Source organism: Microbulbifer maximicatervae (SeqCode), assembly GCF_056231245.1.
Genome location: NZ_CP174334.1, coordinates 5,001,715 through 5,059,385, shown reverse-complemented (window position 1 = coordinate 5,059,385; position 57,671 = coordinate 5,001,715). Strand labels below are relative to the sequence as shown.

The following is a 57,671-nucleotide window of genomic DNA, read 5'->3' as shown; positions in this document are numbered from 1 at the left end:
GGTAGCCATCTTCACCCCAGGCGCGCTCATTGGTGAATTCAGCCAGGAATTGCTTAACACCGGGAACCACGTCAGCGTGCTGCTTCTTAACGTAGATAAACAGCGGACGGGAAACCGGGTAGCTCTGGTCAGCGATGGAGTCGAAAGTAGGGGCCTGATCTTCGATCAGGGAGCCCTGTACCTTGTCAGCATTCTGGTCGAGGAAACTAAAGCCGAAGATACCTAGGGCGTTGGGGTTGGCAACCAGCTTGTTCACGATCAGGTTGTCGTTCTCACCGGCTTCAACATAAGCACCGTCTTCGCGAACGTTGTGACAGATCGCTTTATAAGCGCTCTTGTCTGTTTTCTTCATGGCTTTGATCCAGCCAAACTTCTTACAGCCACCTTCCATTGCCAGCTCGGCAAAAGCATCGCGAGTACCGGAAGTGGGGGGCGGACCCAAAACTTCGATTTTGGTGTTGGGCAGAGCTGGGTTTACGTCCTTCCAGGTCTTGTAGGGGTTGGCTACCAGAGTTTCAGAACCGTCTGGGTTAGGTACTTCCTTAGCCAGGGCCAGGAAGATGTCCTTACGAGTCAGCTTAAAGGGAGCTGCTTTCTTAGCATTCGCAAGAACGATGCCGTCGTAACCGATTTGCACTTCAACAACATCAACACCGTTGCTGTTACACATTTCCAATTCGGATTGCTTGATGCGACGGGAGGCACCGGTGATATCCGCAGTGCTTTCTCCAACACCCTGGCAGAACAACTTCATGCCACCACCAGTACCAGTGGACTCAACGACTGGAGTTTTAAACTGGGTTGCGCGGCTAAAACGCTCCGCCACAGTCGTAGTAAACGGGTAAACAGTAGAGGAACCTACAACACTAATGTAATCGCGCGCTGCCATAGCAACCTGTGAAGTTGCCAGGGTCAGGGCTGCCAGAGAAGTCGCCAGAATTTGCTTGTTCATTGTGTAACTCCGATGAGTGTTTTTATTTCACGCGGCGATGCTAGGAACAACGGGTGACGATTCTATGAATAAAAGATTACAAAAAGGTTACAGCTGTATTTTTACCCTGCTGGCATGAGAGCGGGCAAAGGGTTAACCTTCGAGCAACATAAATAACAATAAGATGTAAAGAGAGAAGCCCCCATGCGTTTTCTGCTGTGCAGCGCGCAGGCACTCGAGCGCCTGACCAGTCATACCGGGCAACTGCTGTCCTGGTTCACCTGGGCCATGGTTCTGTTACAAAGCTGTGTTGTGGTGATGCGCCACGGCTTCAATACCGGTTCTATCGCCCTACAGGAATCCGTGATTTACCTGCACGGTGCCGCCTTTATGCTGGGGCTGGCCTATGCGTTGCAGACCGATGCCCATGTGCGAGTGGATGTCTTCTACCGCAGGATGAGCGCCAGGGCCAAAGCCTGGATCAATGCAATTGGCTATCTGATATTCCTCTTACCGCTTTGCGTCTTTCTATTTGTAAGCAGCTGGCACTTTGTACTGAATAGCTGGTCAGTTTTTGAAGACAGTGCGAACGCCGGCGGCCTGCCTGGGGTATTTTTACTGAAGAGCCTGATTCCTCTGTCTGCGGTCACCTTGGCTCTGGCGGGGCTGGCTCAGTTTATTCGCGCGCTGGTGCAATTGATGCTGCCCCAACAACAATCCATTCCAATGTCGTCGTCAAAAGCAGTACTGAAGCAGGTAGAAGGGGCCGAAGTGTGATTGAGCTAATCCCCTTTCTGATGTTTGCAGCCGTCTGCGCTCTGCTTATGTTCGGCTACCCAGTAGCTTTTACCCTCGCGGGTACCGCCCTGCTATCAGCGGGCCTGGGTATTGTGTATGGCGTATTTGATGCTGAGTTGCTGCGCGCCTTCCCCGATCGCCTCTACGGCATTATGCAAAACGGCACTCTGGTTGCCGTTCCGCTATTTGTGCTGATGGGGGTAATACTGGAGCGAGCCAAGATTGCCGAAGATTTGCTGGTTAATCTGAGCAAAGCCTTTATGGGGGCTCCCTCAGGACTCGCCATTTCCGTGGTAGTAGTGGGCGCGCTGCTCGCCGCCAGCACTGGTATTGTCGGTGCAACTGTAGTCACCATGGGGTTGATGTCACTGCCCACCATGCTAAAAAATGGCTACTCCCCCAAACTGGCCACCGGCACTATCTGCGCCACCGGTACCCTCGGGCAAATTATCCCTCCCTCTATTGCCTTGGTTCTACTGGGTGACACCCTCTCCAATGCCTATCAACAGGCACAACTGTCTGCGGGCATTTTCAATCCCAAGCCAGTCAGCGTAGGGGATCTGTTTGTAGGGGCAATTATTCCCGGCTTACTGCTGGTGGCCGCCTATATCATTTATCTATTATTTATCGCCCGTCGCCCCAAACCCACAGAGAGCAGCGAGCCTCCAGAAGTGGATAAGGCCCAGCTGCTTCGCAGTCTTTTGCCCCCGATTGCCTTAATGCTGATTGTGCTCGGATCAATCATCGTTGGCGCTGCCACCCCTACAGAAGCGGCCGCCGTCGGCGCACTGGGGGCGGCGTTACTGGCATCCAGTCGCGGAGCACTAAGCTTTAAGCGCGCCGGGGAAATCGGCCGCAGTACACTTCAGGTCTCGGCAATGGTTTTCGCCATATTGATTGGCGCTTCATTATTTTCTCTGGTATTTCGCGGTTACAACGGTGAAGAATTGGTGACAGGATTTTTCCACAGCTTGCCCGGAGGGGTAATCGGCGCGACCCTGTTGGTGATGCTGGTAATCTTCCTGCTGGGCTTTATCCTCGACTTTATCGAGATCACCTTTGTAGTGGTACCAATTGTGGGGCCGGTACTGCTGGCAATGGGCGTCGATCCAGTGTGGCTCGGCATTATGATTGCCATCAATTTGCAAACCTCTTTCCTAACGCCTCCTTTTGGGTTTGCCCTCTTTTACCTGCGCGGGGTGGCCCCCAGTTCTGTGGCCACATCGGCCATCTATCGCGGGGTAGCACCTTTTATTGCCATTCAACTTTTACTGCTCTGCCTGCTGGCGATTTGGCCGGCCCTGGCCACTTGGTTGCCGGGGGTGGTTCAGCAATAGTGATCTGCGACACGTGGGAGCCGTCCATAGACTGAGAGGCGGCACCAACGGCCAAAAACGCGTCTGCGGTCGACTAAAGGCCGAAATTTATTCTGGTCAATTACTGGCCAAATTGTGCTAGAATGCGCCACCATTCCAGTAGTGGAAACCAATAACTCTAACAATCTGTGAGTACCCGATGTCCGCACTGTCAGCTCTCGATGAAGATCCGCAACCCACAGGCACGCTAACCCTGCAAACCCTGGCTATGCCCCGCGATACCAATCCGCAGGGGGATGTTTTTGCCGGTTGGCTGATGTCGCAGATGGACCTCGCTGGCGCCATTCTCGCGCAAACCATGGCGCGCGGCCGTGTCACAACTGTTGCGGTGGGCAGCATGGTTTTCCTGCGCCCGGTTCCGGTTGGCTCAACAGTCAGCTGCTATGCGGAAGCCATTGAAGAAGGGCGCTCCTCAATTCGTACCATGGTTGAGGTTTGGCTGACACGGGTGGATTCCGGTGAGCAGGTCAAGGTTACCGAGGGTGAGTTTGTATTTGTCGCGATCGACGATGCCGGCCGCACCAGGCCGCTGCCCTGATTGTAGATTTCGAGTTCGCCGGCTGTAGAGCAACACAGCCGGCAATATCATCGGCCCAGTAGTTGGGCGCTAATCTTCCTTTAACTCTCTCGCCTGGTAGTAAGCCTCTTCACTGATCTCGTGGTAGGGCTTCACATCCCGTTCAAATTCCTTAAAGGCTTTGTAAACACGGGCAAACTCCGGGTCCCGCTGCGCCGTCTCCTGCATAATTTCGTTGTTGATCTTCTTCAGGTGAGACAGAACATCCTCCGGCAAGCGCTCCACTTTTACCCCGTGCTCTTCTACCAGCTCCTTGAGGGCCCGGTTATTGCGTGCCGTGTATTCGTCCAGCATATCCTGGTTAGCTTCACGGGCGGCGACTCGCACTATTTCCTGCAAATCAGCAGGCAGTTTTTCGAACGCCTTTTTATTAACGATAAATTCCAGGATAGAGCCCGGCTCATGCCACCCGGGGTAGTAGTAATACTCAGCGACCTGGTGGAAACCAAAAGCGAGATCGTTGTAGGGCCCCACCCATTCGGTAGCATCGATCACTCCAGTCTGGAGGGCGGTGTAGAGTTCTCCACCGGGAATGGTCACCGCAGTGCCGCCTGCGCGGTTTAAAACCTCACCACCCAGGCCGGGAATACGCATCTTTAGGCCCTTTAAATCCTTCACCGACTCAATCGGTTTGTTAAACCAGCCCGCCATCTGCACGCCGGTGGAGCCCCCCGCAAGTGGAATCAGGTTAAAGGGCTCGTAGATCTCTTCCCAGAGTTCGAGACCACCGCCGTGATGCAACCAGCCATTCATTTCCTGGGCATTCAAGCCAAAAGGCACCGCAGTAAAAAACTGGGCTGCAGGCACCTTGCCTTTCCAGTAATAGGCAGCACCGTGTCCCATCTGCGCGGCGCCTTCCGATACAGCACCAAATACGCCCAGGGCAGGTACCAATTCACCGGCACCGTACACTTTGAACCTGAGACGCCCGGCTGACATCGCCTCGACTTTCTTGGCAAAACGCTCCGGCGCACTGCCGAGGCCAGGGAAATTCTTGGGCCAGGTAGTAACTAATTTCCACTCGAACAGCTCTTTATTGCCCTCTGCGGAAAAGTGCTGGGCAGGGCCCATTTCTGCACGGGAAGCTACCAGGGCGGCGAAGGTTATGGCGAGCAGGGCTAAGAGCCCGAGAATGATAGCCGGGTACCAATTGAGTTTTTTCATTGCTACTAATTTATCGTTATTTTTGTATTGTACAAATTATCGGCAGACGCTTTGGTCGCCAACTTAGGTCTTCAGGGGAAGTCCTCTGTGATCTGACCCTGGTATTTTGGATGGATTCCCGCTATAGCTGGAATCCATTCACCACTATCTAACTTTCAATTCTGCATGCCTCTCAGTACCGACATGCTCCGGCACTCAGTATTTAATGCTTAGTGCCAGCTCAAGCCATCACTTAAAGCGGCTGCAACTTGGCCATCGAAAGTATCAGCCTCTTGTCGCCAACATCGTCAAAATTAACCAGCACCCGCATTCGAGGACCCGTTCCCTCAAACTCAATGACAGTTCCTTCACCAAACTTGGCGTGGTCCACTCGCCCGCCCAGGACCAGCGGGGGCAAATCATCAAAGTCTGGCGCCGGGTCGGAAAACTGGCCTACCTTGCCGTAGTCCGCCTGATAGAGAGGACGGGAAATTTCGGTCTTCAGGCGCACTTCTTGCACCAAATTAGGTGGAATTTCGCCGATAAAGCGGGAAGGGCTGTTATAGGTTTCGCTGCCAAACAGACGCCGGTTTTCCGCGTAGGTAATGTATAGCTTGCGCATGGCGCGGGTGATACCCACGTAGCAGAGGCGTCTCTCCTCCTCCATGCGGCCGGGCTCCTGCGCCGACATCTTGTGGGGGAACAGGTTTTCCTCCACACCCGCCATAAATACCAGGGGAAACTCCAAGCCTTTGGCGGAGTGCAGGGTCATCAGCTGGACGGCATCCTCAAACTCATCCGCCTGACCTTCACCCGCATCAAGGGCAGCGCTGTCGAGAAACTGGTTAAGAAGCGGGATTTCCTCCTCTTCTTCCTCTCCCTCGGGCAGGCCTGCACCGGTAAAGCCGCGACAGGCAGTGACCAGTTCCTGCAAGTTCTCCACCCGTGTTTGGCCTTTCTCGCCTTTCTCTTTGCCGTGAAACTCCAACAAATCGCTGTTTTCGATCACATCCTCAGCAATAGCATCCAACTCTTTATCTTCTGCATTCGCTGCCAGCTGGTTAATCAGGTCCAGGAAACTCTGCAGGGCATTGCCGGCGCGAGCAGCCAATACCCGTTGCTGCAACATCAGCTTGGCCGCCTGCCACAGGGAGCAACCCTGCTCCCGGGCATAAGAGCGCACCATCTCTACAGTGCGCGCACCGATGCCACGGGTGGGTGTATTCACCACCCGTTCAAACGCAGTGTCATCATCGCGGTTGGTAATCAGGCGTAAATAAGACAGGGCATTCTTGATTTCCAGGCGCTCGTAGAAGCGCTGGCCGCCATAGATACGGTAGGGAACCTGCTCGCGCAAAAGCCCCTCTTCAAGTACCCGGGATTGGGCATTGGAGCGGTAGAGGATGGCGATGCTGTCGCGGCGATTGCCGTCGCGCACCCAGTCATTGATACGTTCGACAATAAAGCGCGATTCATCCTGTTCGTTGTAGGCCGCGTAGACGGCGATGGGCTCACCCTCTTCACCCTTGGTCCACAACTCCTTACCCAAGCGACCACTGTTATTAGCGATCACCGCATTAGCCGCGTTCAGAATGGTGGAGGTGGATCTGTAGTTCTGCTCCAGTCGCACCGTCTGCACTTCTCGTAAGTCTGTGGAAAAGTGCTGGATATTCTCGATCTTAGCACCGCGCCAACCGTAGATAGACTGGTCATCGTCACCCACGGCGGTGATATGGCACTGCTCACCGGCAAGTAAGCGCAACCAGGCATATTGAATCGTGTTGGTGTCCTGGAACTCATCCACCAGGATATGGGGGAAGCGCCGGCGGTAGTGGGCCAGAATAGCATCGTTATTCAGCCAGAGCTCGTGGGCGCGCAACAGCAGCTCGCCGAAATCCACCAATCCACCGCGCTGACAGGCCTCTTCATAGGCGAAGTAGATTCGCACCATGGTCTGCAACCAGGGATCGGCGCCGGCATTGATATATTGCGGGCGCAGGCCTTCATCTTTCTGCGCGCCAATCCACCACTGGGTTTCACGCGGTGACCACTTTTTATCATCCAGACCCAGATCTGCCTGTACCCGCTTGATTAGGCGAAGCTGGTCGTCGGAATCCAGGATCTGGAAGTTCTGCGGCAACTTGGCTTCTTGCCAGTGAGCCTTGAGCAGGCGGTGAGCCAGGCCGTGGAAGGTGCCCACCCACATGCCAAAAGTGTTCACCCCCAGCAGCTCTTCGATACGGGCGCGCATCTCGCGGGCCGCCTTGTTGGTAAAGGTTACCGCCATAATGGAGTAGGGCGAGGCGCCCTCCACCTGCATCAGCCAGGCGATGCGGTGTACCAACACCCGAGTCTTGCCCGAGCCGGCACCGGCCAGAACCAATTGATTGCCGGGCGCGGCAGCTACTGCTTCGCGCTGGGCGTCGTTGAGGGGGTCTAAAATCTGAGATACGTCCATGGGCGAAGATTGTACCAGAGCTGATGCACAAGACCTGTGTAAATAAACAGGATTTTGTCCCGCCTGACAATGTAATGTGATGTCGCTCGCCAGCAGAGGGCACAGCGGCTAAACTGCGCCATCTGGCATAGAGAAGGAAGTCCTGTGAAACCGGCGGAAGTAACGCAACGAATCAGTGAACAACTGTCATCCATGCGCAAATCAGAGCGCAAGGTGGCGGAGTATATTCTCGCCAACCCCGATGAAATCATTCATATGCGCATCGTCGACCTGGCCACTGAAGCCCAGGTTAGTGAACCGACCGTGGTGCGCTTTTGCCGCGCCGTGGGCTGCTCCGGATTCCAGGAGTTCAAGCTGAACCTGGCGCAGCAGCTGGCTTCCAGCCCCAGCTTCGGCCAGATTGCGGTTACGGAAACGGATACCATTGCCGAGTACAAGCGCAAGGTTTTCGACTCCACGGTGGATACCCTGCTGAAAGTCCGCGATAGAATTGACGACCGTGCCCTCGAGGCCGCTGTCACTGCGATGGCCGCTTCCAAGCGGGTGGAATTCTTCGGTTTTGGTGCCTCCGGTGCCGTCGCCGCCGATGCCCAGCACAAGTTCTTCCGCCTACAGTTGGCCACCGCTGCTCACTCGGACCACCACATCCAGAATATGTCGGCCATGTCCATGCAAGCGGGGGATGTAGTAGTAGCTATCTCCCAGAGCGGTCGCACCAAGGCGTTACTTCGCTCCATGAGCATGGCAAAAGAGCAGGGCGCTCTGGTGGTTGGTTTGGCACCCAGCGGCTCGCCGGTAGCACAGCAAGCCAGCATCCCACTGGAAGTGGATGTGGAAGAGGATATTGAGATCTATACGCCGCTGTCCTCGCGCATCGCCCACCTGGTGGTAATCGATGTTCTCGCTATCGGCGTAGCCCAGCGCAAAGGTCCTCAGCTACAGGAGCACCTGTTGAAACTGAAACAGGGACTGTACACATTGCGGGAAGACAAGCACTAAACTCCCTGATATCCAAAGCGGGCAAGGGACAATGTGCCCGCCCGTTTCTACCAAAGCCATTTCCCGCCAATTGGGCTTTGCCGGGAAGATCCTTCCAGGCTGTACCTGAGCAACATAATGACACCCATCGCTTCTAACCCAGACGAGAAAGCCCCGCGCTGGCTAGTGGTGTGGCTGGCCGCACTCGTTTCTCTGACACCTTTTTCCATCGACAGCTACCTGCCGGCCATTCCGGCGATGGCGGCGGCCCTGGATACAGAAGTCGAGCGGATGCAGTACTCCGTGTCCAGTTTTCTGCTGGGCTTTGCCCTCGGACAACTATTTGGCGGACCATTATCAGATCGCTGGGGACGGCGCCTTGTAGGAACCATCGGCCTCAGTATCTATATAGCCAGCTCCCTGTTAGTCCTGTTTACCGACCATGTAGACCAACTGATTATCCTGCGCTTCTGCCAGGCAGTTGGCGGCGGCTTTGCCACAGTAATATGTGCTGCAATTGTGCGCGACCTACACAGTGGCCGTGAGGCAGCAAAAATTATTTCCCTGATTAGCACCATCATGCTGATTGCACCGCTGATCGCCCCGGTGATCGGCTCTGCACTACTAGCCGTTGGCGGCTGGCAAAGTATTTTCGTCTTTTTGTTACTGTACGCTCTTGCAATGCTCGTTCTAGTACAGCTGCTGCTACCGGAGACTGTCTCCCGCTTTACCCGCGCACGCCGCCAGATGATGCCGCTGAAGTCTCTCGTGGGCAGCTACGGCCAGGTTTTGCGCAATCCCCGCGCTATTGGGTTCCTGATTGCACAGGCCTGTGTCAGCGGTTCGATGTTTATCTACATCACCACCGCGCCCTTTGTGTTTATGGATTACTTCGGTGTTAGCGCGAATCAGTTCCCACTGTTTTTTGGTATCTGCGTGCTCGGGCTAATTTGCATGGTTCAGGTGAATATCCGCTTACTGAACTTTTTTGAGCCGCGCAATATCCTGCTGGCGGGTATTGTGTTGCAGCTATTGGGTTGCGGCCTGCTGCTGCTGGGAACTATGACAGGTGTCAAAGAACTGACCCTGTGGATGATTCCCCTGGTACTGGTGATGAGCTGTATCGGTATTACCGGCCCCAATGCCGCCGCCTGTTATTTGGAGTTCTTCCCCAAAATCAGCGGTAGTGCCAACGCGCTATACGGCGCCGCTCTGTTTATTACCGGGGGGATACTGGGTGGAATGGCGAGCAGCCTGCACACCGGGACCCTGACACCTATTGCAGGGTCTATGGCGGGCTGTGCTTTTGTGGCACTACTCTCTGCACTATTTGTCGCGAAGGTTCGCCAACCGATCGAGTCCGATATCCCTGCGACCCGGCGCTTTACCCCGCGTTAATGGCAGCTCTTTACACCGGCTCTAAACTTTCCTCCTGAAGCGCCCTCTGCACTGCGGGCCTTTCTTCCATTCTCTTTTGGAATGCTTGAAGCCGGGGCCACCGGGGCATATCAAACTGCTGATGTTTCAGCCAGCGAGAGAGAACATACAGGTAGGCATCGGCAACCGTGAAACCGTCTCCCATTAAGTAGTCTTTATCAAGCTGTCCTTCGATATAGTCAAACCAGCGGATAAGCCTAACCCGGGAATCCTCCTGTTCTTCTTCTGTACCATGCCAAAACAGTGGTTTGAATAGCTTGTGGACTTCAGCACTGAGGAAGTTGAGCCATTCGAGAAGCCGGTAATGGGCTAGGGTGCCCACTGGTGGCACCAGTTGCGCGTCGGGCTTTTGCTCCGCCAAAAACTGGACGATTGCCGGACCTTCTGTCAGTACTTCTCCGCCTTCCAGTTGCAGTGCCGGCACGTACCCTTTAGGACTAATCCTTGTAAAGTCGTCGCCGTTTTCCAGCTCGTGGGTTTTTAGATTGACCTTTTGCAGGCCCAGATTGATCCCTGCTTCACAAGCGACAATATGAGGCGATAGAGAGCAAACACCCGGTGCATAAAAAAGCTTCATGGTAATCCTGTTGAGTCATTACCTATATCCAGGCAGTATAGGCCCGGCTAATTTCTCCCCACTGAAGCTCGACTGAAACTGGCTTGAATTCCTCTCTACAACTGTTGCTGAAATCTACTTACCGCGTATCCAATGGTCCAGGCTAAAGCGACCGGCACCGGCACAGGTCAGAATCAGGAAACCACCGGCAATCGTGATATTTTTCATAAAGCTGGTCATTTCTGTTGCATCACCAGGGGACAGGTGTACCAGGAAGGCCGAAGCGAGACAGAACAGGAAAAGGACAAAAGCAGAAATCCGGGTGAATATCCCCAGTAACACCGCGAGTCCTCCCACCAACTCTATAACGATGACCAGGGGCAAAATGAAGCCGGGTATCCCCATGGAAACCATAAAGGCCTCTGTCATTTCGTAGCCGCCAATTTTATTCCAGCCGGCAAATATAAAGATCAGCGACATCAGCACCCGACCGATCAGCTTTGAGGTGTCGCACAACATCGAATGCTTCACTACTACTTCCTCAATTGCGCATTTATGGGTATGGACTATCTACCAGTGTAGACACTGTCGTGAAAATTCATGAGATAGTCGGTAGCTGCCTTTACTCAAGAGGGATAAAAACCACTAGATTGGCGTGACAATCATCCTTTTTATTTTCAATAGTCAGTAGGAATCTACTAATTGGCAGTTAGAAAGTAATGAAGTAATGTTTAAAAAGCTAAAGCATTAATGAATTTTAGTGGGTAGGGGAAGTCGATCCGTTTGAGCGCAAAACTGAAAAATGCAGTTGTGTGGCGCCCTAGAGCCGCTACAATTGCGCGCCCATATAAAAGGGAGTTGGCCGCTTGTGCCTGCGCGGTCCGCCCCGGTGTAATCCTGTTGCCCTAGATCCACTCCAAGGGAAATCGAGCAGCCTCTGCACGACTACAATAACGGCACACTCACCATCATATAAATTGCCACCGGGGCGCTCCCCAAAATGGCATTAAACCATCCGAGAATATTTCAGCGCTGGAGTCCACACACGGCATGGAAGTTTATTACACCTTTTGTTTTCTTGCCGCCGTATCAGTTTTTCTGGGCTTCTTGAACCAATACGTATTGCGCGCCCAAACCACAATCGCTATTACCGCCGGTGCCCTGGCCCTATCACTATTGGTCACCGCCCTGGGCAAGTTGGGGGTGGTGGAGTTGCGCACCTGGGCAGATCAGCTTCTGCCGCTGCTCAACCTTGAGGATATTCTGCTCAAGGGAATGCTCGGGTTTCTGCTTTTTGCCGGCAGTTTGCATATCGATCTGTTGGAGCTGCGCAACCAGAAACTGGAGATCGGTCTTCTCGCCATTGTCGGTACCCTCATTTCCACCTTTGTGGTCGGGGCCCTTCTTTACTGGTTCCTGATGCTGATCAATATGCCGGTGGCTTTTGTTTACTGCCTGTTATTTGGTGCATTGATCTCTCCCACCGACCCTATCGCCGTACTGGCAATTATGAAAAACCTGAAGGCCCCGGAGCAGGTTTCCATTCAGGTGGAAGGTGAGTCCCTGTTCAACGATGGCTTCGGTATCGTGATCTTCGCGGTGATTTACGCACTCGCTTTCGAAGGCGGCCAACCTACGGTACCGGCAGTGGCTGAGCTATTCGCCATCGAGGCACTGGGGGGCATATTGCTGGGACTGATCATTGGTGGCGTTTTCCACTGGGCTATTTGTTGTACCAATGATCACAGCCTGGAATTGATGCTAACCATGGTTATTCCCACCGCCGGTTTTTCCCTGGCCAATGTACTCGGAGTCTCCGGCGCCCTGGCAATGGTGGTGAGTGGCATTATTATTGGCAACTTTACCCGCGAGCGCGGCTTTTCCCGGGTGAGCCAACACGAGTTGGATAATTTCTGGAGCATCACCGAAGATTTCCTCAACGGTTTGCTCTTCCTGCTGGTGGGCCTGTTCCTGATTACTATCGACCTGCGCCCCTCCGACTACCTGCTGATGGCAGTGGGCATTGTCATTGTTCTCACCGCCCGGGTTTTCGCTGTCGGCATCCCCTTCCTGTATTTAAAAAGTCGTCGCAAGTACCACCCCTATACCAACCGGATTTTGATCTGGGGAGGGCTGAAAGGTGGTCTGGCATTGGCGCTGGCGATGTCTATTCCCGCCGGCAGTGCCTTCGTCCAGGGACAGGACCTTCGCTACCTGTGGGTGGTCATGACCTATGGAGTGGTGCTCTTTTCTATCGTCGTACAGGGCTCTACCATAGCGCCATTGATTCGTCGCAGCCGGGAGTTTTCTGAGCCCGAACGCGACGAGCCCCAGCAACCGACAGCCAAATAGCGATAACGATTAAATGGAACACTCCGGCTTCCTTATTGAGGCAGTAATTTTCATGGCTGCTGCAGTGATTGCGGTACCCATTGCCACCCGCCTGGGCCTGGGCTCAGTCCTCGGTTACTTACTCGCCGGTGTGGCCATTGGCCCAAGTGCCCTAGGCCTGGTCGGCGATGCCAGCGATGAAATGCACGTTGCCGAGTTTGGTGTTGCACTCATGCTGTTCCTGATCGGCCTGGAACTGCAGCCGAGGAAGTTGTGGAAAATGCGCGGTGCTATCCTAGGCACCGGTAGTGCCCAACTACTGTTTTCCGCTGCGGCCATCGCTGGGTTGGTTCTCGCCTTTTCCGAGATGGATTGGCGCTCTTCGGTGGCTATCGGGCTGATCCTGGCACTATCCTCAACTGCGATCGTATTGCAATCCCTCAGTGAAAAGGGCCTGTTGAAAAGCCAGGGCGGGCGCGCTGCATTTGCGGTACTTTTGTTCCAGGATATCGCTGTTATTCCCATCCTCGCGCTATTGCCACTGCTGGCAGGTACCGCTGCCAGCCCCCATGAAAGTGGCTTGAGTGGTTGGTATTACGCATCGGCGGTTATCGGCACCATGCTGGCTTTTATTTTCGCCGGACGTTACCTGCTCGGTCCCTTGCTGCGTCTAATGGCAGGCAGCCAAGTTCGCGAACTGTTTACCGTAAGCGCGCTACTGATCGTATTTGCCGCAGCTGCGGTAATGACCTGGCTGGACCTATCGCCGGCACTGGGTACTTTCCTCGCCGGGGTACTGCTGGCCGAGAGCGAGTTCCGCCATGAGCTGGAAGCGGATATACAGCCTTTTAAGGGCCTGCTGTTGGGTCTCTTCTTTATCGCCGTGGGTGCCAGCCTGAATTTCTCCCTGATCGCGGACAACCCGCTGGTGCTAATCGGATTAGCATTGGCGTTGGTGCTGGTAAAATTTACCGTGCTGTTTGCCCTGGCGCGCACCTTGCGAATGTCAAAGGGCGAGGATTGGTTGTTCGCTCTGTCATTGGCGCAAGCCGGTGAATTCGGTTTTGTATTGGTAGCGTTCTCTACCCAGCTTCAGGTCCTGAGTGCGGACATCGGCAATCTGTTAGTAGCTCAAATTGCTCTGACCATGGCCCTGACACCAGTGCTGCTGCTGATCTACGAACAGTTTATCCAGCCGCGGTTTGTCACCGGCCCAGAGGTTCCCGCCAACATAGATACATCACCGCCTGTGGATTCCGGCTCACCGGTAATCATTATTGGCTACGGGCGCTTCGGGCAGATCGCCGGGCGACTTCTAAATGCCTGCGGTTTCAATACCACTTTACTCGAACGCAATGCAGAACAACTGGATCTGGTGCGCCGCTATGGTATCAAGGCTTACTACGGGGATGCCTCGCGAGAGGATCTGCTGCGCGCCGCCGGAGCCCAAAATGCAAAGCTGGTTATCCTGACCTTGAGCGACCAGGCCGCCTGTTTGGAAATTGTGGCCCAGCTGCAAAAACACTTCCCCAATGTGACCATCCTCGCCCGGGCCCGCAACCGTATGCACCAATATGCTTTGATGGAAGCCGGGGTCCGCTATATCTTCCGCGAGACTGTGGACTCGGCCCTGACCATCGGCGAAAAGGCGCTGGAACTATTGGGACTCAGTCCCATACAGGCGCGCCGCGCCGCCTTGAAATTCAAGCAGCACGACCAACGTATGCTGGAGGCACTTTTCCCCTACTGGCGCGATGAGTCCCAGCATATTGCGCAAAGCCGAATCTATCGCGAGCAGCTTTTACAGGCGTTACAACAAGACCGCCGCGATAAGGACCTGCATCTGGATCACTACTGGGAAGAAGCCAAGCCCGAGATGGAAAAACAGTAAGCCGGTTATTGGTCCCAGGGGCTGTCATTAAGCACGACAATGGCAGCCCTGCCCGGACTCAGACTCTCGCTGATATGCCCCTCTCCGTGTAAATCATTGGCTAATAAGATATCTCCGGGAGCAAAGGTATATTGTTCACCGGAGCTGGTTGTGAGCTTCACCCTGCCTTCAAGATAAAGAATAAACTGCGCCTGCGGGGCACAGTGCCAATCAAAACGCTGTCCCTCACTAAACTCCCGGAACTGCACCTGCTTGGCGGGATAGGGGATTGAGTAATTACCCAGGGGCTCGCGCTGGGGACTGTCTATTTTTCTTTTCTGAAAAAGGGAAACCCCATTAACTGAACACAGCTCTACAAACTCCATATCAAGTTTTCACCAATTTAAGCGTGTCTATTACAAGAGAAAATTTATTCTTTGTTAATTAAGCTCGCCTCTACCAGATCAACCTCCAAAACCAATTTGCGGTGGAGTTCATCATCAATCTTCCTGGAGACACGCAATTCCAACAGTTGTTCGCGCTCAGCAGAAAGTGCGGCAAGGTGATAATGACGCTCAACCCTGGAACGCATCCAGATAATATCCTCGCTTTCATCTTCTCCTAGGGTTATGCGCCGCCGATAAATAGCTAAAAGGTGATCCACCGCCTCAAAAGCGAGATCGCGATCTTTTTCACCTCGATCAATATCATGACGCATATTCATCAGCTGATTCACTGCCGCTGTGGCAGCAGATATTCGCGCACCTTTTTCATCACCGATAGCGGCAAAATTGGGGGCTTCGGGTAAACGGCGCAGTAGAACAGGCAATAAAAAACTTGCCAGCAATAAGGAGAGTAAGATAACGCCCATTGCAATAATCAGGGCTAAATCACGACCGGGCAACGGCTTTCCATCTGTCATAGCGAGGGGAAGGGAAAAGGCTCCCGCCAATGTAATCGCCCCTCTTACCCCGGCGATGGTCAACACGCTAACCAATAAAAAATGGGTACCAAAAGATTCTACTTTCTGCCCAAAACGTGAGAGATATAGGGAGACCCATACCCACACAAATCTCAGGAGAAGTAGTACAACAAATATTGCCAGGACATAAAAAATAATTGTTAAGTCACCAGTGTGGCGCGCGCCGGAGAAATCCGCTCCGGTAATTCGAACCAATTGCTCTCCCAACAAAACAAAAATAATACCGTCAAGAACTGCTTGTACTGTTTTCCATACTGCACGGCGGTCCATCCGTGTAGTCGACATTTCCGCGCCGTGTAAGGTGGTATAGTGAGTCGCAATTCCAGCACTGGCAGCCGCCAAAATACCCGATACCTGTAAAGTATGGGCGGCGATATATGCCGCAAAGGGCACTAATAAGCTCACTAGAACTTGTACAGTAGTGTCCTCACCGCCAATTCTGACCAGCAGACGCAAAATATATCCACAGGCAAATGCCGCTCCAGCACCAATAACCACACCGCCGATAGCGACCCAGAAAAAACCAGCCAGTGCGTGGGGAAATGAAAAGGTCCCCGTGAGGGCAGCAATCACTGCAAAACGGAAAATATCCAATCCCGAGGCATCATTAAACAGGGACTCTCCGGCGAGGATATGCTCCAGCCGTGGTGGCATAGAAGTTCCACCGTGGACCACCGATACCGCCACGGGATCGGTCGGTGCCAAAATTGCCGCTACTGCAAAAGCCACCGCCAGTGGCATGACAGGCACCAACCAGGAAATAAAATATCCCATACCCACAACGGTAAAAAGCACCAAGCCAATAGCCAAGGTAACAATGGCACCGATATCACGAAACAGGGCGCCTTTCGGTATTCGCCAACCGGCAATAAACAATAAGGGCGGAACAAACAGCAGGAAAAAAATTTCTGGCTCGAGGGGTATTTCTATTCCCAAAAAGCTACCCAGTATTGCTCCCGCAGCAATTTGCAATAGAGGCAGTGGAATAGGTAAAGGCAACAGGCGCGCAATAACCAGGGTAATGGCCACAACTAACAACAGCACCAGCGCAATAACCAGATAGTGCATTACTCGCTACAGTTCCCTGTGACGCCTTATTGAAATAGATCTCTATCGAGCAACTATTGCTGCTCACTCAATATCAGGAAGTTTATGCTAGAATAGAAAACAGGGAATAAATTCTGAGAAAAAGTGCCGGCGCTTTGCAGCGCTCCAAAAAATTACTCTGCAAATTTGGCAGAGTTTTTGGAGTTTCTTTACTCAAACATATCCGGCTGTTCTTTTGCAATTACATTGTAAAGAGGCTGAAAGCTAAATAATCCCGCCAGTTCAGTTCCCACAACCGCCCGGGTTCGTATTGCCACCTCTGGATCGATCAAAATAGGCTGCCCAGCTGCTTCCGCCAGTAACTGAGCCTGGCAGCTTTTTTCCATAGTGATATACCACCAGGCAGCTTCATCAACGGATTTACCCACCGTCAGTAAGCCGTGATTCTGCAATATCAGTGCTTTGTGGTTACCCAAGGCTTTAGCAAGGGCCGCACCTTCTCCCATTTCCAATACCACGCCGGAAAAAGTATCCAACAAACCGTGGTCCTGATAAAAGGCACAAGCATCCTGGGTAATGGGATCCAGAAGGCGCCCGAGAGTAGACCAACTTTTCCCATAAAGGGAATGAGCGTGCGCAGCGGCTACCACATCCGGGCGGGTTTTATGGATGTGAGAATGAATAGTAAAGGCTGCGCCATTAAGGTAACCATCCCCCTCAACCACCTCTCCTTGATGATTGACCAGCAACAGTTGTGACATCGTCATCTGTTTAAAGGAAACCCCCATGGGGTTGACCCAAAAATGATCGTCATATTCTGGGTCACGGACAGTGATATGACCGGCTACGCCTTCATCAAAACCAAATTTTCCAAACAGCCGAAAAGCCGCCGTCAGCTTCCTCTTACGCTCTTCACGAACTTGTTCTGGCGGCTGGGTTGGCTCGCCAAGCAACATATTGATGTCGCCATTCATAACAGCAGCATCAATACCGGTTTTTGTTTTATTTTTTTCTGTTGTAGCCACCTAGCGGCCCTCTCATCTTTGGAAAATGCCGAGGCATGGTTATAGCATGACTTTTATTTTCTATGCGAGGATTAATAACTTAATAAAATGGTGACTGCTTAATGCGGAAAAATATAAAAGTGACTTTGATGTCTTTTCTATCAGTTTATTTTCGCGCGGTAGAAATATAAGCAAAAATTTACTGCCAAATAATGAAAATTTAGTATCTTGCACTTAGTTTCTTTTACTGAATAATTAGGACTGTTTACTCAAAGTAAATTCCCACCCAGATGTCATAGATATGACTCTGAGTAGGAGAGAGTTTACTCTATCAAAAACCTTCCAGGACTATCTTTCCTTTTGCAGCCTGGGATTCGATAAGCTGATGTGCTTTTAAAAGGTTATTTGCATTTATTTTCCCAAAATTCTGCCCCATAGTGGTTTTAATTAATCCCTGGTCAATTAATTCCGCAAGTTCATTCAACAGAACATGCTGGGCAACCATATCCTCGGTAGAAAACAGCGCGCGAGTAAACATAAACTCCCAGTGCAGGGACAGACTCTTCTGCTTCAGTGCCACAACATCCAAGGAGGTGGGGTCGTCAATCAAACCAAACTTGCCTTGAGGTCTGATACTTTTGATAATTTCCGCCAAGTGCTCTTCGGTATTAGTGAGGCTAACAACATAGTCGACGCCATCGATACCCTCGCGACTTAACTGTTCACTAAGAGACTGCCGATGATTGATCACATGGTGGCTTCCAAGCTCTTCAAGCCAGCTTTTGGTTTCGGGGCGGGAGGCAGTGCCTATCACAGTCAAATTGGTCAGACGACGGGCCAACTGGACCATGATCGAACCCACGCCACCAGCGGCACCAATGATCAGCAGTGACTTGTTGTTTGCCCCTTTACCCACCGCAACTTGCAGGCGGTCAAATAGCATTTCCCAAGCGGTAATCGCAGTGAGAGGCAGCGCCGCCGCCTCGGCACAGCCAACCGTCTTGGGGGCAGTACCAACGATTCTCTCATCCACCAGCTGGTACTGGGCATTGCTGCCCGAACGGGAGATATCGCCCGCATACCAAACCCGATCGCCAACCTTAAAGAGTCCCGCTTCCGGGCCTACCGCCTTCACTATGCCCACAGCATCCCAGCCAAGTACCTTCCACTGACCGGTGTCCGGGCTAGCCCGCTGCCTCACTTTAGTATCTACCGGGTTAACCGAAACGGCCTGTACTTCTACCAGCAGATCCCGGCCGGAGACTTGCGGTATGGGGAGGGTTATATCCTGTAGCGCTTCTTTATCACTGCTTGGCAGAGACTGTTGATAACCGACGGCCTTCATCATCAATTTTATCCTTTTCCAATGGGGTAACGGGTGTGAAGGTATCTTAAAAAGGAATATCCACAGGAAAAACTGCCTTCTCGCAGAAGCTGTTTCAATTATTTTTTTAAATTCCAGTAACTATGGATAACTCTATCCACAGTTATCCACAAAGCTGAACTAGGGCACGGGGAAATGGCTATCTGTGGAAAACTTGAGAAGAAATTTACTCACCAAGGCATTAAATCTTTGCGCTGCTTCCAGAAACAGGAAATGGCTTCCTCCTTCCGCCACATCAAAGATCTCAAGCCTGGAACCCGCAACTTGCTGGTGAATCCACTGCTGGCACTCTATCGGGTGTGGACTGGCACGACCGAAAGCCACTAGCGTCGGCTTATCAATCCTGGGGATAAAATCCCGCCAGTCCTTTGTTATGTTATCCACAAAAAGCTTTGCAGCCCAGCGACGGGGACACTGCAGGTTAACCGCAACCAGCTCATCCCGTTGGGTTTTCCCCATTAAAGGCGTGACCATAGACATAAGAATTTGGCGGGTGGCCTCAGCACCTTTTTTTCCAACCAAGTTATCCACAAACTGGAAGAGGCTCTCCGGGGTCAGTATGCCTCCAGCGGCCAATCGCTCCGCTTCACTCCAGGCGGGATCTGCCAGTAGACAGGGGGGTTCATCAATTAGCACTAGTGCACTGACCCTATCCCCACCAAACATTTCCAGGTAGCTCCATATCACCGAGCAGCCGGCGGAGTGGCCGAGTAAATGAAGGGGTTCCTGTTGCAGACTTGAGATCAGCTCTTGCAAGTCCTTGGCGAGGCGGGAAATTCGATAGCCATGATTGGGCTTGTCAGACTGACCATGACCACGCATATCCAGCGCGATCACACGAAACTGATCGCTGAGCCCAGTGAGCTGATGTTTATACAACACCGCCCCCTGGGACCAGCCGTGTAGCATCAATAATATGGGGCCGCTGCCGGCCTCTAGATAGCGCAGGGTGACGCTATCAGAGGTAGTAAATTCACACAGCTTTACTCGCTTGTGCATAAACCTTTTGCGGCAGGTGAACAGTTATTCAACCGTGACTGATTTAGCCAGGTTTCTGGGTTGATCCACATCAGTACCTTTCAGCAACGCCACATGGTAACTCAATAGCTGCAGCGGCACGGTGTAGAGAATCGGCGCCAGACTCTCTGGGGAATCTGGAACTTCCACCACGGTAATACCTTCTTCACTGGTAAATCCGGCCTTGGGGCTGGCGAAAACAAACAGTTGCCCACCCCGTGCACGCACTTCCTGCAAATTGGATTTGAGTTTTTCCAGCAGCTCATCATTGGGGGCAACGACAACCACGGGCATATCGCCGTCCACCAGTGCCAGGGGGCCATGCTTCAATTCGCCGGCGGGATAGGCCTCCGCGTGGATATAGGAAATTTCCTTCAGCTTTAGAGCGCCCTCCAGAGCAATGGGGAATTCGACACCACGCCCCAAGAAAAGCGCGTGGTTCTTCTCTGCAAAGGCCTTGCTGGTGTTTTTAACCACCTTATCCAGACCGGTAAAACTCTCCATTAGCTCAGGTAACTGGTGCAAGGCGCTGACCAGCTCAGCTTCACGCTCCGCCGACAGGCCGTTGACCTTGGAGAGGGCGATACAGAACAGTTGTAATGCTACCAATTGGGTCGTAAAGGCCTTGGTCGAGGCCACACCAATCTCAGGGCCCGCCTCAGTCATTAGCGATAGCTCAGACTCTCGCACCAATGAGCTGTTGGGCACATTGCAGATGGTCATGGAGGCCAGGTAGCCCAGGTCCTTGCCCTGGCGCAGGGCGGCGAGGGTATCAGCCGTTTCCCCGGATTGGGAAATACTCACAAACAGGGTTCCCGGGCGCACCACTTTCTTGCGGTAGCGCAGTTCACTGGCCACTTCCACCGAGCAGGGAATACCGGCCCAGTCCTCCAGCCAATAGCGGGCTACCATTCCCGCATGGTAACTGGTGCCACAGGCTACTATCTGTACCTGCTGCACCTTGGGCAAAATCTCCTGGGCGCGGGCACCAAGGGCCTGGGCCAACACTGAGCGCTCACCGATACGGCCCGCCAGAGTGGCTGCGACCACCTGGGGCTGCTCGAAAATCTCTTTCTGCATAAAGTGGCGGTAGCGCCCTTTATCGGTAGCTTCATGACCGCCGGTCAACTTGTGCACCGGGCGACTGACTTCCTCTCCCAACTTGTCTCGAACTGCGATGCCACCGCGACGCACTTCCGCCACATCGCCCTCTTCGAGGAATATAAAGCGATCAGTCACCTGGCGCAGGGCCATAGGATCAGAGGCAATAAAGTTCTCTTCAATACCCACTCCAAGGACCAGCGGACTACCAGAGCGGGCACAGGCCAAAACTTCCGGCTCTTCATGACTAACCACCGCGAGGGCGTAGGCACCTTCCAGTATATGCGTGGCTTCAGTCACAGAGTCGACCAGGCTGCGGCCCTCAGAACTTAATGAGTGAATAAGGTGAACCACAACTTCAGTATCGGTTTCAGACTCAAACTCATAACCTTTTCCCTGAAGCTCTGAACGCAATTCCTGATGGTTTTCGATAATGCCGTTGTGAACCAGAGCGATATGGCCTGACAGATGGGGATGGGCATTTTCATCGGAGGGAACACCGTGAGTAGCCCAACGGGTATGGGCAATGCCAATATGGCCCTCGGCGCTTTCCTCACTTAATTTGGCTTCCAAATCTGCGACCTTGCCCAGGCTTTTGCGCAATTGCAGCTGGCCATCTCCACTGCTTAAGCAGACTCCGGCTGAGTCGTAACCGCGATACTCCAAACGGCGCAGCCCTTCCAGAAGAATCCCCGTCACATTGCGCTGTGCCAGCGCACCTACGATTCCGCACATAATTATTTCCTCATTAACCCGGGAGTCTCGCCGCCCATTAACATTTCAGGCTGAGCGCCTCTGCTCCTGTCTTCAGCGGCACAAATGAGCTGGATACCCAGCTGCTCCAGTTTTTGGCCCACGGCGTCCGCCAGGCCATCATCAGTTACCAAGATATCGACCTGCTCCCAGGACAATTCCAGATTGGGAATCCGCTTCCCCACTTTACTGGACTCCGCCAGTACAACCACTTCCCGCGCAACTTCCGCCATTACGCGGGAGAGGCCAATTTGTTCATTAAATGTACAGGTGCCGCGTTGCAAATCGATTCCATCGGCACCAATAAAAGCGCGATCGAAGTCGTATCCTCTCAGTACCTGTTCTGCAACCTGCCCCTGGAAGGCCTCAAAGTGTGGGTCCCAGGTGCCTCCGGTCATCAACAGCGTCGGTTCGTTTTCAAGTTCGCGCAGTGCATTGGCCACATGCAGCGAGTTAGTCATCACCACTAGGCCGCGCTTGCTTTCAAGCTCAGGAATCATTGCCGCCGTGGTGCGACCGTAATCGATCACAATTCGGTGGTGATCCGGTATCAGCTCAGCAGCGGCTCGACCAATGGCCCGCTTACTCCCAGAGGGCCCTTCTTCATTGACCAACTCCCTCGGCACCGGGATAGCACCACCGTGGCGGCGCAGCAACAAGCCGTGATTTTCCATTGCCGTCAGATCCTTTCGAATCGTAACTTCCGAAGTTCCGAACTGCCGCGCCAATTGCTCGACACTGGTCTCTCCTACTTCATTTAGCAAGTGGAGAATACCGTGGCGGCGCTGTTGGGTGTTGCGTTTGGACATAGGCAGATAAGTTTCATTTCGAAACTTAAAGATAGCAAAACGAAACTAAAGTTCCCACAACTTTTATCAATAACCATTACTCAACTGATTAAATACCGGTATAGGACTCACTCAGGCTGTTAGAGGGACAAAGTTTCCAACATTGTCTGAAGAAAGCGCGCCAACTCTCCACCGGTAACGGCCCGGTGATCGGCACTGATAGAGAGAGGGAGTAAGGGGCGAAGTGCCGGCCATCGATTGACCACCACAACTCCCTGGCACACCCTCCCGGCACCGACAATGGCAACAGTGGGCGGCATGACTACTGGGGTGGCATAGCGACCGGCTATGGAGCCGAAGTTGGAGAGAAGTATGCTTGCCCCCTGAAGGTCTCGCTGGGCGATTCCGGTCTCGCGGGCCTGGTGCTTAAAGTCCGCCACCTGCTGGAGCAGATCTTCATCAGTACGCTGGGCGACATCCCTGAGTACCGGCACATAGAGTCCTCGTGGAGAATCCACTGCTAAGCCAATATTGATACTGCCCTGCGGCGCCAGCTTCTCATCCTGATACAGGGCATTGAGGGTAGGTTCCGCCTCACAAGCTTCCTGTACTGCACGAATCAATCTCAGCAGCGCCGGAGCACTACCCCACCAGTTGGAAATATCCGCATCGTCACACAGCGTTATCTGCTTTACCTCATCTCGCGCTCGGCTCATGGACAAACCCATTGCGCGACGTGCAGGCGTCATGACTTCGGACTCAGAATCGAATTGGGGTGCAACGGCTGTAGTTTGTACGGCAGAAGCGCGGGCAGGTGATGGATGCTGCCCCTTCGCCACAGTTTTGGGCTTTGTTCCCGGCCCCACCGCAGTAAGTACCTGGGCTTCCGTTACCAGTGCACCCGCTGGTGATATTGACTGTAAATCTACCCCCAAACGCCTGGCCAGGGCCCGTACTCTCGGGGTGGCCAGGCGCTTTAAGCCCACCTCCGGCCCCCGCTCAGCCCCCAATACACCTTGCCCTTGCTCTATTTTTCCCACCACCGTACCGCTGTCGGCCCGAGGACTAGTCTCTTGTTCCGATTCTTCAGCTTGAGTGGGCGGGCTTTCATCTGCGACTTCTCCCTCGGCCATAAATCCCACCAGGGGATCGCCAACATTCACGGTCTCATCCACTGCCGCAAATAGCTTCTCAATAGTGCCGCCCCAAGGAGCCGGCACTTCCACCAAGGCCTTAGCGGTTTCCACTGTCACCAGAGTTTCATGGGCAGCTATGGTATCTCCCTCTCTGACATGCCACTCCCGCACTACCGCATCGGGCAGACCTTCACCGAGATCCGGAAGGGTAAAAGTCTTCATTGTGGCCCTCCGTTGGCGTAGTCCAGCACTTCCTGTACGGCCGACAAAATACGCGGCACTCCGGGTAGATACTCATCCTCCAGTTGATAGTAGGGCATCACTGTATCGAAACCGGTCACCCTCTGTACCGGTGCCTTTAAAAGATCGAAGGCATACTCATTAATCTGTGCGATCACCTCGGCACCCAGGCCACAGAACCTGGCCGCCTCGTGCACAACGACACAGCGCCCGGTTTTCTCCAGGGAGTCTATTACCGTGTGGATATCCAGGGGTTTCAGGGTGGCCGGGTCGATAACCTCAGCCTCTACCCCTTCCTCTGCGAGCTGCTCTGCGGCTTGCAGGGTCTCTTTGAGGGAAGCGCCCCAAGCGATAAGCGTTATATCGCGGCCCTCCCGCAACACAAAGGCGCGATCCAGTGGCAGAGCCTCGCCAGTGTCGGGCACTTCCTGGCGAACGGCTCGGTAAATACGTTTGGGCTCCAGGAAAATGACCGGGTCCGGGTCTCTAATTGCCGCCAATAGTAAACCGTAAGCCCGTGCAGGAGAGGAGGGCACCACAAGGCGCAGACCTGGAATATGGGCGAACAGGGCCTCGGTGCTCTCGGAGTGATGCTCCGGTGCATGGATTCCACCTCCATAGGGGGCCCGATAGACAATCGGACAGGAGAGGCGGCCGCGAGTGCGATTGCGATAGCGCGAGGCGTGGCTGAGGATCTGATCGAGACCGGGATAGATAAAACCCATAAACTGGAATTCAGCCACCGGTCGCAGGCCCTGCACCGCCATACCGACAGCCATTCCGGCAATCATGGTCTCGGCCAGGGGGGTATCCATCACCCGGTCCCGGCCAAACCTGGCCTGTAACCCCTCGGTTGAGCGAAATACGCCACCGTTCAGACCAACATCTTCACCAAATAGAACCACCATCGGGTCTGCTTGCATCTCGTAAGCCAGAGCCTGGGTGACAGCCTCGACCAAAGTTATCTCAGCCATTAGCTATCTCCCTGCAACTGTTGATACTGCTCCAGAAAAGGCTCCGGCAACTTTGCATAGAGGTGGTCGAATATTGCTGTGGCGGCATCTCTGGGGGTTTCCCGGTAGATGTGGACCGCTCTCTCCAGCTTCTGTGTCAGCTCCCGTTGCATCTCTTCTTCCTGCGCATCATCCCAGGCACCGCAGTTTTCCAGGTAGGATCGCAGGCGCCGCAAAGGCTCTCGGGACCAGGCTTCACTGACATCTTTTTTGGGCTGGTAGCGGCTGGCATCATCGGCGGTGGTGTGGTCACACAGGCGATAGCTAATCGCCTCGATCAGAGCTGGGCCAGCACCACTGCGCGCCCGCTCCACGGCATCACCCACCGCCTCACGAACGGCAATCACATCGTTGCCGTCTACCTGCAAGCCGGGTATGCCGGCGGCAATAGCCTTCTGTGCCAGAGTCTTACAGGCAGTTTGCTCATCTCGCGGTAGGGAAATGGCCCATTGATTGTTGTTGATAACGATCACTAGAGGCAGGTGCCAGTCCCCAGCCAGGTTTATCGCCTCGTAAAAGTCTCCCCGCGAAGTAGATCCATCGCCGCCGGTCGAAACAGCGACGCGCATGGGTTCACCGAAATGCTCATGTTTATATTTCAGGGCAAAGGCTACACCGGCACCGTGCAACATCTGGGTGGCTATAGGCACACTCAAGGGCAAATCTTCGCGGCTATGGCGAAAGTTCTGCCCCCGCTCATCGCCCCCCCAGATTGCGTAGATCTCCTCAATAGTGACGCCCCGCTCCAGAAGAGCGCCTGTCTCCCGGTAATTGGGGCAGTAGATATCCTCTTTGGCCATGGCGGCTGCGAGACCAACACCAATAGCTTCCTGGCCGAGGCTGGAGGGATAGGTGCCAAGTTGACCGGTACGCTGCATTTTTACCGCGCGATCATCCACCATACGAGCCAACGTCATCTGGCGGTAGTAAGCAATCAGGGTATCCGGGGTGGCAAATTCCGGTAGGGCTTGGGTCGTCTGTCCCTGTTCATCCAAATATTGCAGCGAAGCAATATCAAAACTGGCAAGCAGCTGTAATCTGGGCTTGTGCATCGGGCCATTCCTTTTGTTCCCGAAGCGCAAGTTTAATGGATAGGGTGGCTATCAACAGGCGTGGAGAGGGAAGGCCCGCCGGAATTATAGTTTCCGAGGGGCAATCCAATTACGGTAAGGGTTATTTAGCTTTTCTTGGTCGGACGCTGCCAGCCGTTAATATTGCGCTGCTTGCTACGCGCTACCGCCAACTCTTTGCTCCCCACAGCCTGGGTAATGGTGGAGCCAGCACCCACTGTGGCTCCGGCGCCCACAGTTACTGGGGCTACCAGAGCTGTGTTAGAACCTATAAAGGCATTGTCGCCGATCTCGGTCAGGGACTTGTTCACACCGTCGTAATTACAGGTAATGGTGCCAGCACCGATATTGACCGCTTCGCCCACCAGGGCATCACCGACATAAGAGAGATGATTAACCTTACTGCCCTCACCAATTTTGGCTTTTTTGGTTTCGACAAAGTTACCCACCTTGGCACCAGTGGCCAGCTCTGTGCCCGGACGCAAACGTGCAAAGGGACCAATAGTACAAGCCTCACCAATCTCAGCGCCTTCGATAATGGAATTGGCCTCTACCTTGGTGCCATCTGCCAGGCGACAGTTTTTTAGCAGGCAATTAGGTCCAATTTGTACCCCCTTACCCAGTGAAACTGTCCCTTCGAAAATGCAGTTAATATCGATAGAGACATCGGTATCGCACTCCAGGCTGCCGCGAACATCTATACGCATGGGGTCCAATAAAGTCACCCCCGCATTCATAAGACTGGTCGCATGGTTATGCTGCAAAGCGCGCTCCATCTGTGCCTGCTGCGCACGGCTATTTACTCCCGCCACTTCCAGCGGATCACTGGCAATTACTCCCGTTACAGGAATCCCCTCACTGACCGAACGACCGATAATATCGGTCAGGTAGTATTCACCTTGAGCATTGTCACAGGACAACTCCGGTAACCAGCGAGCCAACAGTGCTCCAGGAGTCGCCAAAATGCCGGTATTGACCTCACGGATAGCCAGGGTATCCGCATCGGCATCCTTTTCCTCAACGATCGACTGCACACAGCCGCTGTTATCCCTCACAATACGCCCGTAACCGGCGGGATTGGCCATTTCAACTGACAGCAGGGCAGGTCCGTGATCCGCTGCCGATAGCAGTGATTGCAAACTGCCGGCCCTGACCAGAGGCACATCACCATAGAGCACCAAAACGGTGGCTCCTTCGCGGAAATAGGGCACCGCCTGGGCCACGGCATGCCCGGTACCCAATTGCTGTTCCTGCTCCACAAACCTGACACCACGATCAGCAAAGCGGTCACGTATCAGGTCTGCGCCATGCCCGATTACCACGGTAATCTGTACCTCTCCCAACAACATGGCGGTATCAATTACCCGCTCAAGCATGGGAATACCGCCAATAGGATGCAGCACTTTAGGCAGGTCAGAGTGCATGCGGGTGCCTTTTCCAGCGGCCAAAATCACAACATCGATAGTCATAACGGGTCGATATTCCAATCGTCTACAAAATTTGAGTGCATTGTGGCCACTAGACCCGGTTTACTCAAGCGAACAACAGTTCGCCCCGGGGCCCTGGTATTCAACGCATTAAGATTGCTGCGCCGCTTTGATCCCGGTAATTTACCCCCTGTGAAATCAACCGGTTACTCAACCCAACAAAACAAATATAGCCGCCAAACACAGAATCGGGCGGAGGGATATTTCAATGAACACCACCAAGCAGAACAAGCCGCGCCACCATTTGTTGGCTCTGGCTGTCCTGGCACTGACCCTGCCGATGGGTGCTGCGGCAGAAGCCGAAAGCGCTCTCGAAGCTACCAAAGAAAAGGAAGTAGAAAAGGCGGAAGCCCAATCCTGGGATATCAACAAGCCACCCTACGAATTCAAACCGATCCAGTTCGACACCCGCGAGACCACCTGGAGCAACCTGGATATCAGCCCAGATGGCAAAACCATCCTGTTCGATATGCTCGGCGATATCTACACAGTGCCGGTAGCAGGCGGCGAGGCGGTAGCCCTGACCAATGAAATCGCCTGGAATATGCAGCCGCGCTTCAGCCCGGATGGCAAGACCATCGTGTTTATCAGCGACCGTGACGGCGCCGACAACATCTGGTTGATGGATCGCAATGGCGACAACCTTCGCCAGCTCACGACAGAAAAGGAAAACTTGCTGCACTCGCCCAACTGGAGCCCCGATGGCCAGTACCTGGTAGCGCGTAAAGGCTTTATGTCTGGCCGCAGTATCCCCGCCGGTGAAATCTGGATGTACCACTACGGTGGGGGTGAAGGTCGCCAACTGAAAGAGCGCATCGGTGGCGATATCGCCCAGAAAAATATTGCCGATCCAGCTTTCTCTCCAGATGGACGCTATGTCTATTACTCCATCGATACCACCCCCGGCACCGTGTGGAAGTACAACAAAAACTCCACCCAGGAAATTTTTGCCATCAACCGCTATGACCTCCAGGATGGTGAAGAGGAGACCTTTGTCTCCGGTCCCGGTGGCGCAGTGGCACCTGTACCATCCCCGGATGGCAGTAAACTGGCCTTTATTCGCCGCCAGGACAACCAGACCTCCCTGTTCCTGAAAGATTTGGACACAGGACTGGAAACTCCGGTTTACTCCGGCCTCGAACGCGACCTGCAGGAAATCTTTGGGCCCCATGGCAACTACGTTCAATACGACTGGATGCCCGATGGTGAGTCATTGGTCGTTTGGACTGGCGGTAAATTCCTGCGCATCTCCATCAACGGCGACAGCGTCGCACCGATTGCGGCCCATGTGAAAGTTGAGAAACAGGTAGCGGATGCGGTGCGCTTCCCGGTAGACGTAGCGCCGGAAACCTTCGATGTGAAGATGATTCGCTGGGCGCAGAAATCCCCCAACGGCAAGCAGGTCGCTTTCCAGGCATTGGGCAAGATTTATATTCAGGATGTCGCCAGTGGTGAGCGTCGTCGTCTGACCCGCCAGGACGACCACTTTGAGTTCTATCCCAGCTGGTCCCGCGATGGTCGCGAGATCACCTATGTCTCTTGGGACGACCAAAACCTGGGCCATGTGAGGGTAGTTTCCGCTCGCAACGGTCGCGGTAAAAACATCACCAAGCAGCCGGGCCTGTACGTTGAACCAAGCTTTTCTCCAAGTGGTGACGCTGTGGCCTACCGTCGCTTTACCGGCGGCTATCTGCTCAGCCCCGAGTACTCCCTGGAACCGGGCATTTACCTGGCAGACGCCGACGGCGACTGGCAACGCCGGGTCGTGAAGTCTGGCTATGAGCCTCATTTCGGCGCCAGCGAAGATCGTATCTACTTCTCCGAGTACCAAAACGCTGACGGCGGCAAGCGCGTGCTGAAGAGCACCAACCTGGAAGGCAAGGATGAGCGCGAGCACCTGCACGGCGCTGAGATTACTTCCTTCCGCCTGTCTCCGGACGGCAAGTGGGTTGCCTTCACCCAGGACTTCAAAGCCTTTGTCGCGCCCTTTATGCATACCGGCAAATCCGAGGTTATCGGCCCCGATAGCAAAGCAGTCAAAGTCACCCAGGTATCCAAGCGCGCCGGTGAAAACCTGCATTGGTCTGCCGATAGCGATACTTTGGGCTGGGCACACGGCCCCAAACTGTTCGAGCGTGAACTGAAGGATGCCTTCGAATTTGTCGCCGGCGCTCCGGAGGAACTGCCAGAGCCAGTTTCTGAAGGCATCGACCTGAGCTTTGAACAGTCCTTCGACAATCGCGCAGGTCTCGTTGCCCTCACCGGCGGCAAGGTTGTCACTATGCGCGATGCGGAAAACACCCGTGAAATTATCGACAATGGTGTGGTTCTGTTCCGGGGCAACCGCATTGTCGCCGTGGGACCCGCAGCGGAAGTGGAGATTCCCACGGAAGCGAAGCGTATCGATATCACCGGCAAAACCGTTTTACCGGGGCTTATTGACGCTCATGCCCACGGTGCTCAGGGTCGCGAAGAAATTATCCCGCAGCAGAACTGGAACCTGTTCTCCAGCCTGGCATTTGGAGTGACTACTATTCACGACCCCTCCAATGACAGCAGCGAGATCTTCTCCGCCGCTGAAATGCAAAAGGCCGGCCTGATTACTGGGCCGCGTATTTTCTCCACCGGCACCATCCTCTATGGCGCCAAAGGTCCAGGCTACAAAGCCAAGATCAACTCCCTGGAGGACGCTCAGTTCCACGTGAACCGCCTCAAGGAAATGGGCGCCATCTCGGTGAAGAGCTACAACCAGCCCCGCCGCGACCAGCGCCAGCAAGTGCTGCAGGCAGCCCGCGAAGCCGGCATTATGGTAGTGCCCGAGGGCGGCGGTAAGTACCAGCACAATATGAACATGATTGTGGACGGGCACACCGGTATCGAGCACTCACTGCCGATCGCCAATGTCTACGGCGATGTGGAGCAGCTGTGGAGCCAAACCCAAGTGGGTTATACACCGACCTTCGTCGTGGCCTACGGCGGTCTCTGGGGTGAGGAGTACTGGTATGACCGCACGGAGGTATGGAAGAACGAGCGCCTGACCCGCTTTACCCCCGATTTTATCGTTAACCCCCGCTCTGTCCGTCGCCCCACTGCGCCGGATGCCCACTACAACCACTTTAATGTGGCCCGTCAGGCCAAGCAGCTGCGCGACGAAGGTGTCACCGTACATATCGGCGCCCACGGCCAGCGCGAAGGGCTTGGAGCCCACTGGGAAATGTGGATGATGGAGCAGGGCGGCTTTACTCCCTGGGAAGCCTTCCGCGCCGGTACCATCGATGGTGCCCGCTACCTGGGTATGGACGGTGATATCGGCAGCATTGAGGCTGGTAAGCTGGCTGACCTGATCGTGGTTGACGGCAACCCCTTGGATAACCTGCGCCTGTCAGAGAACATTACCTACACGGTAATTAATGGCCGTGTGTTTGAGGCGGAAACCATGAACGAAGTAGGGGCTGGCGAACGCTTGGCATTCTTCCACGAACGCCTGCCTATCAGTGCTATGCCCGCTCCTACGGCGGAAGCGGTACAGGAGAAGATGGAACGACACCACTGGGTACACTAACCTCAGGCACAAACTGAGATGCAAACAAAAGGCCGGGGACAAACCTCCCCGGCCTTTTTTGTATAAAGCCCTACCTGGTCCGGCGACGTCCTCCCAGCTTATGCCAGAGAATGGCGCGATAGATTGCGACAGGCAGTCTAAAGATTCCCGTAACCAGCCACCAAAATGACTCATAGATGGCAATCGTCTGATCCACTAATGGATGATCCTGGTCGAGCCTTTCTGGATAGTGATCGTGTCGCAATATGCCCCGATGAAACAGAAATCTGCGTAAAGGCCGGCTCAGTCGCCAACTAAAAGACTTGGTTATACGGTTTAAGTTATCGGCGAGAAAGCTCTCCGAGGCTATCTTTTGCTGTGTGAGCAGTTCGAAATAGTGGCTTTTGGACTTATTTTCATTCTGCCAATCAGTATCAAAATCCATCTTTGTTAGCCAATCGCTTTCCCCGAATCCATCTATCTTGCGCAGATCCGATGTGTATTGCGGGATAGTTATCTGATTTTTAATGATGGCCTTGGAAATGCGATATACATCAGCATTCATCCGGTCAGGGTTCTGCAATTCCCGACTAAGCCTTTGCTGAAAGCCGGACCGGAATTTGAAATGGAGAAGATGAGCGCAATTTTTACTGAGAGGAACCGGCGTACATGAGTGGGTTGAACGTAAATATTGAAAACCCGTCCGCCAATAAACCAACGGAATTTTATAAGATTTAACAAAATAATCAGAAATGCCAGATATTTGCGCTCTGGCTTTGGAGCGAATTTCAAAAAAAGGAAAAGCTAATATGCTTTTTTTCTTAAAGTTTTTATAAGATACATAGTTAGGCGTTGATTCCATTAACTCAGAAAGATTTCTTATGTCATATGCATTCCCTTGAAGGTTGTCACTAAAGAAATCTATTAGTGGAGTATATAGAGCAAAAGCTAATTCACTCTGCATAAGTTGAGTCGTAACCTTCAGTGAAGCTTTACCTAAAATTTCAGGTAACCAGAGAAATTCATCAGCATCTACCACAAGAGTCCATTTTCCCTGACAGTAGTCCCGGGCAACTCTGTTAACCCAATCTACACCTGCGTTTGCCTGGGGGTAGCCACAATCAACTTCGTATAGCTGGACATCATTCTGCTTCAGTAGATAGCTTACCGAGTTATCGCTACTTCCCGTATCCACCAGGTGGAAACATGTCACACCTAAAGACCGGTAGTGGTCGAGAAAAGCCGGGAGAATATCCAATTCATCACGGAAGATACAAATAAGGGGGAAGCGTGTTTCACTAGCACTTTCAATGTACTTAACTACTTTCAAACTTTCACCCTAGCGAATTTACGCAGCTTTCGAATCGTTCGCTTTAAAAACCCTGGCTTATATTTTTCCCCTTTATTTTTTTTGGCATCTTTTTGCTGTTTTCTTAGTAGTAGAAGGCTTTTCTCTTCCGAGTCGAGCCCTTCAAGGTAAGGACTTATTTGCCTGAAATCCCCTTCTTCTTGAAGGTGATTTCTGGATTTCATAGAGTTGTCACCGGTGCGATAGTAATATAAAGGATCAGGATAATAGGATACATTTTCCTTTGCTAAAATTAGCTTGCTATAGAATTCAATATCATCCTTACCTGTTCTATATCTCTCTGTATAACCTCCGTGATCTCTAAACTTAGAAGCTTTTATCAGACACGTCGCATCACCGACTATATTTACTTTCGTTGCCCAAGCTCTAGCTGGCCCCATAAAACGAATTTGAGTTCCGAGCTTACCTTCTGGAGTATTAGGTGCCCCCTTGCCGCTGAATCGGATAGAGCTACAAGTCAGGCAATCAATATCTGCAAAAGTTGCCGCGCTTACCAACTTATCTACCATTTCCGGCATCATGACATTGTCATCGTCAAAAAAAAGTAGATAATCTCCACTTGCATTTTGTGCTGCAGTATTTCTAGCAGCCCCTACATATCGGTTTTCCTGGTATACAAACTGCCATCCATTCTTCTGATAGTGACTTTCTATAATTTCCAGCGCGTGTAGCGCTTCTTGTGAATGGCTACCATCATCAACCACAATAACTTCTATGTTCTTATAAGTCTGATCTTTAATGCTTTTTAACGCTTGATAGAGAAAGTCTGGACGCTCAAAATGAGTTACGCATATAGAAACCAAGGGATCATGTCTATTGGAAGATCGGGCGTTTTTAATAATTGAATGCTCTTGGCCATGCCATTTATTCCATACATCTAACGACTTCTTAAGCCTCTGGTGTTTTATACCCGGCGCAGGCAGTTTCTTTGCATGTAATTCTAACTTTCTCGCTAAAGCAATATGATTTGGCTTAAAGAGGATTTTTTTTCCATTTTCGTCATCAAGTAACTCTCGAGTACCACCAGTATCAGCAGCAATAAATGGTACTTTAGTTGCAAGGCATTCGTAGACAGAAATCGGGGAATTCTCTAACAAAGCTGGGATCACAGCCAAACGTCCTTCTCCACTCAAATACTCTACAGCCTGTATAGCATTACAATCACTTATAAATGAGACTTCTGTACTCCAATGCTTCTGGTTTTCCTCTATGAATTTTCGCGCATCAAATCGATAAGAGTGTCCTCCCAAAAAAGTAATCGATGGTAATCTAACCCCTCTTTTAGCAAGAGTGTTTAATGCATTCACAAAAAGAATAATCCCCTTACGAGGTTCAAGACGCCCGAAAAACACCCATTCTTTTGTCTCTAAGTTACTATTTTTTATGGCTTCATTATCAGGTAATAGATCGTCCAAAAATACATTTGGCCAATAGTAACTGCGCTCAGGCAGGCGGTATTTATTATTTTTCATCCAGCAGACTAAATGCTGACTCCCACAGATCAGAGTATCTGCCATCTCAGCACTTCTACGCTCCATAAATACCCACCCCAATTGCCGTTCCTCTTTAAGGAATTGTTGATTACCTTCGGCAGACCAGAGTGTTGGGGAAGAACCTTTAACAGCAAAATGTATATCTTGGAATGCAATACCAAGACTCTTGGCAAGTAATGCTATATAACCCATTCCACGCCATTCTGAAACATGGACAATATCAAAGCGATCATTTCTCTTGAGCCACTCATAGGCTGCATAGGGCATTGCCATAGTGCGAGCCATTGTCGTTTTAGCTAGTGCCTGCGGTGCAACACCATGAAATTCAACATTAAGTTTTGCAAAAAAATTTTTTGTGATTTTCATTTTCACAGGATTTTTTGCTAGACCATTAACGAAACAGACGGTGACTTTGTGACCAGATCTCTGTAGAAAAACAGCCAAATGAAAGTAAGCCGTTCCAATGCCACCATTTTTTATTGGACCAAACATATCCTCCGTTAGGATGCATATACGTTTAGGTTTCTGAACAGCTTCAAGGCGTAAATCCTCGTGAAGCTCTTTCATTATTCAAGCCACCTTAGATCGCAACTAGCATTTGTTTAAGATAACGCAATCGACCATTTCGTAAGACAAGTCCATTTTCCTTAACACGTACGGTAATCTCTGAGTTTTCCTGCTTTATTTCAGGTGTTAATGAGAACCGGAATCCATACCAAGCTAGTTTCGGGTTTCGAGTACCGAAACGTTCCACATAACGATTCGCCGTGGCTTCAGCTACAATGTTTCCGTTTACCTCTAAGACAATCACTAAATTTTTAGCTATATTGCTTCTATCCCATGCCCATCCCTCAAGAACCCGTGGATCGAGTGCAAAAAGCTCTCGTGGTGGAATTGACCCCTTAATAGGTGAGCCAGTATATCCCTTAAATATACGTTGCAAGGTAGTACCTGATTTTTGAATCACAGCCTGAAAACTAAACTTGGGTTTAAATTCAGTTTCATTGATTTTTCCCTGCTCATGGATAATTTTTGCAATATCATGTTCAGGCTCATCCTTACCTTCTACTGTATAATCCTTGTCTACAAACTCTCTTACCTCTGCGTGATCTTGCCCATATAAAGTGGTATCTTCGGTATCTATCCCTTGAATGTTTTCAGGTGTGTTATTTTCTGTTTTAGAGAAGAAACTCCAGGTATATTTTTGGTTAAATATCTCCTCAACAGCTACCTCATTAAGTATTGGACTTCCAGAGATAGCTGCAAATACATTTTTAGATAGTTTTATAACCCGTATAAAACGGGTGTAAGTCATTTCTTGATCTTCTAACAGAAACTTAATATTAAATTTTTCACCTTCTTCCCATTTATCTGGAATTGGGAATCTATGTAAAGTAAGTTCATTATCTTGTAGCTCCAAAGAAATTGATTGGGGCTCGCCATTAACAATTAATTGCCTATTTCCCGGACCTTTGGCTACACAGAGCAAATGGGAATTTCTCTCGTCCAAACCAACAACTACCCTCGGATTACGATTTTTCATTTTACGAGGCCGGTCGGCATGTAAAAGCCACACAGGTTCCTCATCCAAACGATTCTTATCCCGATAAAGTGCTGGTCTTAATTTAGCTCCAATAGGCTGAGCTGAAGGAAGAAGGGCTAGTTTACGATAGGCAATATTATCATTTTCAATCAACGACATTGAGCGAAGGTAGACAGAGTTAGCGTTATTTCGAGATTCTTCCAATTCCTCTAAATAGTAATCACTACGAAGATGGCACTCAGGAATAACCATCAATTCAAACCCAAATTCTTTGTTCGCCCTTAAAATATATTCTTGTACCAAACCGTAGCGAATATCATAAGGGAGTATTGACCCCACCTTGCTTGATACCAGTTTTGGGATACAAATAATATTTGTGCCTATTGCATTTCCAAAGCTGATCTCAGAGACGATATCTCCACCTATCGGCATTACCACCTTGTTTTCAGGTAGAGATAAAAAGCTAGTGATTATGAATTCATGATTTATTTGAAGAGTTTTGCGTAACTCACCACAAAATTTTCCACCTAATCGAGAGGATGTACCATCACAGAGAATGCAAGCATCTAGAGTACTTTCAGAAAGACTTTTTGCCAGTGCAATCCCTGCTGGAAATCCAATGAAATCCACCAAACTACAATTGAGACCGGCTTCCAATAGAAAGTTAGAAGCTCTCTCAGCAATATTTTCAAGATAGGGATCAATTAATAAAAATTTGATGGAGTCGGGTCTATCAACTAAAAGTGCCTCAGAAAACTCCATAACACTCTCAGTATCCCGCAATAGAACAACCACTTCTAGGGTCGGTAGCTCCATCTCATTAGAAGCTGTTAAGGTGGGAGAGCCTGTAATCTTGGTGATCGCTTCAGCGCCACTATACTGCTTAAAAAGATCTGCTAAGTAGGCATGAAAACCATACCAAACTTGAAGGTTATAATTGTTATCAAAACTGGAATGCGCAATCTTATGCCCATTCTTCAGTACCTCTTCTAGCCTTTTCGCAAGCTCAAAAGCGTAGGGTGCGATGAGACAACTTTCATGGTCTTCTTTTGCGATAAGTTCTGGAGTTCCCCCTACTCGCGTTGCAATAAAAGGAATATTATTCTCTAGTGTTTCATATACTGCCATGGTGGAGTTTTCAATCAGGGAGGGCATTACCGCTATCATATCCCTGGAACATAAAAACGAGAGAGCTTCCGGCTGGTTATAATCTGTGATGCAATTGACTTCAAAACTCCAGGTAGACGCTTTTCGCTCAATATAGTCCGCAACCTTCTCATTGTTTTGATTAGGTAAGGCTTCACCATATTTACCTAGGAAATTAACTCTGGTAGGACAATTCCCCGCCCGCTCAAGTAAATCCAGAGCGGTACAAAAGAGCTCCAATCCCTTCCGCATTTCCAAACGACCAAAGAAGGTCAATTCGTTAGTGCGAACTACATCACCAGGCTGTCGATTAATGCGTTTATCATCAACGGGAACTTCGGAAAAATCGAGAATATTTGGCTGAACATAAGTTGATGTTGGCAGCTTATAGCCAACATAGCGCATAAAGCAAAGTAGGTGTGCGCTACCACCAATTACCATATCGGCAAATTCAACACATTTCTGCTCAGCAAAACTCGCTGGTAACAGCTCCCTTTTTACCAATGGCTGCATTTGATAATGACGATTCCAGAGGTGCGGGGACGATGTCTTTACAATAAATAATGTATCTTTAAACGCCAAACCCAACTTCTTAACCATCAACGCATAAATTAATCCACCTCGCCATTCGGAAGTGTGGATAACATCAAAACGTCTCTGTTCAATTAACCAGCGGTATGCCGCACTATATCGTCGCTGCCAACTCTGTGAGGGGCCGATTATTGTTTCATCCGTGTGCACCAAGTAGTGCAGTGAAACACCAAAATTGGAATATTCCTCAACCCAATACTCAGGTGTTTCATTCTCAACTGTTTCACCTTTTAAGTAGAGCACATGTACTTCGTGCCCATGTGCTGCCAGTCCTTTCGCTAAGTGATAGTAGGTTGAAGCAATCCCTCCATTTCTCACCGGACCTAGGATTTCTTCTGTGGCTATACAAACTCTGAGCTTCTGGTCCGACTCAAAACCTGCATAAGTATTTAAATCAGGGAATGATTCTACTGAAAATTTGTCAATCTGCATTCTGTAGGGCCCTCTGCGAGAGGCTAGGCTTCAGAACATCCTCCTTATTGACAAAGTAATCCCATGTAATTTGAATACCGTCCCTTAATGATGCCTCCGGCCTAAAGCCCAAGTACTGTTTTGCTTTAGTAATATCCGTATAGTTATGGCGCACTTCACCTGCCCTGAAAGGGTGGTTAGCTATTTCAAGATCGTCATGGCAGCCCGAGACATCCCTTAGTAAACTAATTACTTCGTTAATTGACGTCGGCTGGCCGCTACCCAGCTGAAATACCCCATTTTCTCTCTTTTCCAGCGCCCTAATTATTCCCTGGCAGAGATCGCCTACAAAAATAAAGTCTCTAGTCTGATAGCCATCTCCGTAGACATCACAGACCTGACCTTTCAGAATATTTTTAATAAAGGCTGCTATCACACTTCCTTTGTGAAAGGAAAGCGGACCATAAACATTAGAGAATCGTAAAGAGGTTATTGATAATCCATAACTTTGAGAATATGCAGAACAGTAGGCCTCTGCTGCAGCCTTAGACGCACCATAAGCCGATGCGGGATTCACTGGCATTAATTCGTGTACTGGTGGATCAGCTTCTCCAATGATCGCCCCACCTGTAGAAGCATTAATGAGATGTCCAACCTCATACCTTCGCATTGCTTCCAGAAGATTGACAGTCCCCTGTACATTTACTTCAAAATTATAGACAGGGTTATTTATTGAATTAATAACACGTGTATCTGCAGCTAAATGTATAACAGCATCAGCTTGCTTTACAGCTTCATCTACATCCCGTTGATTTCTAACATCTCCTCTAATAAATTGGTGAGGTATTCCGGCTAATGCTGCGGTAGTGCCAGTGACCTCATTATCTAAAACTAAAATTTCGTCATATAAACTCAAATTACTGAGATATTTGACTAAATTTGAACCTATAAATCCACATCCACCAGTAATAAGGATTCGCGTAGACATAGCTAAAGCTACCCACTAGGAAATGGTTTCAGTAACTTCACTAGTTTTTTCCCGATAGGAAATATCGGCAAGTTTATTACCTTTTGTCCAATAAGAAACGCAAGGTATTTTTGTATGATCAGCCCGATCTTGATATTGCATTGTTATATCTGTAATTTCTTCTAGAAGACTATCTTTAATAAGAATCGGCTGCCATCCGAATGAACGAAGTAAATCATTTTTTACATTGAGATCATTTCTCTCTGCCTCCTTCCTCGGGTTTGGCAGATAACTTATTTCACAGTCTGTCAGTGTTTGAACTAATTGTGCAAGATCGGAAAGTGTTTGCGTTTCCGCCATCTGATTGAGAATCAGTGGTCGTTCACCGAGCTCCGGTGGATGTAAAAGTGCCTGCTCAATACATTTGCAAGTATCAGAGATATGGATAAATGCGCGAGTTTGACCACCTGTGCCATGAACAGTCAGTGGGAAACCGACAGTCGCTTGCATTAGAAATCTATTTAGGACTGTGCCGTAGTCCCCGTCATAATCAAAACGATTTATCAGACGCTCATCCAAACTAGAGAGTTCAGTCTGCGTTCCCCAAACAATCCCCTGGTGAAGGTCAGTAATACGAAGCCTGTCATTTTTCGCATAATACTGAAACATCTGCGAATCCATCGTCTTGGTCATATGGTAAATGGAGCCAGGATTAGGCGGATAAACGATAGAGTCTGAAATTTGACGATTATCAATCGTCTCTATTTTTACATCCAAGTAACCTTCAGGTATTGGTATGGGCTCCTCATGGCCGTAACCATACACACCCATTGTACCGAGGTGAACCAAGTGAATATCAAGCTGCGTCTCTACAATCGCATTGAGAATATTATGAGTACCACAAATATTATTAGCGATCGTATAATTTTTAGTAGCACTGCTTTTCATCGAATAGGGCGCAGCGCGCTGCTCACCAAAATGAACTATACTATCTGGCTTTTCCTCCTCTAGGAGATTTACAAGATCGTTAAATTTCTGGGAAACATCCAACTCGACAAAGCGAATAACCTTTCCCGTTAATTCAAACCAGGTATCAATACGCTCTTTCAGTTCTCGAATCGGTGTTAATGATTCTACATTGAGCTCACTATCAATTTTTCTTCTAGAAAAATTGTCAATAATAATAACCTCATGACCTAAATTACTCAGATGTAATGAGGTTGGCCATCCACAAAAGCCATCGCCACCGACTATTATCAGTTTCAAAGAGCCACCTCCACAAGTTTTGCCAACCAGGCCGTTGGCAGATCAATTTATTCAGGATTGAGATGTTATCGTCTGCTGCTTAATTGGATAACGTGAATCTTACAAAATCCAATTTATAACACAGGCTTTCCGGCTTTACCGATTATACGAGTTAGCATCCGCGCCAACTTTTATAGATTGCACCTTGAATAGTTTTCTCAGAGAAAATAAATTTATTATTTGACAGCTCCAACTTTCACATTTATGAATATTTTCATAGCTTAAGAAAATCAGTGCTAGCTGCGAGCATGTACTCAATAATAAGCAATCTTATTATATTTGATTTAAATCGAGCGCAACTGCACCTATTTGCAGCATGCAAGTCAATATCCACGCCAAAAAACCTGGTTACCATTACTTGGAAAATTAAATGTCTACTTTAGAAATCAATCAGCTGGATAACTTTGAACAAGGGAAGCAAGCTGCATTAGCTGGAGAAATAGACCTGGCGAGAGAGTTATTGCGTCCAATTGCCGATCTCAACCCTTTTCATCCGGCTACTTATTTTCTGTGCTATGCCGAATCAAAAAATGGTTCGATTCTAAATTGTGATAAGTATGCGCTGACCTTCATTTCAAGACATCCACACCATGTAGGCATGAGAATAATCTCCGCTATGCTAAATATAGCTAAAGGAGACATAGATCAAGCTGAAAAAGATATAAAAATAGCAATCAAGTGCAACCCAGAACATAAACGAGCGCTGAAAGTTTTTGACCAAGTCAAATTGATACGTATCGAAAATAACGCCAGGGAAGCGATTGAAATTTTAGACACTTCCCGTTCTCACCCTGCATTTTCAAAACTTTCCCGCTCAAAGGCAGCAAAACAACTGAAGAAAATAGAACCTTTAGAAGATTGGGACAATCATGAATTGCAGGCTAAAATCGCATTTTTCCACAACTGCACTAATATACGCCACGCACTGAAGAATTTTGATTCGGATCTCATCACTAGTGCCGTTGAACTCGGCTACTGCTCATGGCCAAGAAAATTACATAAATATGTACAAGGGTGCAATGTTTTAGATGTCGGTTGTGGTTTTGGTGGCTATGCCATGGGCTACCTCTGTGCTGGAGCAAACAGTTATACCGGTGTAGACCCAGCAATGTCTTTAGACTCCAGGAGGGTTCGCAATAAAAGGATAAGAAAGTGGGTTAACGCTCCAATGTCCGGCCAGGACATCATGGATTTGATCCCGGATATTGATCTACGCCAGTGCTCTACCCGCGATCTCGTCGGTATAAAGACCTTTGATACGGTTTGCCTACACAATGTCACTGAGCACCTATTGGAAATTGAGGGTGTATTCGAGGATATTGCGGGGTTGTTAACCAAAGGAGGAAAAATTATATTTCTGCATCACAACTTTTATGGCTGGAGTGGGCACCATATGCCTCCTCATAATCCATCAGTTTTGGATGAAGGGAATCCAGATCATCTTAAGTTTTGTGATTGGAACCATATTAATATTGTTCGCCATTTGCCACATGACCACTATTTACACACACATCTAAATCGCATTCGAATCGATGAATTACGCGCATTAACACGTAAGTATTTTAATATCGAAACCTGGGAACTACAGCCTTCCCATAGTAATGTTTTAGAGCGTTTAACTCCGGAAATAGAGACCAGGGTAAGAGAAGAAATTCCTGATATTACACTGGATGAAATGAAGGCAAATGTTGTTTTTTGTGTAGCTTACGCTAAGTAATCAATTTTTTTCCGGAGCAAAATAATGTACGAAATTGATGATGCGGAAATTGCAAGGGGTTGTTATGTACACCCAGAAATTTCATTTTCTAAAACTGAAGTTCCACAGAGCGTATTTGAGACACCAGGAATGGTTTCGATTGCCGAACGCAAATTACTCTATTCATTGGCGTCAAAAAACTTCCAGCAAAAAGGGTATATTGTTGATGCCGGAAGCTTTATGGGAGCATCTGTGGTTTCTCTCGCACATGGGTTGATGAGTAACTCAGATTTTTCAAACAACAGAAACTCAAATATATTGGATAGTAAACCTATTAGTAGTTATGAATTGGGTTTTCTACCTAAACCTGCAAATGGTTCGGATCGTGTTTGGGAGTGTGACTCACTAACCTATAAGTTTGGTGAATCTTTTGTTCCAATACTAGAAAATAGTATTTCTCCATTTCAATCATTGATTGAACTAAATATCGGTGATTTTAATGAGTTTTCCTGGCCTGATAATCCAATTGAAATTTGTTTTATTGATGTATGTAAAACTCAGGACCTAAATAAACATGTTTCAGCAGAGTTTATGCCAAAGCTTATTGAGGGCGAATCATTTTTCATTAATCAAGATTTTTTCTTTGATCGTTTACCATGGATTAAAGTAACCATGGGATATCTTGAAGATTATTTCGACTGGTATGGGCAAGTATTCTCAAGCTCAATCTATAAGTGTAAAAAACCAATTCCTAAGGAAGTAGCTGAATACGACCCATTCACCGAAGCTAGCCTAGAGGAATGCTTGAAGCTCCACGATAATCATCCTAAAGAACATCTAACAGATGCTCACAAATTAAGAATGTGCTTGTCTCGCTCATATCTTATTGCAATGAAGGGGGATAAAGATGAAGCACTAGATTATCTCAAAGTAGTTGAAAGTGATTATGAGCATATGATGGATGAAAATACTTCTATAGACAGAAATGATCGTTTTCGATTCAACAGAGCTGTTCGGCAAATAAAAAGCGGAATTTTTAGTTAAAAACTAGTATTTGGGATAAATCAAAAAGGTCAGAAATATAGTTTCTGACCTTTTAGTTCAAACAAAATGTATTTATATTTAAGCTGGGCTTATATTCATGTCTTTTTCCAAAGCTGCATCAAGTTCTTGAGCTCGTTGAAATGCTTTACGTTGAGATAAACGATTTACATACTCCTGATACTCTTCACGTCCATCTATAGTTCCAAACTGTAACCCCCACCCCAGCTGTGCACCAATATATACATCTGCTGCTGTAAAACGTTCTCCAACAATATACGGGTTTGATTTTATTGCACTAGATAGCGTATCTAGTGCAAGTTTATAATTACCGTAACCCAACATTTGCTGTTTATCTTTAGCCACATCTTCATCAAAGATATATTTATTCACGATGGCAGACTCCAATGGTCCAGCTGAGTAAAACATCCAGCGGTAATAATTGGCACGCTCTTCGTTATTTATCGGAGACAAACCTGAATCGGAAAATACATCTGCCAAGTAGACACATATTGCTGCTGCTTCAGTTATTATTTTGTTGTCGTGCACTAGTGTTGGAACTTTCCCCATGGGATTCAAAGCAAGATACTCTGGCGATTTCATGTCTTCGCCATATTCAAGTACTTTGGTTTGATAGGGTACTGATATCTCCTCTAGCATCCATCGAACAATACAGCCTCTCGATTGAGGGTTCGTATAAAAGATGATTTCATTTGCCATGTCAATATCTCGAATTTATGTGGATACATAAATTTTAGCTAGGCAAGTATCATTTCTTCGAGAGATTTACATGTCAAGTTACTAAGTAAAAGTACTATCTATTTACTTGGATAGTTCACTCGGCTAATTCAACAGTTATATTCTCTGGCCCCAAGAGAAAAGCTAATTTTTTATCTTGATACTCCAATATTCCGCTTCTTGTACTAATTCCTTGCTTCGATAAATACTCTAAAGCTTCATTCAAATTATCTACCTTTAAACACAGATGGTTATAACCGGGCCTTGCCAAGTCAATTAGTGATGGATTGGTTTTAACCACTGGATTTCGGTAGTGAAGTAGCTGTATCTCAAATTTCGGAGATGACTGCTTTAGTACCATCGTAAAGTGATCTGCTTCTACATTATCCACCTGGAGATACCGTGACGCTTTCTCGCCAGTTAGAAAATTTTTGAGTAGAAGCTCAAAACCCAGCAATTCAAAAAAACTGACACTTTCCTCTAATTTCGTAACAACTACTGTTACGTGATCTGGATGTTTAAACATGGATTGAGAGCCTTCAATCTGGATTTAAGTACAAGTTTAGATGGAATTTATTAAGTTTTTTCCAAATACAAAATATACAAATCAAATTTCTGTATTTTTAAGTAGGTTATTACTCAATATATTAGTTAATTTGTTGTTTTGTATTCCAGTTCTTCTAGAGACAATCGAAATAAATTTGTCACATTATCTTTCAAATGCTAAATATGTAGGTTTGCTTATTATTTTAACGGAGTGAACTGGTGGTCGAATATTTATCCTTAAGCAGCAATATAAAGTCCAATATAGCTAAATTATTTCTATTACTCTCAACCTCTAGCAACTTTGTTTATGCAGAGACAACTATATTTCAAGGTGACATACTTCATTTTACTTCCGACCCGGCGAAGACTAATGATGCTTATGAGTATATTGAGGATGGCGGATTAATTGTCAAAGATGGAATAATTGCCGGGATAATTTCTGAAGAAGAAATTTCGGTAAAAAAAAGAGGCGCAGAGATTGTAGATTATCGCGGCAAGTTAATACTTCCCGGCTTTATCGATTCTCATATTCACTATCCACAGACGGGAATGATTGCGGCTCATGGCGAGCAATTATTAGAGTGGCTTAAAGAATACACCTTTCCAACTGAAAGGAAATTTTCCGATAAAGAACATGCAAAGGAGGTTGCAGAGTTCTTTATTAGTCAGTTACTAAAGAATGGCACAACATCAGCACTTGTATTTGGTACCGTTCACCCAGAGTCTGTAGATGCTCTCTTTGAAGTTGCTCAACGGGAGAACATGCGACTAATTGCAGGTAAGGTACTGATGGACCGCAATGCCCCAGAATACCTGCAAGATACACCCGAAAGTGCCTATTCCGATAGCAAGAAGCTGATCGAACGTTGGCATAATAAGGATCGATTGAGCTATGCCATTACTCCAAGATTTGCCCCTACAAGTACTCCTGAGCAGCTTAAGCAGGCAGCTAAGTTACTAGATGAATATCCCGATGTGTATATGCATACCCATGTTTCTGAAAATAAAGATGAAATTAATTGGGTAAAATCATTGTTCCCAGAAGCAAATAGTTATCTTGATGTTTATAACATATATGGATTACATCGCGACCACTCAGTGTTTGCTCATGGTATTTACCTGGATGACCAAGAGATGGAAAGTATGGCTTCAGTAGGTAGCGCTATAGCTTTTTGCCCAACGTCTAATCTGTTTCTAGGGAGTGGATTATTCCCGCTTAATAAAACTGAAGAAATCAATGTTAGTCTGGGCCTGGGAACCGATGTTGGGGCCGGCACCAGTTTCTCGATGTTAGAGACTATGGATGAGGCCTATAAGGTAGTTCAGCTACAGAAGTCGATTGAAGATACCAGTAGTATAAAGACACTCTCTCCACTTAAAGCTTTCTATCTTGCGACCTTAGGATCTGCACAAGCACTGGATATCGATGAAAGAGTTGGAAATTTTGAAAAAGGAAAGGAGGCAGATTTTATTGTTATTGATTTAGAGTCAACTGATTTAATGAAGTTTAGAATGAAGTCTGTAAAGACACTTGAAGAAAAGCTATTTGCTCTTCAGGTTCTTGGTGATGACAGATCTATATACAGCACTTATATAATGGGTGATAAAAAATAGTTTATCTGGAATTTGATATCGCATGACCTATTTTTCGATATTCATCTTGCACTCGATTTAAGTTATCAACCCCAAGGTAGTACTCTTCACCATCGCCAAACATACTTTCCCAAACAAAAGGATAAATAGCGATAACCTTGGGGTTTGCTATCGCAAAATTGTAGGCTTGCTTTGCCTGATTAATTAATTGTGATTCTGAAATGCTACCGAAAGCTCTATTCGATGTTTTAAATGCCCTTGGTATTAAGTAATATTCAACATCTAAATGTGATGTTTTGGCCATTAGCTTTTCTACCAGTTGTCGTTGAAAACTCTCTCCTACATAGTAATTTACAGCAAACAAATTATATTTTTTTGGGATGATTTTTTTGAAGCTTGACTTCCTAACTGTTTCATTCATAAATGTAATTGCTCTTTTTGCTTTAGGAAAGCTTTCTTTTACTAATTGAGCAATCTCTTCAAGATATAGCTTTAGCGTTTGATTAGTTAATTTTGATCGATGGAAGGGTTCATCTAATGGGTCAAACGCTATAATTATATCACTAAATGGTTCTAATCGTTTCTTTGCTAGCTCCCACCGCTCCAAATAATCAGCTCGCTTCCTATAGGTCGGATAACCATCAAAAAATATCGGAGCTATTTGTATCCATACCTTTAGTCCATGGCTCCTTGCAGCCTTCATAATATCTATTTCATTGTAATAGACGTCAACAAAAGTTGTAAATTGCGACACCTCACTGATTTCATCTATGGTCCACCCAGAGTGAAAGAACCCAAATTCTGTTAAATGCTCTGGAACTTTAATGTCATTATATATTAACGAGGGAGTAACAATATTTCCATGTAAGAAAACGTGTCTCGGATGTTTTAAATCTTCAGCTAATGTGGCTTTACTACTGGATTTTATAATACCAATGGCGTAAGAGTTTTCAGGCAAGAAAATTAGAGTAATAAAAAAGGAGATCAATACGCCAGCCACTAAACACTTCATCGTATAAAACTTCTTAAACAAAGAAATAAGTCATTTCTAGTGATTATTGTAGCAACCGCCATTATTAAGTAGTAACTTATTCAATTGTCTAAAATAGATTCATGGCAGTGAAGTTGCCAATTCATACAATTAGGTATCGGCTTTCAAGGCCGATACCTAATTGAGATATTACTGTGATATCATCAAATATTGTTTTGTTTCGACATCAAAAATAGCTACACCACGATTGGGCATCGATATATAGAGAAGATCATTAGCCTGATCCACTGCAGGCGTAAGGGCCATCTGTTCATACTCCTGCTCAAATAAACTCAAGAGCTGGATCCTATTACCCGTTTCTATGTCTACAACCAACAGCTTAACGTTAATTGGATCATCTTCATTAGCTCTATCATTATAATCCTCTACAAAAAGTCGATTATTTTTTCTATCGACCGCAATATGGGTAGGTTCGTTTAGCTCTGGTCCACTACCCACTTCATCGCTGGATACAATTCTCGCTACTTCTGTCTCTAAATCAAACTCTACGATGCCTTTAAAAAGGTCGACAATGTAGACTTTTGAAGATTCGTTATTTATTGTGGTATAAGTAGCTAATGATAAAGATCCAATATCTGGGAATGAAGTAATTGTATTTCGGTCTCCAGACTGTAAATTTACTGAGATTAACGAACTACTAGAGATAGCTAGTATCCTATCTTTCATGGTATCTACAGAGAGTCCACTTAAGCCGTTAAAATCATCTCCTGTGCCCGTACCATCACCAGACACAATAGTTCTATTTCCCGTTAAAGGGTCAATTCTAATTATCGTATCCGATTCAAGCTCTTTAACATAGATATGTCCATCACGGTTATCAATCGCCATATAGCGCAAGTACCCTTGCACTATACCCCCTCCGTTATTGGGCCCGGATATAATTTCTCGATCTCCACTTACTGGATCTATTGCTATTATTTGATGGACTTTATCAAACTCAGAGTTATAGTCTCAAGAATCTGTATAGATATCATTAAGTATAACTGTTTGTTTGCGGAATTCATCATATACTAATTCGGAAGTGGTCGAGAGTAGGGGACCTTTTCCTCTTGTTTTCTTTGATATTAGTGCTCGACTACCATCTCTTTTATTGATTAATAATGTATGCCCAGTTAAAAAAGACGAGTTCACAATTAGCGACTCACCCACGTCGATAATTCCACTTAGTGCAGTGGAAAAAATCAAATTTTCATTATCGGATTCTAATCCTGACGATATTGATTTTCGATCACCACTTACCAAGTTGATCTCAAACACCTTACTATGAATATCAGTGGTATAAGCTAAATTATTAATTAAATCGATACTCAGCCCCGCTAAGCGTATAAAATCATCTCCTGAGCCGATGTTACTTCCCGATATTTCTGTTGCAAGCCATGTGTCTGGATTTAACTCGAGTAATCCGTCATCACTTACTAGAAAAAAGCGCCCATCAACAATTTCAATTCCTCCAATAAAATTCCCTACGGATCTTCCATCTTCATAGGTAATTGAGGATATTTTTTCTCGTTCTCCAGTAGCGGGATCGACCTTAATCAGATAATTTTTGTAGTAGCTTTGAACATAGATATCTCTCGTCCCATAATCTATCGAAATATGGGATCGACGTCCAAAAGAAAGGGATTGATCCTCTGTTGCGGAAATTACCTCTATGGTATTAAATTCACGATCTACTGAGAGTAATTCATCATTTTTGATTAAATAAAAATTACCAGAACCCTGATCAAATTTAGCTCCTTGCACGTCGGATAGTTCAGAATCTACATGACGTTCCTGCATCGTCTCAAGATTTAACTCTCTGGTGGGATTAAAGGTGTAGGCCAAGTTTCTGTCGGAATCGAATGCCAACGGAGTGTAGAGTCTATAACTATAGAAATCGTCATAGCTGTTAACGCCGATTGAGGCTGCATTTGCAGACGTATTTCCATTTACATCAGTAACCTCAACATTTATTGCGGTCGTGCTACCCTCCTCAAGGGTAATTTTTGCCTGCCATGTTTCGAAATCGTTGTCCGACGACGCCTCAATCCCATTAACCCGGACACTTACAACCTTAATATTGTCACTTGCGCTACCGCGTACAGTGAGCTGCTCTTTGTCGCTCCATAGCCCGTTACTCGAAGGAAAGGTTATATTTGCGGTGGGAAATTCATTATCGATTTCCTCCTCAGTTGTTGGAGCATCATCGCTCCCTGAAGATGCCCCACCTCCACATCCGGTCAGTAAACACAGCAGGATAAGTAGTAATAAATAGTTTCTAGATGGGGTTTTCAATGTAATTACCTCTTACACGGGATGGGGTGGGCTGTACTGATGTGCTCGTAAGACGTTTTCAACTATATGGGTAAGGGCGGCTTTAGAAGTGGTATAAAAAAAGCAGCCGAAGCTGCTTTTTTGTCGCCTGGAAACAGGCCTTACGAAGGCAAGAACTGTTTACTTACCGGCCGCCTTACGAATTGCCTGCAGGGTACGCAGGCGCGCTTCGGCTTCGGCCAGCTGGGCTGAGATGCGCGCGTAGTCGACTTCAGACGGTGCCTTGTGCAGGGCGTGTTCCGCTTCTTCGCGGGCCTTCTGCGCGGCGTCTTCATCGATCTCACGTTCGGCTACATCAGCGAGGATAGTCACCATATTAGGTTGTACCTCGGCGTAGCCACCGCTGACGAACAGTACTTCCTCTTCACCACCGGGCTTGATGATGCGCACCGGACCGGCTTTCAGAGCGGTGAGCAACTGGGCGTGACCGTAGGAGAGCCCCAGCTCACCTTCGATACCGCTCACAATCACCATCTCTACCAGCCCGGAGAAGAGAGACTGCTCGGCGCTGACAATGTCACAATGTACTGTCATGGCCATAGTATATGCCTCTCTCGATTAGCCCTTGGCTTTGTTGGCTTTTTCCACAGCTTCGTCGATGGTTCCCACCATGTAGAAGGCCTGTTCCGGCATGTGGTCATATTCACCGTTCAGGATGCCCTGGAAGCCACGGATGGTTTCTTTCAGGGAAACGTATTTACCTGGTGCACCGGTGAAGATTTCCGCAACGTGGAACGGCTGGGACAGGAAGCGCTCGATCTTACGGGCGCGGGCTACGGTCTGCTTGTCTTCTTCAGACAGTTCGTCCATACCCAGGATCGCGATGATATCCTTCAGCTCTTTGTAGCGCTGCAGTACAGACTGTACGCCGCGAGCCACTTCGTAGTGCTCCTGACCAATTACCTGTGGGTCCAGCTGACGAGAGGTGGAGTCCAGCGGGTCAACAGCCGGGTAGATACCTTTAGCGGCGATATCACGGCTCAGTACTACAGTGGAGTCCAAGTGCGCGAAGGTGGTCGCCGGAGACGGGTCAGTCAAGTCATCCGCCGGTACGTATACCGCCTGGATAGAGGTGATAGAGCCAGTCTTGGTGGAGGTAATACGCTCCTGCAGAACGCCCATCTCTTCCGCCAGGGTCGGCTGGTAACCTACCGCAGAAGGCATACGGCCCAGCAGTGCGGATACTTCGGTACCGGCCAGGGTGTAGCGGTAGATGTTGTCGACGAACAGCAGTACGTCTTTGCCTTCATCACGGAATTTCTCCGCCATGGTCAGACCGGTCAGGGCTACACGCAGACGGTTGCCGGGCGGCTCATTCATCTGGCCGTAAACCATCGCCACTTTGGAGTTGGCTTTGTTTTCCAGGTCAACAACGCCGGATTCAGCCATCTCGTAGTAGAAGTCGTTACCTTCACGGGTACGCTCACCAACACCTGCGAACACGGACAGACCGGAGTGCTCGGTAGCGATGTTGTTGATCAGTTCCATCATGTTTACGGTTTTACCTACACCGGCACCACCGAACAGACCAACCTTACCACCCTTGGCGAACGGGCAAACCAGGTCGATTACCTTGATGCCGGTTTCCAGCAGCTCGGTAGAGCTGGACTGCTCTTCGTAGGTCGGTGCAGCGCGGTGGATAGAGGAGCGCTCTTTCTCACCGATAGGGCCACACTCGTCAATCGGGTTGCCGAGCACGTCCATGATGCGACCGAGGGTTTCCAGGCCAACCGGTACAGAAACCGGAGCGCCGGTATTGCGCACGGACAGACCGCGGCTGACACCTTCGGATGAACCCATGGCAATAGCGCGTACCACGCCGTCACCCAACTGCTGCTGCACTTCCATGGTGAGGTTCTTGTCCTCAACCACCAGTGCGTCGTATACATTCGGAACAGAATCGCGTGGGAATTCCACGTCGATGACCGCTCCGATCACTTGCACAATTTGCCCGTTACTCATTTCCGGATCCTCAGCTTTAAATTCTTTCTAGGCTGACCATTACTGGCAGCGGATTAAACCGCCGCCGCACCGCCGACAATTTCGGACAGTTCCTGGGTAATGGCCGCCTGGCGCGCCTTGTTGTAGACAAGCTGCAACTGATCGATCAGCTCACCGGCGTTATCGGTGGCGCTCTTCATCGCGATCATACGCGCTGCCTGTTCACAGGCTTTGTTTTCAACTACTGCCTGGTATACCTGGGACTCGATGTAGCGAGCCAGCAATCCATCCAGCAATTCAACCGGATCCGGCTCGTAGAGGTAGTCCCACTCGTGCATGAGTTTTTCATCTTCGTCCTTCGGCAGCGGCAGCAATTGCTCAACCTGCGGCTTCTGGGACATGGTGTTGATAAACTCATTGGATACCAGGAACAGGCGATCGATATCGCCTTCTGCGTAACGGTCCAGCATTACCTTAACTGAGCCAATCAGCTGGTTGGCCTGGGGCGCATCGCCCAGATCGCGTACCGCTGCGACAACCTTGCTGCCGATGGCATTAAAGAAACTGGCCGCCTTGTTACCTACCGCGCAGACTTCGACGTCGACACCCTTTTCGGACCACGCCTGCATCTCGCGAATAGCGGCTTTGAACATATTGACGTTCAAGCCACCACAGAGTCCGCGGTCAGTGGATACCAGGATAAAACCGACCCGCTTGGCCTCGCGCTCTTGCAGGTAAATATGCTGGTACTCGGCCGAAGCGTTGGCGACGTGGCCGATCACTGCGCGTATGCGCTGGGCGTAGGGACGCCCCAGTGCCATGCGATCCTGAGCCCTGCGCATCTTACTGGCTGCAACCATTTCCATTGCGGCAGTAATTTTCTGCGTGCTCTTGATGCTGGCAATTTTTGTGCGTACTTCTTTTCCGCCTGCCATAGTGATTTACCTTGTTCGCTGGAAGTTAGATTCCGAAAGAGCGGACACGCCGCTCTCTCGCGCTCTCCAGGGAGTTCTTACCAGCTGCTAGTAGCGACGAACTTCTCGATAGCGGCTTTGAAAGCTGCGTCGATTTCGTCGTTGTAGTTACCAGTGCTGTTCACTTTCTCCATCAGCTCTGCGTGTTCGCTGTTCATATAAGCGAGCAGGGCGGCTTCGAAATCGAGAACCTTGGCAACTTCTACTTCTTTCAGGTAACCCTTGTCGGCGGCGTAAACGGAAACAGCCATGTCCGCAATAGACAGCGGAGAGTACTGTTTCTGCTTCATCAGCTCGGTTACGCGCTCACCGTGATCCAGCTGGGCTTTGGTAGCTTCGTCCAGGTCAGAGGCAAACTGGGAGAATGCCGCCAGTTCGCGGTACTGAGCCAGAGCGGTACGGATACCACCGGACAGCTTCTTGATCACCTTGGTCTGCGCCGCACCACCTACACGGGATACAGAGATACCCGGGTTGATCGCTGGGCGGATACCGGAGTTGAACAGATCCGTCTCGAGGAAGATCTGGCCGTCGGTAATGGAAATCACATTGGTCGGTACGAACGCGGATACGTCACCGGCCTGGGTTTCGATGATCGGCAGGGCGGTCAGAGAGCCGGTCTTGCCTTTCACTTCACCATTGGTGAACTTCTCTACGTAGTCGGCGTTAACACGCGCGGCGCGCTCCAGCAGACGGGAGTGCAAGTAGAAAACGTCACCGGGGTAGGCTTCACGTCCAGGCGGACGCTTCAGCAACAGGGAGATCTGACGGTAGGCCCAAGCCTGCTTGGTCAGGTCATCGTATACGATCAGGGCGTCTTCACCGCGGTCGCGGAAGTACTCACCCATGGTACAGCCGACGTAGGGAGCCAGGAACTGCATCGCTGCCGGATCGGCGGCGCCAGCGGCTACTACGATGGTGTGATCCATAGCGCCGTGCTCTTCGAGCTTGCGCACTACGTTGGCAATAGAGGACTGCTTCTGGCCCACGGCAACGTAGACACACTTAACGCCGGTGCCTTTCTGGTTGATGATGGCGTCGATCGCCACAGCAGTCTTACCGATCTGACGGTCACCGATGATCAGCTCGCGCTGGCCACGGCCAATCGGGATCATGGTATCAACCGCTTTCAAACCGGTTTGTACAGGCTGGTCAACGGACTGACGAGCAATAACGCCAGGCGCTACTTTTTCTACCGCGTCGGTCAGCTTGTTGTTCAGCGGGCCCTTGCCGTCAATCGGGTTACCCAGCGCGTCTACAACGCGGCCGAGCAGTTCCGGACCAACCGGGGTTTCCAGGATACGGCCGGTGCAACGGCACTTCTGGCCTTCAGCCAGCGCCTTGTAGTCGCCCAGGATTACAGCACCAACGGAGTCGCGCTCCAGGTTCAGCGCCATACCGTAAACGCCGCCTTCGAACTCGATCATCTCGCCGTACATCACATCGGCCAGGCCGTGGATGCGGATGATGCCGTCGGATACGGAAACAATGGTGCCCTCATTTTGGGCTTCAGTGCTCACATCGAGATTTTCGATGCGGCTCTTGATGATTTCACTGATCTCAGAGGGATTCAGTTGCTGCATGCTCTGTTCCTCAAGTCCCCGCCGGCTAACGCCAACGGGGAGAGTAATTTAGGAGTTCATCGCCTCGGCGAGCTTGGCCAGACGGCCGCGTACGGTACCGTCGATGACTGTATCACCGGCGCGGATGATCGCGCCGCCCAGCAGGCTCTCGTCCACCGAGCTGTGCAGATGTATTTCGCGTTCAAACTTCGCGCTGAGCTTTTGGCCCAGTGCTTGCGCCTGTGCATCGCTCAAGGCGTGCGCGGAAACAACTTCCACCTCAAGGGTGGCTTCCGCTTGCGCTTTCAGCTCTTCGAACAGTTCGGAAATTTCCGGCAGCAGCTGCAGGCGGTTGTTTTCCGCCAGCAACCGGATGAAGTTCCTTCCGTGCTCGCCGAGTTCGTCTGAACAGATCGACAGGAATTTATCTGCGCGCTCTTCACTGGTGAGCTGGGGATTATCCAGCAGCTCACGCACTTTTTCGTTCTGGCTGACCGCTGCCGCAGTGCTCAGCGCAGTGCTCCAACCACCTAAGTGGGAGGCTTCCTGCGCATAAGAGAATGCAGCTTTAGCGTAGGGCCGGGCCAGTGTGCTGAGTTCCGCCATTGGGTTCCTCGCTTACAGCTCGGCTGCCAGTTTATCGATCAGGTCGTCGTGCGCCTTAGCGTCGATATTGACCGCGAGAATCTTCTCCGCACCCAGGACAGACAGGTCTGCCACACGGCTGCGCAGTTGCTCTTTAGCGCGATTCACTTCCTGGTCGATCTCAGCTTTGGCCGCAGTTTTCAGGCGATCGCCTTCAGACTGAGCCGCTTGCTTGGCTTCATCGAGAATCTGGTTGGCGCGCTTGTTGGCACCATCAATAATCTCGTTAGCCTGATCTTTGGCTTCCTTCAACTGCTCGGCAGCTTTGCGCTTGGCCAGTTCCAGATCTTTCTGTGCGTGTTCAGCGTCAGCGAGACCATCTGCGATCTTCTGCTCACGCTCTTTCATCACGCCCAAAAGCGGCGGCCAAACAAACTTCCAGCAAAACCAGACGAAAAACAGGAAAGTAATCGACTGGCCGATTAGAGTCAGGTTGATATTCACTCCGACACCTCTTGCTCTTTAAATAGGGTTAAGGGCAATTGGAACGGCGTAATTAAACCAGACCAGGAGCTACGGCGAAGATCAGGTACATAGCGATACCAACACCGATCATCGGAACCGCGTCAAGCAGACCAGCCATCAGGAACATCTTGCCCTGCAGAGCCGGAGCCTGTTCAGGCTGACGAGCGGAACCTTCCAGCAGCTTGCCACCCAGAGTACCGAAACCGATTGCGGTGCCCAGGGCGCCCAGACCGATCAGCAGTGCACTTGCGATGTAAACCAGACCTAATGCTTCCATTGTGTTCTCCAAATCAAAGTTAAAGAGTTGTTGTAAAGGTCGAAAAAAGGGTTAAAAACTTATTGATCGTGCTCGTGCTCATCGTCGCGATGGTGTGCCATCGCCATGTACACGGTGCTCAATACCATAAATACGAACGCCTGCAGCACGATTACCAGTACGTGGAAGATCGCCCAGCCCATGTGCAGGAGGCCCGCACCAATAAAGCCGAGAACGCCAACGCCAAAGACAATTGCGATCAGGATAAAGATCATTTCACCGGCGTAGAGGTTTCCGAACAGACGCAGGCCCAGGGAGATCGGCTTGGCGATCAGGGATACTGCTTCCAGCAGGAAGTTCACCGGGATCAGCAGGATGTCAAAGAACAACTTGCCGGTATGGAAAGGGTGCAGAGTCAGCTCTTTAAGGAAGCCGATGGCACCTTTTTCGCGAATACTGAAGAAAATCATCAGCGCAAACACCGCCAGGGCCATACCCAGAGTGGCGTTCGGGTCGGTGGTTGGGACCACTTTAAAGAAGAGGTGATCGTTGCCGGAGATCTTGGCGGCAGCCATCGGCAGCCAGTCCACCGGTACCAGGTCCATCAGGTTCATCAGGAACACCCACACAAAGATGGTCAGAGCCATCGGGGCAACCATAGTGTTGCGGTGGGGGAAGGTTTCCTTAACCAGCTTGTCGATAAAGTCGGTAACCAGCTCCACAAAGCTCTGGAAGCCTGTGGGCTTGTCCACACTGGCCTTCTTGGCTGCGCGGGCAAACAGGAAGCAAAAAATCAGACCGAGGCCGATAGACCAGCCCAGGGTATCTACGTGCAGGGCCCAAAAGCCCATATCCGCAGCTTCCTGGGAGGAATGCGCCATAGTCCAAGTAGACTCATTCAGCACAGTACCGTCGGCGCGGGTATACCCGGCCGGCAGCTTGCCATAAGTCATGTTTTGCAGGTGGTGTTGGATATACCCCGTCGCGGTTTGAGCTTCGCCTGCCATAGTTCCTCAACAATCGTAAAAGTAAGAATTCTTTTTTCTTATCCACCGGCTAGCGGACCATGCGCGCTACCAAGATCCACTGCACGATTACACAGAGGACGTAGCTGATAAAAAGCGCCGCGGCATTCAGTGGCTTGACGGTGGCAAACACCGCTGCAAAACCTGCCATGGTCAATATAAATTTGCCGGTTTCCGCGCGGTAGAAATTGCCTACCACGCGATGGGCCGCGCGCGCACCGCTATCGCGAAAGGCGCGCCTGCCAAAATATGCTCCGGGCAGTGCACACAGGGCACCGCCGATAAATACGGAGAGCGCAGTCACCGGTTTACCGCTCAAGTGCAGTGCCGCACTGGCCACCGATATCAGCAGAAGCTGTACCGCGGCTATTCGTAATACCGGGGGTTTTGTCATAGACGGGATAAGCCGACTTTTTTTGCGCTGTCCGCCCAAAATTTGGGCGTGCGAATTATGCGGCAACAGCATCGCCGATTCAACCGGCAAATGTCGTCAACTTATTTGATTTTCAGGAGGTTTTGCACGGAATTACTCGCCGCAGTGAGTATTTGCCAACAGTTATTGCGCGCGCCACTAGGACGCGCATTTCCCTGTGGCCTCAGTCCTCGGCGTAACCCAGGTGGGCCAGGATTCCATCCAGCTCTTCCAGAGTGGTGTATTTGAGTACCAGGCGGCCATTGCCTTTATCGTTGTGATCGATAGATACGGGCACTCCGACTTTTTCTGCCAGGCGCTCAGTCAGGCGACGGATATTGGGGTCGAGCTTCGGTTTTTCCGGTGCGGGGGCAGCCGGCTGTTGTAAACGGCGCACCAGCGCCTCTGTCTGGCGCACGGTAAGGCTGCGCTCGACCACTTGGCGCGCAGCAGAGCGCTGGGTGGCACCGGATAGACCGAGCAGGGCTTTGGCGTGCCCCAACTCCAGATCGCCACGCTCCAGGAAAGTCCGTACCTCTTCACTCAGACTCAACAGTCGCAAAAGGTTGGTTACTGCGGTACGGGATTTGCCCACCGCATCGGCCACTTCCTGCTGGGTCAGCTTGAACTCATCCTGTAAACGCTTGAGGGCTACAGCTTCCTCTACCGGATTCAGGTCTTCACGCTGGATATTTTCAATCAGCGCCATAGCGATGGCAGCTTCATCGGAAACGCTGCGCACCAGTGCCGGCACTTTCTCCAGTCCCGCCAATTGGGCCGCGCGCCAGCGCCGTTCACCGGCGATGATTTCATAGCTCTGCTCACCGATACCGCGCACGACGATCGGCTGCATAATGCCCTGGGCGCGTATCGAGTCCGCCAGCTCCTGCAAGGATTCCTGTGGAAAATCCCGGCGTGGCTGGTAGCGGCCGCGCTGCAAAAACTCTATCGGCAACTCCTTCAGCTCACCGTCGACCACGGCGGTTTCGGTTTCAGCTTCACCGGTAGCCTCGGCGATCGCGGTGCTGTTTTTATTGCTGATCAGGTGGGATAAACCCCGGCCCAGTCCTTTGCGTTTGGCGGCCATAGTAATTACCCCTTATACGGCTTCCGCCACAGGGCGGCTTTTCTTATTGGAAGATTGATTGGCGGGATGGCGGCGATTGATTTCGCAAGCCAGTGCCAGATAGGCAATAGCCCCTTTCGAATGGCGGTCGTAATCCAGCGCCGGCTTGCCGAAGCTGGGAGCCTCTGCCAAACGGACATTGCGCGGGATACAGGTTCGATACAGGCGATCGCCGAAAAACTCCTGCAACTGCGCCGACACTTCGCTGGTGAGGCTGTTGCGCGGATCGTACATGGTGCGCAAGATACCCTCGATTTTCAGGTCCGGATTGGCGGCCTGCTGGATCTGGGTGATGGTGTCCACCAGTGCTGACAACCCCTCCAGGGCATAGTATTCACACTGCATGGGAATCAATACGCCGTGAGCTGCACAGAGGGCGTTTACGGTCAGCATATTCAACGATGGCGGACAGTCGATAATCACGTAGTCGTAACGATTACTCAC

48 protein-coding genes (2 of these 48 only partly in view) are annotated in these 57,671 nt (G+C 49.8%); 11 read left to right on the top strand and 37 right to left on the bottom strand.

Translation table 11 applies throughout. From position 1 onward, the window contains the following. On the bottom strand, positions 1-952 hold the 5' portion of the coding sequence (locus ACJJIS_RS22095; RefSeq protein ID WP_475709100.1) for a PstS family phosphate ABC transporter substrate-binding protein. Its footprint begins 101 nt before the window's first position; only the first 952 of its 1,053 coding nucleotides appear in the window; its start codon is at positions 950-952; its stop codon lies beyond the left edge, outside the window. A 183-nt stretch (positions 953-1,135) separates the two neighbouring features. Between ACJJIS_RS22095 and ACJJIS_RS22090 the strand changes: the two genes are divergently transcribed. The 3 genes from ACJJIS_RS22090 to ACJJIS_RS22080 all read left to right on the top strand — a co-directional run bounded on the left by ACJJIS_RS22090 (position 1,136) and on the right by ACJJIS_RS22080 (position 3,643). Next, positions 1,136-1,708 (top strand): TRAP transporter small permease subunit, encoded by a 573-nt coding sequence (locus tag ACJJIS_RS22090; protein WP_475709099.1) that lies wholly within the window; start codon positions 1,136-1,138, stop codon positions 1,706-1,708. Next, positions 1,705-3,066 (top strand): TRAP transporter large permease, encoded by a 1,362-nt coding sequence (locus ACJJIS_RS22085; protein WP_475709098.1) that lies wholly within the window; start codon positions 1,705-1,707, stop codon positions 3,064-3,066. Before ACJJIS_RS22090 ends, ACJJIS_RS22085 begins: the two co-directional genes overlap by 4 nt. 187 nt (positions 3,067-3,253) lie before the next feature. Then, the gene (locus ACJJIS_RS22080) at positions 3,254-3,643 is read left to right on the top strand and encodes an acyl-CoA thioesterase (protein WP_108735392.1); all 390 of its coding nucleotides are present in this window, start codon (positions 3,254-3,256) and stop codon (positions 3,641-3,643) included. A 69-nt stretch (positions 3,644-3,712) separates the two neighbouring features. Here ACJJIS_RS22080 and ACJJIS_RS22075 read toward each other — a convergent pair whose 3' ends face one another. Both ACJJIS_RS22075 and uvrD read right to left on the bottom strand, forming a co-directional pair. Next, positions 3,713-4,846 carry a TRAP transporter substrate-binding protein gene (locus ACJJIS_RS22075; RefSeq protein ID WP_475709097.1) on the bottom strand — a complete coding sequence of 378 codons (1,134 nt, stop codon included), beginning with the start codon at positions 4,844-4,846 and terminating at the stop codon, positions 3,713-3,715. Between the two features lie 232 nt (positions 4,847-5,078). After that, positions 5,079-7,283: a DNA helicase II gene (gene uvrD / locus ACJJIS_RS22070; RefSeq protein ID WP_475709096.1), complete on the bottom strand. Its 2,205-nt coding sequence runs from the start codon at positions 7,281-7,283 to the stop codon at positions 5,079-5,081. Between the two features lie 144 nt (positions 7,284-7,427). On the opposite strand from uvrD, the gene hexR reads away from it, so the two are divergent. Continuing rightward, positions 7,428-8,282, top strand: coding sequence for a transcriptional regulator HexR (hexR, locus tag ACJJIS_RS22065; RefSeq protein ID WP_282930602.1), 855 nt, complete (start codon positions 7,428-7,430; stop codon positions 8,280-8,282). A gap of 117 nt (positions 8,283-8,399) precedes the next feature. Continuing rightward, positions 8,400-9,659, top strand: coding sequence for a multidrug effflux MFS transporter (locus ACJJIS_RS22060; protein ID WP_475709095.1), 1,260 nt, complete (start codon positions 8,400-8,402; stop codon positions 9,657-9,659). A gap of 10 nt (positions 9,660-9,669) precedes the next feature. Here the strand turns inward: ACJJIS_RS22060 and gstA are convergent, their stop codons facing one another. Both gstA and ACJJIS_RS22050 read right to left on the bottom strand, forming a co-directional pair. Further along, a complete protein-coding gene (gene gstA / locus ACJJIS_RS22055) occupies positions 9,670-10,275 on the bottom strand; it encodes a glutathione transferase GstA (RefSeq protein ID WP_444934516.1) in 606 nt (201 codons plus the stop codon). 114 nt (positions 10,276-10,389) lie between these two features. Then, positions 10,390-10,785 (bottom strand): DoxX family protein, encoded by a 396-nt coding sequence (locus ACJJIS_RS22050; RefSeq protein ID WP_413663848.1) that lies wholly within the window; start codon positions 10,783-10,785, stop codon positions 10,390-10,392. Positions 10,786-11,304: 519 nt separating this feature from the next. On the opposite strand from ACJJIS_RS22050, the gene ACJJIS_RS22045 reads away from it, so the two are divergent. Both ACJJIS_RS22045 and ACJJIS_RS22040 read left to right on the top strand, forming a co-directional pair. Then, positions 11,305-12,606: a cation:proton antiporter gene (locus ACJJIS_RS22045; RefSeq protein WP_282930598.1), complete on the top strand. Its 1,302-nt coding sequence runs from the start codon at positions 11,305-11,307 to the stop codon at positions 12,604-12,606. A gap of 13 nt (positions 12,607-12,619) precedes the next feature. Then, complete coding sequence (locus ACJJIS_RS22040) at positions 12,620-14,476, top strand: monovalent cation:proton antiporter-2 (CPA2) family protein (RefSeq protein ID WP_475709094.1); 1,857 nt, start codon at positions 12,620-12,622, stop codon at positions 14,474-14,476. Positions 14,477-14,481: 5 nt separating this feature from the next. On the opposite strand, the gene ACJJIS_RS22035 is transcribed toward ACJJIS_RS22040, so the two are convergent. The 11 genes from ACJJIS_RS22035 to glmU all read right to left on the bottom strand — a co-directional run bounded on the left by ACJJIS_RS22035 (position 14,482) and on the right by glmU (position 27,459). Then, positions 14,482-14,841, bottom strand: a complete 360-nt coding sequence (locus ACJJIS_RS22035; RefSeq protein ID WP_475709093.1) for an AraC family ligand binding domain-containing protein — start codon at positions 14,839-14,841, stop codon at positions 14,482-14,484. A gap of 44 nt (positions 14,842-14,885) precedes the next feature. Beyond that, positions 14,886-16,505 (bottom strand): Na+/H+ antiporter, encoded by a 1,620-nt coding sequence (locus tag ACJJIS_RS22030; RefSeq protein ID WP_413663851.1) that lies wholly within the window; start codon positions 16,503-16,505, stop codon positions 14,886-14,888. 188 nt (positions 16,506-16,693) lie between these two features. After that, positions 16,694-17,509 (bottom strand): class II aldolase/adducin family protein, encoded by an 816-nt coding sequence (locus tag ACJJIS_RS22025; RefSeq protein ID WP_413663852.1) that lies wholly within the window; start codon positions 17,507-17,509, stop codon positions 16,694-16,696. Positions 17,510-17,819: 310 nt separating this feature from the next. Beyond that, a complete protein-coding gene (locus ACJJIS_RS22020; RefSeq protein ID WP_475709092.1) occupies positions 17,820-18,836 on the bottom strand; it encodes a zinc-binding alcohol dehydrogenase family protein in 1,017 nt (338 codons plus the stop codon). A gap of 156 nt (positions 18,837-18,992) precedes the next feature. Further along, the gene (locus ACJJIS_RS22015; RefSeq protein WP_475709091.1) at positions 18,993-19,871 is read right to left on the bottom strand and encodes an alpha/beta fold hydrolase; all 879 of its coding nucleotides are present in this window, start codon (positions 19,869-19,871) and stop codon (positions 18,993-18,995) included. A gap of 24 nt (positions 19,872-19,895) precedes the next feature. Then, positions 19,896-21,725 carry a glutamine--fructose-6-phosphate transaminase (isomerizing) gene (glmS, locus tag ACJJIS_RS22010; protein WP_444906821.1) on the bottom strand — a complete coding sequence of 610 codons (1,830 nt, stop codon included), beginning with the start codon at positions 21,723-21,725 and terminating at the stop codon, positions 19,896-19,898. A gap of 2 nt (positions 21,726-21,727) precedes the next feature. Then, on the bottom strand, positions 21,728-22,552 hold the full coding sequence (locus ACJJIS_RS22005; protein ID WP_444895631.1) for a DeoR/GlpR family DNA-binding transcription regulator: 825 nt from the start codon (positions 22,550-22,552) through the stop codon (positions 21,728-21,730). A gap of 119 nt (positions 22,553-22,671) precedes the next feature. Next, complete coding sequence (locus ACJJIS_RS22000; RefSeq protein WP_444934522.1) at positions 22,672-23,889, bottom strand: dihydrolipoamide acetyltransferase family protein; 1,218 nt, start codon at positions 23,887-23,889, stop codon at positions 22,672-22,674. Next, positions 23,886-24,881 carry an alpha-ketoacid dehydrogenase subunit beta gene (locus ACJJIS_RS21995; RefSeq protein ID WP_444892407.1) on the bottom strand — a complete coding sequence of 332 codons (996 nt, stop codon included), beginning with the start codon at positions 24,879-24,881 and terminating at the stop codon, positions 23,886-23,888. Before ACJJIS_RS21995 ends, ACJJIS_RS22000 begins: the two co-directional genes overlap by 4 nt. Continuing rightward, positions 24,881-25,972 carry a pyruvate dehydrogenase (acetyl-transferring) E1 component subunit alpha gene (gene pdhA / locus ACJJIS_RS21990; protein ID WP_444906817.1) on the bottom strand — a complete coding sequence of 364 codons (1,092 nt, stop codon included), beginning with the start codon at positions 25,970-25,972 and terminating at the stop codon, positions 24,881-24,883. The genes ACJJIS_RS21995 and pdhA overlap by 1 nt, the downstream gene beginning before the upstream one ends. Positions 25,973-26,097: 125 nt before the next feature. After that, positions 26,098-27,459: a bifunctional UDP-N-acetylglucosamine diphosphorylase/glucosamine-1-phosphate N-acetyltransferase GlmU gene (gene glmU / locus ACJJIS_RS21985; protein WP_413663859.1), complete on the bottom strand. Its 1,362-nt coding sequence runs from the start codon at positions 27,457-27,459 to the stop codon at positions 26,098-26,100. Positions 27,460-27,685: 226 nt separating this feature from the next. On the opposite strand from glmU, the gene ACJJIS_RS21980 reads away from it, so the two are divergent. Next, a complete protein-coding gene (locus ACJJIS_RS21980) occupies positions 27,686-31,039 on the top strand; it encodes an amidohydrolase family protein (RefSeq protein WP_475709090.1) in 3,354 nt (1,117 codons plus the stop codon). A 70-nt stretch (positions 31,040-31,109) separates the two neighbouring features. On the opposite strand, the gene ACJJIS_RS21975 is transcribed toward ACJJIS_RS21980, so the two are convergent. Genes ACJJIS_RS21975 through ACJJIS_RS21955 form a run of 5 tightly spaced genes read right to left on the bottom strand, consistent with a single transcriptional unit; the run spans position 31,110 to position 39,804 of the window. Continuing rightward, positions 31,110-32,348 (bottom strand): glycosyltransferase family 2 protein, encoded by a 1,239-nt coding sequence (locus ACJJIS_RS21975; RefSeq protein ID WP_444934524.1) that lies wholly within the window; start codon positions 32,346-32,348, stop codon positions 31,110-31,112. Beyond that, positions 32,345-34,447, bottom strand: a complete 2,103-nt coding sequence (locus ACJJIS_RS21970; protein ID WP_475709089.1) for a glycosyltransferase — start codon at positions 34,445-34,447, stop codon at positions 32,345-32,347. Before ACJJIS_RS21970 ends, ACJJIS_RS21975 begins: the two co-directional genes overlap by 4 nt. Before the next feature lie 13 nt (positions 34,448-34,460). Further along, positions 34,461-37,592 carry a glycosyltransferase family 4 protein gene (locus tag ACJJIS_RS21965; RefSeq protein WP_475709088.1) on the bottom strand — a complete coding sequence of 1,044 codons (3,132 nt, stop codon included), beginning with the start codon at positions 37,590-37,592 and terminating at the stop codon, positions 34,461-34,463. Then, complete coding sequence (locus tag ACJJIS_RS21960; RefSeq protein ID WP_475709087.1) at positions 37,582-38,559, bottom strand: NAD-dependent epimerase/dehydratase family protein; 978 nt, start codon at positions 38,557-38,559, stop codon at positions 37,582-37,584. The genes ACJJIS_RS21965 and ACJJIS_RS21960 overlap by 11 nt, the downstream gene beginning before the upstream one ends. A gap of 15 nt (positions 38,560-38,574) precedes the next feature. After that, complete coding sequence (locus tag ACJJIS_RS21955) at positions 38,575-39,804, bottom strand: NAD-dependent epimerase/dehydratase family protein (protein ID WP_475709086.1); 1,230 nt, start codon at positions 39,802-39,804, stop codon at positions 38,575-38,577. Between the two features lie 409 nt (positions 39,805-40,213). On the opposite strand from ACJJIS_RS21955, the gene ACJJIS_RS21950 reads away from it, so the two are divergent. Then, positions 40,214-41,560, top strand: a complete 1,347-nt coding sequence (locus ACJJIS_RS21950; RefSeq protein WP_475709085.1) for a methyltransferase — start codon at positions 40,214-40,216, stop codon at positions 41,558-41,560. Positions 41,561-41,584: 24 nt separating this feature from the next. After that, positions 41,585-42,583, top strand: coding sequence for a hypothetical protein (locus ACJJIS_RS21945; RefSeq protein WP_413663867.1), 999 nt, complete (start codon positions 41,585-41,587; stop codon positions 42,581-42,583). Between the two features lie 78 nt (positions 42,584-42,661). Here ACJJIS_RS21945 and ACJJIS_RS21940 read toward each other — a convergent pair whose 3' ends face one another. Both ACJJIS_RS21940 and ACJJIS_RS21935 read right to left on the bottom strand, forming a co-directional pair. Beyond that, positions 42,662-43,300, bottom strand: a complete 639-nt coding sequence (locus ACJJIS_RS21940) for a glutathione S-transferase family protein (protein WP_475709084.1) — start codon at positions 43,298-43,300, stop codon at positions 42,662-42,664. Positions 43,301-43,415: 115 nt separating this feature from the next. Beyond that, positions 43,416-43,844, bottom strand: a complete 429-nt coding sequence (locus tag ACJJIS_RS21935; RefSeq protein ID WP_282930577.1) for a VOC family protein — start codon at positions 43,842-43,844, stop codon at positions 43,416-43,418. Positions 43,845-44,083: 239 nt separating this feature from the next. On the opposite strand from ACJJIS_RS21935, the gene guaD reads away from it, so the two are divergent. After that, the gene (gene guaD / locus ACJJIS_RS21930; protein WP_475709083.1) at positions 44,084-45,478 is read left to right on the top strand and encodes a guanine deaminase; all 1,395 of its coding nucleotides are present in this window, start codon (positions 44,084-44,086) and stop codon (positions 45,476-45,478) included. 1 nt (position 45,479) lies between these two features. Here guaD and ACJJIS_RS21925 read toward each other — a convergent pair whose 3' ends face one another. From ACJJIS_RS21925 to ACJJIS_RS21860, 14 genes are all read right to left on the bottom strand, one after another. Beyond that, positions 45,480-46,457 (bottom strand): hypothetical protein, encoded by a 978-nt coding sequence (locus ACJJIS_RS21925; RefSeq protein ID WP_475709082.1) that lies wholly within the window; start codon positions 46,455-46,457, stop codon positions 45,480-45,482. Between the two features lie 180 nt (positions 46,458-46,637). Further along, positions 46,638-47,336 (bottom strand): NHL repeat-containing protein, encoded by a 699-nt coding sequence (locus ACJJIS_RS21920; protein ID WP_475709081.1) that lies wholly within the window; start codon positions 47,334-47,336, stop codon positions 46,638-46,640. 123 nt (positions 47,337-47,459) lie between these two features. Then, on the bottom strand, positions 47,460-48,782 hold the full coding sequence (locus ACJJIS_RS21915; RefSeq protein ID WP_475709080.1) for a hypothetical protein: 1,323 nt from the start codon (positions 48,780-48,782) through the stop codon (positions 47,460-47,462). A gap of 159 nt (positions 48,783-48,941) precedes the next feature. Then, complete coding sequence (locus ACJJIS_RS21910; RefSeq protein ID WP_108735087.1) at positions 48,942-49,361, bottom strand: F0F1 ATP synthase subunit epsilon; 420 nt, start codon at positions 49,359-49,361, stop codon at positions 48,942-48,944. Between the two features lie 18 nt (positions 49,362-49,379). Continuing rightward, positions 49,380-50,783 carry a F0F1 ATP synthase subunit beta gene (atpD, locus tag ACJJIS_RS21905; RefSeq protein ID WP_282930574.1) on the bottom strand — a complete coding sequence of 468 codons (1,404 nt, stop codon included), beginning with the start codon at positions 50,781-50,783 and terminating at the stop codon, positions 49,380-49,382. Positions 50,784-50,836: 53 nt separating this feature from the next. Then, positions 50,837-51,697: a F0F1 ATP synthase subunit gamma gene (gene atpG / locus ACJJIS_RS21900; RefSeq protein ID WP_282930573.1), complete on the bottom strand. Its 861-nt coding sequence runs from the start codon at positions 51,695-51,697 to the stop codon at positions 50,837-50,839. 77 nt (positions 51,698-51,774) lie between these two features. Beyond that, entirely contained in the window at positions 51,775-53,319 is a 1,545-nt protein-coding gene (gene atpA / locus ACJJIS_RS21895; RefSeq protein ID WP_108735090.1) for a F0F1 ATP synthase subunit alpha, read from the bottom strand. Between the two features lie 48 nt (positions 53,320-53,367). Then, complete coding sequence (locus tag ACJJIS_RS21890) at positions 53,368-53,904, bottom strand: F0F1 ATP synthase subunit delta (RefSeq protein ID WP_108735091.1); 537 nt, start codon at positions 53,902-53,904, stop codon at positions 53,368-53,370. A gap of 12 nt (positions 53,905-53,916) precedes the next feature. Then, positions 53,917-54,387 carry a F0F1 ATP synthase subunit B gene (locus ACJJIS_RS21885; RefSeq protein WP_282930571.1) on the bottom strand — a complete coding sequence of 157 codons (471 nt, stop codon included), beginning with the start codon at positions 54,385-54,387 and terminating at the stop codon, positions 53,917-53,919. A gap of 52 nt (positions 54,388-54,439) precedes the next feature. Continuing rightward, on the bottom strand, positions 54,440-54,685 hold the full coding sequence (gene atpE / locus ACJJIS_RS21880) for a F0F1 ATP synthase subunit C (RefSeq protein WP_020413895.1): 246 nt from the start codon (positions 54,683-54,685) through the stop codon (positions 54,440-54,442). Positions 54,686-54,744: 59 nt separating this feature from the next. Beyond that, positions 54,745-55,671 carry a F0F1 ATP synthase subunit A gene (gene atpB, locus ACJJIS_RS21875; protein WP_282930570.1) on the bottom strand — a complete coding sequence of 309 codons (927 nt, stop codon included), beginning with the start codon at positions 55,669-55,671 and terminating at the stop codon, positions 54,745-54,747. Between the two features lie 49 nt (positions 55,672-55,720). After that, entirely contained in the window at positions 55,721-56,083 is a 363-nt protein-coding gene (locus tag ACJJIS_RS21870; protein WP_282930569.1) for an ATP synthase subunit I, read from the bottom strand. Positions 56,084-56,285: 202 nt separating this feature from the next. Next, positions 56,286-57,188 (bottom strand): ParB/RepB/Spo0J family partition protein, encoded by a 903-nt coding sequence (locus ACJJIS_RS21865; protein WP_475709079.1) that lies wholly within the window; start codon positions 57,186-57,188, stop codon positions 56,286-56,288. Positions 57,189-57,200: 12 nt separating this feature from the next. Further along, a protein-coding gene (locus ACJJIS_RS21860) for a ParA family protein (RefSeq protein WP_020413891.1) crosses the window boundary here: on the bottom strand, positions 57,201-57,671 show its 3' portion. 339 nt of this gene lie beyond the right edge of the window; the window shows 471 of its 810 coding nt (coding positions 340-810); its start codon lies beyond the right edge, outside the window; it ends in the stop codon at positions 57,201-57,203.

Coding starts and splice junctions, on each gene's coding strand:
- ACJJIS_RS21940 (WP_475709084.1), bottom strand. CDS start 43,300: ATGGCAAATGAAATCATCTTTTATACGAACCCTCAATCGAGAGGCTGT.
- uvrD (WP_475709096.1), bottom strand. CDS start 7,283: ATGGACGTATCTCAGATTTTAGACCCCCTCAACGACGCCCAGCGCGAA.
- ACJJIS_RS22040 (WP_475709094.1), top strand. CDS start 12,620: ATGGAACACTCCGGCTTCCTTATTGAGGCAGTAATTTTCATGGCTGCT.
- ACJJIS_RS21910 (WP_108735087.1), bottom strand. CDS start 49,361: ATGGCCATGACAGTACATTGTGACATTGTCAGCGCCGAGCAGTCTCTC.
- ACJJIS_RS22075 (WP_475709097.1), bottom strand. CDS start 4,846: ATGAAAAAACTCAATTGGTACCCGGCTATCATTCTCGGGCTCTTAGCC.
- ACJJIS_RS21960 (WP_475709087.1), bottom strand. CDS start 38,559: ATGTCTACGCGAATCCTTATTACTGGTGGATGTGGATTTATAGGTTCA.
- atpA (WP_108735090.1), bottom strand. CDS start 53,319: ATGCAGCAACTGAATCCCTCTGAGATCAGTGAAATCATCAAGAGCCGC.
- ACJJIS_RS22060 (WP_475709095.1), top strand. CDS start 8,400: ATGACACCCATCGCTTCTAACCCAGACGAGAAAGCCCCGCGCTGGCTA.
- pdhA (WP_444906817.1), bottom strand. CDS start 25,972: ATGCACAAGCCCAGATTACAGCTGCTTGCCAGTTTTGATATTGCTTCG.
- atpE (WP_020413895.1), bottom strand. CDS start 54,685: ATGGAAGCATTAGGTCTGGTTTACATCGCAAGTGCACTGCTGATCGGT.
- ACJJIS_RS21965 (WP_475709088.1), bottom strand. CDS start 37,592: ATGCAGATTGACAAATTTTCAGTAGAATCATTCCCTGATTTAAATACT.
- ACJJIS_RS22035 (WP_475709093.1), bottom strand. CDS start 14,841: ATGGAGTTTGTAGAGCTGTGTTCAGTTAATGGGGTTTCCCTTTTTCAG.
- ACJJIS_RS21920 (WP_475709081.1), bottom strand. CDS start 47,336: ATGGCGATTGATAACCGTGATGGACATATCTATGTTAAAGAGCTTGAA.
- ACJJIS_RS21865 (WP_475709079.1), bottom strand. CDS start 57,188: ATGGCCGCCAAACGCAAAGGACTGGGCCGGGGTTTATCCCACCTGATC.
- ACJJIS_RS21970 (WP_475709089.1), bottom strand. CDS start 34,447: ATGAAAGAGCTTCACGAGGATTTACGCCTTGAAGCTGTTCAGAAACCT.
- ACJJIS_RS22020 (WP_475709092.1), bottom strand. CDS start 18,836: ATGATGAAGGCCGTCGGTTATCAACAGTCTCTGCCAAGCAGTGATAAA.
- glmU (WP_413663859.1), bottom strand. CDS start 27,459: ATGACTATCGATGTTGTGATTTTGGCCGCTGGAAAAGGCACCCGCATG.
- atpG (WP_282930573.1), bottom strand. CDS start 51,697: ATGGCAGGCGGAAAAGAAGTACGCACAAAAATTGCCAGCATCAAGAGC.
- ACJJIS_RS22030 (WP_413663851.1), bottom strand. CDS start 16,505: ATGCACTATCTGGTTATTGCGCTGGTGCTGTTGTTAGTTGTGGCCATT.
- ACJJIS_RS21950 (WP_475709085.1), top strand. CDS start 40,214: ATGTCTACTTTAGAAATCAATCAGCTGGATAACTTTGAACAAGGGAAG.
- ACJJIS_RS21935 (WP_282930577.1), bottom strand. CDS start 43,844: ATGTTTAAACATCCAGATCACGTAACAGTAGTTGTTACGAAATTAGAG.
- ACJJIS_RS22005 (WP_444895631.1), bottom strand. CDS start 22,552: ATGTCCAAACGCAACACCCAACAGCGCCGCCACGGTATTCTCCACTTG.
- ACJJIS_RS21980 (WP_475709090.1), top strand. CDS start 27,686: ATGAACACCACCAAGCAGAACAAGCCGCGCCACCATTTGTTGGCTCTG.
- ACJJIS_RS21945 (WP_413663867.1), top strand. CDS start 41,585: ATGTACGAAATTGATGATGCGGAAATTGCAAGGGGTTGTTATGTACAC.
- glmS (WP_444906821.1), bottom strand. CDS start 21,725: ATGTGCGGAATCGTAGGTGCGCTGGCACAGCGCAATGTGACGGGGATT.
- ACJJIS_RS22015 (WP_475709091.1), bottom strand. CDS start 19,871: ATGCACAAGCGAGTAAAGCTGTGTGAATTTACTACCTCTGATAGCGTC.
- ACJJIS_RS22090 (WP_475709099.1), top strand. CDS start 1,136: ATGCGTTTTCTGCTGTGCAGCGCGCAGGCACTCGAGCGCCTGACCAGT.
- ACJJIS_RS21870 (WP_282930569.1), bottom strand. CDS start 56,083: ATGACAAAACCCCCGGTATTACGAATAGCCGCGGTACAGCTTCTGCTG.
- ACJJIS_RS21995 (WP_444892407.1), bottom strand. CDS start 24,881: ATGGCTGAGATAACTTTGGTCGAGGCTGTCACCCAGGCTCTGGCTTAC.
- gstA (WP_444934516.1), bottom strand. CDS start 10,275: ATGAAGCTTTTTTATGCACCGGGTGTTTGCTCTCTATCGCCTCATATT.
- atpD (WP_282930574.1), bottom strand. CDS start 50,783: ATGAGTAACGGGCAAATTGTGCAAGTGATCGGAGCGGTCATCGACGTG.
- atpB (WP_282930570.1), bottom strand. CDS start 55,671: ATGGCAGGCGAAGCTCAAACCGCGACGGGGTATATCCAACACCACCTG.
- ACJJIS_RS21890 (WP_108735091.1), bottom strand. CDS start 53,904: ATGGCGGAACTCAGCACACTGGCCCGGCCCTACGCTAAAGCTGCATTC.
- ACJJIS_RS22000 (WP_444934522.1), bottom strand. CDS start 23,889: ATGAAGACTTTTACCCTTCCGGATCTCGGTGAAGGTCTGCCCGATGCG.
- ACJJIS_RS22045 (WP_282930598.1), top strand. CDS start 11,305: ATGGAAGTTTATTACACCTTTTGTTTTCTTGCCGCCGTATCAGTTTTT.